At 33.5% G+C, this 55792-nt stretch carries 62 protein-coding genes and 1 riboswitch; of the genes, 5 read left to right on the top strand and 57 right to left on the bottom strand.

Annotation, left to right across the window (positions count from 1 at the left end; all coding sequences use genetic code 11):
- Both AC3ASS_RS00310 and AC3ASS_RS00305 read right to left on the bottom strand, forming a co-directional pair.
- A partial coding sequence (locus tag AC3ASS_RS00310) for a Gfo/Idh/MocA family oxidoreductase (protein ID WP_488281497.1) occupies positions 1-405 on the bottom strand: 405 nt, incomplete at its 3' end.
- Positions 402-746 (bottom strand): nucleotide pyrophosphohydrolase, encoded by a 345-nt coding sequence (locus AC3ASS_RS00305; protein WP_488281496.1) that lies wholly within the window; start codon positions 744-746, stop codon positions 402-404. The genes AC3ASS_RS00310 and AC3ASS_RS00305, both read right to left, overlap by 4 nt.
- Positions 747-908: 162 nt before the next feature.
- On the opposite strand from AC3ASS_RS00305, the gene AC3ASS_RS00300 reads away from it, so the two are divergent.
- Positions 909-1784, top strand: coding sequence for a YitT family protein (locus AC3ASS_RS00300; RefSeq protein WP_488281495.1), 876 nt, complete (start codon positions 909-911; stop codon positions 1782-1784).
- A 94-nt stretch (positions 1785-1878) separates the two neighbouring features.
- Here AC3ASS_RS00300 and AC3ASS_RS00295 read toward each other — a convergent pair whose 3' ends face one another.
- The 38 genes from AC3ASS_RS00295 to prsW all read right to left on the bottom strand — a co-directional run bounded on the left by AC3ASS_RS00295 (position 1879) and on the right by prsW (position 34935).
- Entirely contained in the window at positions 1879-2556 is a 678-nt protein-coding gene (locus tag AC3ASS_RS00295) for a zinc metallopeptidase (protein WP_488281494.1), read from the bottom strand.
- 67 nt (positions 2557-2623) lie between these two features.
- A complete protein-coding gene (ypjB, locus tag AC3ASS_RS00290) occupies positions 2624-3412 on the bottom strand; it encodes a sporulation protein YpjB (protein ID WP_488281493.1) in 789 nt (262 codons plus the stop codon).
- 64 nt (positions 3413-3476) lie between these two features.
- Positions 3477-4067 carry a lipoprotein heptaprenylglyceryl N-acetyltransferase LhaT gene (gene lhaT / locus AC3ASS_RS00285; RefSeq protein ID WP_488281492.1) on the bottom strand — a complete coding sequence of 197 codons (591 nt, stop codon included), beginning with the start codon at positions 4065-4067 and terminating at the stop codon, positions 3477-3479.
- Between the two features lie 50 nt (positions 4068-4117).
- Positions 4118-4888, bottom strand: a complete 771-nt coding sequence (locus tag AC3ASS_RS00280) for a c-type cytochrome (protein ID WP_488281491.1) — start codon at positions 4886-4888, stop codon at positions 4118-4120.
- Positions 4889-4937: 49 nt separating this feature from the next.
- Positions 4938-5612: a menaquinol-cytochrome c reductase cytochrome b subunit gene (gene qcrB, locus AC3ASS_RS00275; protein ID WP_488281490.1), complete on the bottom strand. Its 675-nt coding sequence runs from the start codon at positions 5610-5612 to the stop codon at positions 4938-4940.
- Positions 5613-5627: 15 nt separating this feature from the next.
- Positions 5628-6131 carry a QcrA and Rieske domain-containing protein gene (locus AC3ASS_RS00270; protein ID WP_488281489.1) on the bottom strand — a complete coding sequence of 168 codons (504 nt, stop codon included), beginning with the start codon at positions 6129-6131 and terminating at the stop codon, positions 5628-5630.
- Positions 6132-6275: 144 nt separating this feature from the next.
- Positions 6276-6743 (bottom strand): YpiF family protein, encoded by a 468-nt coding sequence (locus AC3ASS_RS00265; protein WP_488281488.1) that lies wholly within the window; start codon positions 6741-6743, stop codon positions 6276-6278.
- Positions 6744-7045: 302 nt separating this feature from the next.
- Complete coding sequence (locus AC3ASS_RS00260) at positions 7046-7603, bottom strand: ReoY family proteolytic degradation factor (RefSeq protein ID WP_488281487.1); 558 nt, start codon at positions 7601-7603, stop codon at positions 7046-7048.
- Between the two features lie 104 nt (positions 7604-7707).
- Positions 7708-8982, bottom strand: a complete 1275-nt coding sequence (locus AC3ASS_RS00255; protein WP_488281486.1) for a tetratricopeptide repeat protein — start codon at positions 8980-8982, stop codon at positions 7708-7710.
- 30 nt (positions 8983-9012) lie between these two features.
- The gene (locus AC3ASS_RS00250) at positions 9013-9897 is read right to left on the bottom strand and encodes a hypothetical protein (RefSeq protein WP_488281485.1); all 885 of its coding nucleotides are present in this window, start codon (positions 9895-9897) and stop codon (positions 9013-9015) included.
- A gap of 84 nt (positions 9898-9981) precedes the next feature.
- On the bottom strand, positions 9982-11268 hold the full coding sequence (gene aroA, locus AC3ASS_RS00245; protein WP_488281571.1) for a 3-phosphoshikimate 1-carboxyvinyltransferase: 1287 nt from the start codon (positions 11266-11268) through the stop codon (positions 9982-9984).
- Between the two features lie 24 nt (positions 11269-11292).
- A complete protein-coding gene (gene hisC, locus AC3ASS_RS00240) occupies positions 11293-12387 on the bottom strand; it encodes a histidinol-phosphate transaminase (protein ID WP_488281484.1) in 1095 nt (364 codons plus the stop codon).
- Positions 12388-12427: 40 nt separating this feature from the next.
- Positions 12428-13531: a 3-dehydroquinate synthase gene (aroB, locus tag AC3ASS_RS00235; RefSeq protein WP_488281483.1), complete on the bottom strand. Its 1104-nt coding sequence runs from the start codon at positions 13529-13531 to the stop codon at positions 12428-12430.
- Positions 13531-14694, bottom strand: coding sequence for a chorismate synthase (gene aroC / locus AC3ASS_RS00230; RefSeq protein ID WP_488281482.1), 1164 nt, complete (start codon positions 14692-14694; stop codon positions 13531-13533). The genes aroB and aroC overlap by 1 nt, the downstream gene beginning before the upstream one ends.
- Before the next feature lie 105 nt (positions 14695-14799).
- Positions 14800-15573 carry a CheR family methyltransferase gene (locus AC3ASS_RS00225; protein WP_488281481.1) on the bottom strand — a complete coding sequence of 258 codons (774 nt, stop codon included), beginning with the start codon at positions 15571-15573 and terminating at the stop codon, positions 14800-14802.
- Between the two features lie 71 nt (positions 15574-15644).
- On the bottom strand, positions 15645-16091 hold the full coding sequence (gene ndk / locus AC3ASS_RS00220) for a nucleoside-diphosphate kinase (protein WP_488281480.1): 447 nt from the start codon (positions 16089-16091) through the stop codon (positions 15645-15647).
- 141 nt (positions 16092-16232) lie between these two features.
- On the bottom strand, positions 16233-17195 hold the full coding sequence (gene hepT / locus AC3ASS_RS00215; protein WP_488281479.1) for a heptaprenyl diphosphate synthase component II: 963 nt from the start codon (positions 17193-17195) through the stop codon (positions 16233-16235).
- A gap of 33 nt (positions 17196-17228) precedes the next feature.
- Complete coding sequence (menG, locus tag AC3ASS_RS00210; protein ID WP_488281478.1) at positions 17229-17933, bottom strand: demethylmenaquinone methyltransferase; 705 nt, start codon at positions 17931-17933, stop codon at positions 17229-17231.
- A 4-nt stretch (positions 17934-17937) separates the two neighbouring features.
- Positions 17938-18681: a heptaprenyl diphosphate synthase component 1 gene (locus AC3ASS_RS00205; protein WP_488281477.1), complete on the bottom strand. Its 744-nt coding sequence runs from the start codon at positions 18679-18681 to the stop codon at positions 17938-17940.
- 101 nt (positions 18682-18782) lie between these two features.
- Positions 18783-19016, bottom strand: coding sequence for a trp RNA-binding attenuation protein MtrB (gene mtrB / locus AC3ASS_RS00200; RefSeq protein WP_488281476.1), 234 nt, complete (start codon positions 19014-19016; stop codon positions 18783-18785).
- Between the two features lie 15 nt (positions 19017-19031).
- Positions 19032-19601 carry a GTP cyclohydrolase I FolE gene (folE, locus tag AC3ASS_RS00195; RefSeq protein ID WP_488281475.1) on the bottom strand — a complete coding sequence of 190 codons (570 nt, stop codon included), beginning with the start codon at positions 19599-19601 and terminating at the stop codon, positions 19032-19034.
- A 198-nt stretch (positions 19602-19799) separates the two neighbouring features.
- The gene (locus tag AC3ASS_RS00190) at positions 19800-20072 is read right to left on the bottom strand and encodes an HU family DNA-binding protein (protein WP_488281474.1); all 273 of its coding nucleotides are present in this window, start codon (positions 20070-20072) and stop codon (positions 19800-19802) included.
- 654 nt (positions 20073-20726) lie between these two features.
- Positions 20727-22205 (bottom strand): stage IV sporulation protein A, encoded by a 1479-nt coding sequence (spoIVA, locus tag AC3ASS_RS00185; RefSeq protein WP_488281473.1) that lies wholly within the window; start codon positions 22203-22205, stop codon positions 20727-20729.
- Between the two features lie 208 nt (positions 22206-22413).
- Entirely contained in the window at positions 22414-23130 is a 717-nt protein-coding gene (locus AC3ASS_RS00180; RefSeq protein ID WP_488281472.1) for a hypothetical protein, read from the bottom strand.
- Positions 23131-23147: 17 nt separating this feature from the next.
- Positions 23148-23342 (bottom strand): DUF2768 domain-containing protein, encoded by a 195-nt coding sequence (locus AC3ASS_RS00175; RefSeq protein ID WP_488281471.1) that lies wholly within the window; start codon positions 23340-23342, stop codon positions 23148-23150.
- Positions 23343-23622: 280 nt separating this feature from the next.
- Positions 23623-24660, bottom strand: a complete 1038-nt coding sequence (locus AC3ASS_RS00170) for an NAD(P)H-dependent glycerol-3-phosphate dehydrogenase (RefSeq protein WP_488281470.1) — start codon at positions 24658-24660, stop codon at positions 23623-23625.
- Positions 24661-24678: 18 nt separating this feature from the next.
- Complete coding sequence (gene der, locus AC3ASS_RS00165; protein WP_488281469.1) at positions 24679-25989, bottom strand: ribosome biogenesis GTPase Der; 1311 nt, start codon at positions 25987-25989, stop codon at positions 24679-24681.
- Between the two features lie 151 nt (positions 25990-26140).
- A complete protein-coding gene (locus tag AC3ASS_RS00160) occupies positions 26141-26326 on the bottom strand; it encodes a capping complex subunit for YIEGIA (RefSeq protein WP_488281468.1) in 186 nt (61 codons plus the stop codon).
- A complete protein-coding gene (locus AC3ASS_RS00155; RefSeq protein WP_488281467.1) occupies positions 26323-27219 on the bottom strand; it encodes a YIEGIA family protein in 897 nt (298 codons plus the stop codon). The genes AC3ASS_RS00160 and AC3ASS_RS00155 overlap by 4 nt, the downstream gene beginning before the upstream one ends.
- A complete protein-coding gene (locus AC3ASS_RS00150; protein ID WP_488281466.1) occupies positions 27219-27821 on the bottom strand; it encodes a YphA family membrane protein in 603 nt (200 codons plus the stop codon). Before AC3ASS_RS00150 ends, AC3ASS_RS00155 begins: the two co-directional genes overlap by 1 nt.
- A 239-nt stretch (positions 27822-28060) precedes the next feature.
- Positions 28061-29200 (bottom strand): 30S ribosomal protein S1, encoded by a 1140-nt coding sequence (gene rpsA, locus AC3ASS_RS00145; RefSeq protein ID WP_488281465.1) that lies wholly within the window; start codon positions 29198-29200, stop codon positions 28061-28063.
- A 76-nt stretch (positions 29201-29276) separates the two neighbouring features.
- Positions 29277-29858 carry a lysophospholipid acyltransferase family protein gene (locus tag AC3ASS_RS00140; RefSeq protein ID WP_488281464.1) on the bottom strand — a complete coding sequence of 194 codons (582 nt, stop codon included), beginning with the start codon at positions 29856-29858 and terminating at the stop codon, positions 29277-29279.
- Positions 29855-30535: a (d)CMP kinase gene (cmk, locus tag AC3ASS_RS00135; RefSeq protein ID WP_488281463.1), complete on the bottom strand. Its 681-nt coding sequence runs from the start codon at positions 30533-30535 to the stop codon at positions 29855-29857. The genes AC3ASS_RS00140 and cmk overlap by 4 nt, the downstream gene beginning before the upstream one ends.
- A 361-nt stretch (positions 30536-30896) precedes the next feature.
- Positions 30897-31076, bottom strand: a complete 180-nt coding sequence (locus tag AC3ASS_RS00130) for a YpfB family protein (RefSeq protein WP_488281462.1) — start codon at positions 31074-31076, stop codon at positions 30897-30899.
- Between the two features lie 56 nt (positions 31077-31132).
- Positions 31133-31798 carry a flagellar brake protein gene (locus AC3ASS_RS00125; RefSeq protein WP_488281461.1) on the bottom strand — a complete coding sequence of 222 codons (666 nt, stop codon included), beginning with the start codon at positions 31796-31798 and terminating at the stop codon, positions 31133-31135.
- 81 nt (positions 31799-31879) lie between these two features.
- Positions 31880-33223, bottom strand: coding sequence for a germination protein YpeB (gene ypeB, locus AC3ASS_RS00120; protein ID WP_488281460.1), 1344 nt, complete (start codon positions 33221-33223; stop codon positions 31880-31882).
- Between the two features lie 12 nt (positions 33224-33235).
- Positions 33236-34144, bottom strand: a complete 909-nt coding sequence (gene sleB / locus AC3ASS_RS00115) for a spore cortex-lytic enzyme (protein WP_488281459.1) — start codon at positions 34142-34144, stop codon at positions 33236-33238.
- A 116-nt stretch (positions 34145-34260) separates the two neighbouring features.
- The gene (gene prsW / locus AC3ASS_RS00110) at positions 34261-34935 is read right to left on the bottom strand and encodes a glutamic-type intramembrane protease PrsW (RefSeq protein WP_488281458.1); all 675 of its coding nucleotides are present in this window, start codon (positions 34933-34935) and stop codon (positions 34261-34263) included.
- A 93-nt stretch (positions 34936-35028) separates the two neighbouring features.
- On the opposite strand from prsW, the gene AC3ASS_RS00105 reads away from it, so the two are divergent.
- Complete coding sequence (locus AC3ASS_RS00105) at positions 35029-36003, top strand: asparaginase (protein WP_488281457.1); 975 nt, start codon at positions 35029-35031, stop codon at positions 36001-36003.
- Between the two features lie 21 nt (positions 36004-36024).
- On the opposite strand, the gene AC3ASS_RS00100 is transcribed toward AC3ASS_RS00105, so the two are convergent.
- The 10 genes from AC3ASS_RS00100 to AC3ASS_RS00055 form a co-directional block, all read right to left on the bottom strand.
- The gene (locus AC3ASS_RS00100; protein ID WP_488281456.1) at positions 36025-36999 is read right to left on the bottom strand and encodes a YpdA family putative bacillithiol disulfide reductase; all 975 of its coding nucleotides are present in this window, start codon (positions 36997-36999) and stop codon (positions 36025-36027) included.
- A 110-nt stretch (positions 37000-37109) separates the two neighbouring features.
- Positions 37110-38387, bottom strand: a complete 1278-nt coding sequence (locus AC3ASS_RS00095; protein WP_488281455.1) for a Glu/Leu/Phe/Val family dehydrogenase — start codon at positions 38385-38387, stop codon at positions 37110-37112.
- Between the two features lie 264 nt (positions 38388-38651).
- Positions 38652-39236: an adaptor protein MecA gene (locus AC3ASS_RS00090; RefSeq protein ID WP_488281454.1), complete on the bottom strand. Its 585-nt coding sequence runs from the start codon at positions 39234-39236 to the stop codon at positions 38652-38654.
- A 108-nt stretch (positions 39237-39344) separates the two neighbouring features.
- Positions 39345-40118, bottom strand: coding sequence for a metallophosphoesterase (locus tag AC3ASS_RS00085; protein ID WP_488281453.1), 774 nt, complete (start codon positions 40116-40118; stop codon positions 39345-39347).
- Between the two features lie 444 nt (positions 40119-40562).
- The gene (locus AC3ASS_RS00080) at positions 40563-41195 is read right to left on the bottom strand and encodes a CBS domain-containing protein (RefSeq protein WP_488281452.1); all 633 of its coding nucleotides are present in this window, start codon (positions 41193-41195) and stop codon (positions 40563-40565) included.
- Positions 41196-41316: 121 nt separating this feature from the next.
- Positions 41317-41775 (bottom strand): YpbF family protein, encoded by a 459-nt coding sequence (locus AC3ASS_RS00075; RefSeq protein WP_488281451.1) that lies wholly within the window; start codon positions 41773-41775, stop codon positions 41317-41319.
- Positions 41776-41872: 97 nt separating this feature from the next.
- Complete coding sequence (locus AC3ASS_RS00070) at positions 41873-42541, bottom strand: LysM peptidoglycan-binding domain-containing protein (RefSeq protein WP_488281450.1); 669 nt, start codon at positions 42539-42541, stop codon at positions 41873-41875.
- Entirely contained in the window at positions 42516-43121 is a 606-nt protein-coding gene (locus AC3ASS_RS00065) for a CPBP family intramembrane glutamic endopeptidase (protein ID WP_488281449.1), read from the bottom strand. Before AC3ASS_RS00065 ends, AC3ASS_RS00070 begins: the two co-directional genes overlap by 26 nt.
- A 10-nt stretch (positions 43122-43131) precedes the next feature.
- Positions 43132-44589 carry a RecQ family ATP-dependent DNA helicase gene (locus AC3ASS_RS00060; protein WP_488281570.1) on the bottom strand — a complete coding sequence of 486 codons (1458 nt, stop codon included), beginning with the start codon at positions 44587-44589 and terminating at the stop codon, positions 43132-43134.
- 11 nt (positions 44590-44600) lie between these two features.
- Positions 44601-45644: a YpbB family protein gene (locus tag AC3ASS_RS00055; protein WP_488281448.1), complete on the bottom strand. Its 1044-nt coding sequence runs from the start codon at positions 45642-45644 to the stop codon at positions 44601-44603.
- Positions 45645-45903: 259 nt separating this feature from the next.
- On the opposite strand from AC3ASS_RS00055, the gene AC3ASS_RS00050 reads away from it, so the two are divergent.
- On the top strand, positions 45904-46152 hold the full coding sequence (locus tag AC3ASS_RS00050; RefSeq protein ID WP_488281447.1) for a ferredoxin: 249 nt from the start codon (positions 45904-45906) through the stop codon (positions 46150-46152).
- Positions 46153-46219: 67 nt separating this feature from the next.
- On the opposite strand, the gene AC3ASS_RS00045 is transcribed toward AC3ASS_RS00050, so the two are convergent.
- Together AC3ASS_RS00045 and AC3ASS_RS00040 are read right to left on the bottom strand one after the other, a co-directional pair.
- Positions 46220-47382, bottom strand: a protein-coding gene (locus tag AC3ASS_RS00045; protein WP_488281446.1) for an IS3 family transposase whose coding sequence is annotated in 2 segments (ribosomal slippage) — positions 46220-47076 and positions 47076-47382 — 1164 coding nt in all. Because the reading frame shifts where the segments join, the coding sequence is not laid out codon by codon here.
- A 110-nt stretch (positions 47383-47492) separates the two neighbouring features.
- Positions 47493-48074 (bottom strand): ECF transporter S component, encoded by a 582-nt coding sequence (locus AC3ASS_RS00040; RefSeq protein ID WP_488281445.1) that lies wholly within the window; start codon positions 48072-48074, stop codon positions 47493-47495.
- A gap of 171 nt (positions 48075-48245) precedes the next feature.
- A riboswitch (FMN riboswitch) is annotated at positions 48246-48377 on the bottom strand.
- Between the two features lie 152 nt (positions 48378-48529).
- Between AC3ASS_RS00040 and AC3ASS_RS00035 the strand changes: the two genes are divergently transcribed.
- The gene (locus AC3ASS_RS00035; protein WP_488281444.1) at positions 48530-49030 is read left to right on the top strand and encodes an inorganic diphosphatase; all 501 of its coding nucleotides are present in this window, start codon (positions 48530-48532) and stop codon (positions 49028-49030) included.
- 297 nt (positions 49031-49327) lie between these two features.
- Positions 49328-49486: a hypothetical protein gene (locus tag AC3ASS_RS00030; protein WP_488281443.1), complete on the top strand. Its 159-nt coding sequence runs from the start codon at positions 49328-49330 to the stop codon at positions 49484-49486.
- Positions 49487-50169: 683 nt separating this feature from the next.
- On the opposite strand, the gene AC3ASS_RS00025 is transcribed toward AC3ASS_RS00030, so the two are convergent.
- The 5 genes from AC3ASS_RS00025 to AC3ASS_RS00005 all read right to left on the bottom strand — a co-directional run bounded on the left by AC3ASS_RS00025 (position 50170) and on the right by AC3ASS_RS00005 (position 55604).
- Positions 50170-51033: a M23 family metallopeptidase gene (locus AC3ASS_RS00025; protein WP_488281442.1), complete on the bottom strand. Its 864-nt coding sequence runs from the start codon at positions 51031-51033 to the stop codon at positions 50170-50172.
- A 241-nt stretch (positions 51034-51274) separates the two neighbouring features.
- Entirely contained in the window at positions 51275-52429 is a 1155-nt protein-coding gene (locus AC3ASS_RS00020) for a GerMN domain-containing protein (protein ID WP_488281441.1), read from the bottom strand.
- A complete protein-coding gene (sigX, locus tag AC3ASS_RS00015) occupies positions 52426-52956 on the bottom strand; it encodes an RNA polymerase sigma factor SigX (RefSeq protein ID WP_488281440.1) in 531 nt (176 codons plus the stop codon). The genes AC3ASS_RS00020 and sigX overlap by 4 nt, the downstream gene beginning before the upstream one ends.
- 168 nt (positions 52957-53124) lie before the next feature.
- Positions 53125-54891, bottom strand: a complete 1767-nt coding sequence (locus AC3ASS_RS00010; RefSeq protein ID WP_488281439.1) for an ATP-binding protein — start codon at positions 54889-54891, stop codon at positions 53125-53127.
- The gene (locus tag AC3ASS_RS00005) at positions 54888-55604 is read right to left on the bottom strand and encodes a response regulator transcription factor (RefSeq protein ID WP_488281438.1); all 717 of its coding nucleotides are present in this window, start codon (positions 55602-55604) and stop codon (positions 54888-54890) included. Before AC3ASS_RS00005 ends, AC3ASS_RS00010 begins: the two co-directional genes overlap by 4 nt.
- Between the last annotated feature and the right edge of the window lie 188 nt (positions 55605-55792).

Genomic DNA, 55792 nt, shown 5'->3' with positions numbered 1-55792 from the left:
TAAAACGGCTCCTAACGCAAAATTTGGAGCAATAATGCATCCAACTTGCTTCTCTTTACAAATTTCTGATAATTCATTTAATTGTTCCTTCGTAAAACCTGTTGTTCCTACGACGGCACGAATATTGTTCAATAGAGCTGTTTTCGTATGTAAATAACCTGCTTCCGGTGTCGTTAAATCAATGAAGCAATCGGGTTTCACTTTTTGAAAACATTCCTCAGCATTTGTAAAAACTGGTACATCTAAACCAGCAAATGGGCCATCTAAATCATATAACCGTTTTCCATCATTTTTTCGATCGATTACTCCTACTAACTCAAATGTATCCTCTTTTGATGCTAATAATACGGCTTCTTTACCCATTTTACCTCTTGGACCGGCAACAACAATTTTTATTCGAGTCATGATTGATCTCCACCTTTATCAATTCTCGTCCATCTATCTTTATCTCTTGTCGAAAATTTTTCCATTACCCGATTGTGTGCTTCTGTTAAGTCAATGTTCAAAGAATTTGCAAAGCAAATTAGAACAAATAACATATCACCTAATTCTTCTTCCACCGTTTTCTCTTTTTCGGTCTTCTTTTTCGGCTTTTCACCATAATAATGATTGACTTCCCTTGCTAATTCACCTAATTCTTCTGTCATTCTAGCAAGAAGAGCTAATGGACTAAAATAACCTTCTTTAAATTGACTAATATATTTATCAACTTCCATTTGCAGATCTTTCATTGTTTTTTGCTGCATGCAGATCACCCTTTAATCTCTATTTCTCTTTCTTCATGTTAGCGAATTCAACAAAAGTTTACAATATTTTCGTTTCGTCTAATAGGATGTTGATTCACTTAAAATACATTTTGTATAATGATATCACTGCTATTATTTTCCTAAGAAAGGATTTTTCATCATATGAAAATTTTCGGATTAAAGCTAAAAAATATATTTTTTATTATTTTAGGATCTGCCATTTTTTCATTCGGTATTGTTCATTTTAATATGCAAAATAACTTGGCTGAAGGCGGATTTACCGGTATCACATTGCTATTATTTTTCGTATTTGATTTAAACCCGTCATATACCAATCTATTATTAAATATTCCAATCTTTTTAATCGGTTGGAAAGTGCTTGGAAGGAATGTGTTTTTATATACCATTATTGGTACTGTTGGTGTTTCTCTATTTTTAGAGATTTTCCAACGATTCCAAATCACCATTCCATTAAAAAATGATCTTTTTTTAGCGGCTCTATTTGCAGGAGTTTTCATTGGAATTGGACTAGGGATTATTTTCCGTTATGGAGGTACGACCGGTGGCGTTGACATTATTGCAAGAATTGTCTTTAAATGGATTGGTTGGAGCATGGGGAAAACAATGTTCCTATTTGATGCAATTGTCATAACTCTTTCCCTTTTAACGTATCTAGATTATCGTCAAGCGATGTATACTTTAGTAGCTGTTTTTGTCGGAGCAAGAGTGATCGATTTTATTCAAGAAGGTGCATATACTGCAAGAGGTGCATTAATTATTTCTAATCAGCACGAAGAAATTGCCAATAAAATTATTCAAGAATTAGAACGTGGAGTTACAGTGTTAAAAGGGCACGGATTTTTTACGAAGGAAGAAAAAGAAGTTCTATATTGTGTTGTTGGTAAAAATGAAATTGTTCGATTAAAAAATTTAGTAAATACAGTAGATCCTCATGCATTTGTATCCGTTATGTTTGTCCATGATGTCATGGGAGAAGGGTTTACATTAGATGAAAATAAACGACCGATTGAAAACTAGAGCTTACGTGAACTTAGAATAAACATCGGTTAATTAAAAATCGTCACTCTCAATATGAGTGACGATTTTTTTTCAAGATTAAAATTTTATATTATTAATCTTCGTTATTCATACCTGTATAAATTAAAATTAATCGAAGTAGTTCAAGGACGGCTACTGCAGCTGCAGCAACATACGTTAAAGCGGCTGCGCTTAAAACTTTTCTTGTATGACGTTCTTCTTCATTTCGAATAATTCCTAATGAAACAATTTCGTTCATTGCTCGACTAGAGGCATTAAATTCTACAGGAAGAGTCACGACTTGGAATAAAACGGCTGCAGCCATAAAAATTATTCCTAATAATACAGCACCAGAAATATTAGCAAGAATTCCAACCAAAATTAAAATCCAAGAAAAGTTTGATCCAATATTTGCTACTGGTACTAAAGAGTGACGTAAACGTAAAAATGCATAATTTTCTTGATCTTGAATCGCATGTCCAACTTCATGTGCAGCAACCGCAGCAGCTGCTAACGAATGACCATGAAAGTTAGCCGGAGAAAGACGGACAGTTTTTGTGCGAGGATCATAATGGTCACTTAAAAATCCGTGTCCCTCTTCCACATCAACATCATATAAACCGTGGGAATCTAATATTCTTCTCGCTACTTCATATCCAGTCATTTGAGATGAAGATGGTACTTGAGAATATTTGTTGTAAGTGGTTTTTACTTTCATACTTGCCCATATTGGAACAAGAATGATAATGGCAAAATAAATTAAAAAACCCATCGAGATATTGACCCTCCAATATATTTATATTCTTGTACTTATATGATACCGATATATTATTTTTTTTTCAATTATAAAACCCTTTTTTCGTTTTTGCCTTTTCTTGATCAGCTTTATATTTTCTCCATCCAACATATGAAAGTGTACTGATAATAATTCCTCCTGTAGATATAATTACCCACCATAGGGATGGATCGGTTTCATCACTTTCAGAAACTTGATCAAATACACTTTGCAATTCTTCTTGTAATGCTTGAAGTTCTTCTTTTCCTTGTTTATTTGCTAGAAAATCTTGATGTTGTTTAATATATTGAACACGAGCATCGATTTTATTTATCATTTCAGGTGAGACGTCTAATAGGAGACTTGGATAAATCAAATCGTAAACATATAAAAATGAATTCAATTGACTCGTTAGTTGGTCTTTATCCCCCATATCAACAGCATGAACGAAACTTTGAAATGCATCAATCACCGTCCCCTCCATTTCCGACCATAGAGGCTGATAATTAGAAGAAATTGCATCAACTACAAGTCTGAGTTTAGTTGCATTTTTTTCCATTTCTTCATGACTAGACGATTGTTCTAATGATCTTATCGTATCGTGTAATAACACATTCACCATTCTAATTTCATCCATGTTTATTAATATTTTTTCCGCAACAATCTGTGAAAAAGTTTGATCAAATGTATGGAGAAGACGTTTAGCTTCTTCGTAACGGTTAGATTTTACAAGTTGTAAAGCTTGATCTGACATTTCATCCAAAGTTTGTAAATTATTCATTGCATTCGATATGAATATTGGGCTACAAAAGAAAATCATTGATAAAAAAATTGCTACGATTCGTAATTTCATAACTTGTCCCCCCTCAATACCTATTAATATGTATGAGAAGATGGACAAGAGTAGACCAAAATTATTAAACAATTGTTAGACGTTTAGAAGTTTTGATACAGAAAAAGTATGCTATACAAATTGAAGCAATGCTTAACCAAAAAGTGAAATAACCAATTTGTGGTATATACATATGTAAACTGCTGTAGCGAGGAAACATTAAAAAAACGTAATCAATAATGTCATTATGTAATGTCCATATGGCAGCGACCATTAAATGCCACAGTTTAATTCGATAATAGGGTGAATATAGAATTCCTTGGATTGCCATTCCAAGATGCGAAGCAATTAACATATAACCTTCCCAGGATAAAGTTCCTTCTACATAAAGCGTTAACAAGTTCATGACCACAGCCCAAATTCCATATTTAAATAAAGTTATAATTGCTAAAGCTTCAAATATTGGAACATTTTTTTTCATTATTAACGCCAAAAGGACAAATACAAAGAAAAGGCTGGCAGTTGGACTGTCTGGGACAAACGGCAAGAAAATGAATGGGGTTTGTTTTAGCTGTGAGCCGTACCATATGTACCCATAAACCGTACCTATAATATTGACCATTAACAACAATATTAAAAAATCTTTCCTTCCAAGAAATGCATAAACGTAGTTCAATGGATCACCTCATTTTATATAAGAAAAAGCTGACGAAATCGTCAGCTTTCTTATTTTGCTTCAACACTGGAAATAAACTCAGCTAATTTTTGAAGTTCTTCATCCGTACCTGTAAAAATTCCTGGTGGCATACTTCCTTTACCGTTTTTCGCAATATCAGCAATTTCTTCCGGTGTTAATCCGGTGTCAACTAAGCTTGGATTTGTAGCAACTCCTTCTAGGTTTTCCCCATGACAGTTAATACATCCATTTGCTTGATAAATTTGATAACCTTCAGCTTCTTTATCAATATCAGCTTCAGCTTTAATTTGTCCTTGAAGAGCAGCTTTCTCCCAGTCATGATGGGCAACAGCTTCCCAAGTTAAATAGAAAATTGCTGCGATAGCTAATAACATAAATCCAGTAGCTAATGGTCTTTCAGATGGACGACGCTTAGGTCCTTTGTCAATGAATGGTGCTAATATCAATGCCCCGAAAGCGATACCAGGAATAACAAATGCGCCGATTATATTATAATCACCAGATGCATAAGAATATTTTAATAATTGGTATAAAAATAAGAAGTACCAGTCAGGTAATGGAATATATGTTGTATCCGTAGGATCCGCAATCCTTTCTAATGGAGATGGATGCGCTACAGTTAAACATAAAAATCCAACTAAGAAAACCGCACCAACTAACCATTCCTTTAATAGAAAGTTTGGTAAGAATGCTTCGGTTTTCCCTGGGTATTCAGAATAGTCTTTTGGTATATTCGGCTTCCGATTAATACTCGGTACACGCGAATCACCAACAAATTTCATCCCTTTTCCGCGGTGCATCTAGGAATTCCCCTCCTTCACTCGAAAAGATGTCATTCGATACTTTATTTTACAGCGGTCCTGAAATACCTTGTCTACGAATCATAATAAAGTGTGCTGCAATTAAACCTAATAAAGCAGCTGGTAAGAAGAATACATGAATCGCAAAGAATCTAGTTAATGTTTGAGCTCCAACAATATGTTGATCCCCAGCTAATAAGATTTTGACCGCATCACCAATTAATGGAGTAGATTCAGCGATTTGTAAAGTAACTTTTGTCGCAAATAAAGCTTTCATATCCCAAGGTAGTAAGTATCCAGTTAAACCTAAAGCAAGCATAACAAAGAAAATTAAAACCCCAACAATCCAGTTTAATTCTCTTGGTTTTTTATAAGCACCTTGGAAGAATACACGAAGAGTATGTAAAAACATCATAACAATGACTAAACTAGCTCCCCAGTGATGCATTCCTCGAACGATTTGTCCGAATGCCACTTGGTTTTGTAAATAATAGACTGATTCCCATGCATTCTTAATATCAGGTACATAATACATTGTTAAGAACATTCCAGATAAAACTTGGATAACGACAATGAAAAACGTTAATCCTCCAAAACAATAAACGAATGCAGAAAAATGATGTGCTGGGTTAACGTGTTCAGGTACTTCATGATCCGCGATATCACGCCAAATCGGAGTTATATCTAAACGTTCATCGACCCAATCATATAATTTGTTTAGCAAGATTCAAACCTCCTCTCATGACCTAGGTTTTGCTAATGTACTTAAGTACAAGAAACCATCTTTAACTTGATAATCGTAAACATCTAATGGTGCTGTTGGTGGTGTATTTTTAACGTTCGTACCATCTTTTTCATATAGTCCGTAATGACATGGACAGAAGAATCTGTTCGGATTCTTTTCGTCAGTATTCCAGTCAACAGTACAACCAAGGTGTTTACAGATTGGAGATAGTGCTACAATCTTTCCATTTTCATCTTTATAAACCCATGCTGTTTGTGTAACTTTTGATTCATACCATCCATCAACTTGGTCGAATTCAAAGTCTACACGTTTAGGTTCGCTCGTTAATTCATCTACCTTTTGAGAAGTAGCAATGAAATCGCTGCCACCTGTTGCTTTAAGCACAGGATCTACTGCGAATCGAACCATTGGCATTAATACACCCGCAGCCATAAATCCGCCTACACCCATGAGTGTATAATTTAGGAATTGACGTCTTGATACACGCTGTTTACTCATCCTTTTCCCCCCTCTATCTTAAGATAGTCCAACGGACCATTTTTACATACGTATAATACTAGGACATAATCATGATATATCAATAATGAGAGAAGGTCAATAAAATAGTGACCGAAAAATATGAATGAATTCTTACATATCTATTTAGTCAAATTTTTGCCATTTTCTAATAAAAAAATTCAATAATTGTTTGACTTGGTCATCGATTACAGATTGACGATATTTTTCTTCTAAATGTTCTAGCGGTATGGAAGGAATCCATAAAAAGAAATCTTCCTTTACTTCAGCAATTGACTTCCAATGTGAATCAGTAGAAATAAAAATGATATGTTTAAAATTCCCTTGAGAAGAAAGCTGCTCAATCCAATTATGTAATAAGGACCATTTTTCTTCATCACTAGATTCCATAAAATAAGGAATTCCAGGCAGTAATAAAACACGACCTTTAAACTGATGTTCCAGCCTACTAACCAAATATTCAATAAACTCACTTGAATTAGCTGCATCTTTTATTGAGTCTCGAAAGCTAACCGGAAATAACGGAATAATAGCCGTATCAATGTATTGTTTTTGTTCCATAAAAATTGTTACATCTTTCGCCGTCCATTTCACAGTTTCACCTCCAAATCCAGTTAGACAATACTATTTTCTATCTTATCATAGGATTTACTTAGAATAACAAAAGAATGTGAACGTTTTCGAACAATTTATTAAAAACAATTAGAATCGAGAATACTAAATGGATAAAATGGACGTTCCATGCATTTATAGCCTGTTTAAAAGGGATAGACTAATTCACAAAACTTTTTTACTCACTAGTTGAACTATTTTAAATAAAATAAAAAAAGGCTCCTAATTTGAGCCTTAATACACAATGGAAGATACTTTGGTAGATGTGTAATTTTATGAGGATTTTACGAAGAATGGTTATTTTTTAGGAGATTTCTTAGTTGTTGTGATAGAAGATAAAATAACTCTTCATCATGTAAGTCAAGCGCTTCATCAATTTTTTTCATAAGATACTCTTTTTGAAAATTGAGCGATACTTGTTGCAAAAATCGTTCAGCTAGTTCTCGATCTTGATCGGAAATTTGTAATATATTGGGCATATATGGATTCTCTTCTAATACAGCAGCATATTGATGAGAATGGTTGGATTGATGAAAATTCAATTGAATATAAATATCATCTTCTCTATTTAAGCGAATATCGTGAAAAGATTTTTCAGCGTCAGTTGTCATGATGGACTCTTTATAAAAACGAAAAGGAACATCATCCACGCAATGGGTAGACATCACAAGCCCACGCGGACAATATTTTGCATTTTCTACAAAATGCACTTTCTCCATTAGTTGATCATGACTCATTAAATAATTCAATATCCATACACATTCCCGTCTTTTCAATTGATAATGGTTTAAAAACCAGCGAATAAATTCCTTTTTTTCATTGACGGAAACAGGAGTTGTCATTATAGATACCTCCTTAAAAGCTCCAAATCAAAGCCTAGGAAACACGGACCAATATGAAACGAAAGAGAGCGATTGACCCTTTACGTTTCATATTGGTCAGTACATTAAATTTCATTACTCATTAATAAATGTTCTAAAGTATTCGTATACTCTACATTTCCTGGATCAAGTTGAACAAGCTTATTATATATTTCGATAGCTTCCCCTCTCTTTCCTTCTTCCATTAAGAATTCTCCAAAATTTTGTAAAAACTGTTCGTTATCTTTTAGGAAATTATATGCTTGACGGTAACAATTTAATGACTCTGAATATTGTTCCATATGTTGATAACTTATAGCCAAATCCCATAAGATTTCAGGATCTTCTTCACCCTCTTGAATAAGTGGCGATGATAATTCAATAACTTCCTCGTAACGATGATCATGGAGTAAGATTTTATTAAGTGTTATGACAGGATCTATATAGGAAGGATCGATGGCAATCGCTTCTCTTAACATTTGTTCAGCTTTTTCTTGATTTTGAAGTTTTAATAATATTTTTCCCCCGTAAAAATATAATTCTTTTTGGAAATCGTTAACTTTTAAACCTTTTTGAATCGTTTCCCAGCTCTTTTCTAAATCATTTTCATGTTCATAACATTTGGCTAATAATAAATATACAGATTGATATTCGGGGTCTAATGTGATGACTTCATTAAATTTTTCAATCGCCGTTTTCCAATAACCGGCATGATAAGCTGTAAATCCATATTTAAATAAAGTGTTAATATCTAAAAGTTTTTGATGTTTGTTTGCTTCTTCAAAATAGTGCAAAGCTTTTTCAAACTCTCCAGCTGCGCTATATGTTTCGGCAAGTCTTTCATATATATTTACACCAGCTATTTCATTCATTGTTGATAAAATTTGTTCATAACGACGAACCGCTTGTGCAAATCTTCCAACAGAAGCATATAATTCTGCCAAAGCAAATTGGACAACTTCCTCATCAGGAGCTCTATTTTCAGCTTGTAACAATTTTTGTTCACTTACTTCCCATAAACCTTGCATTTGATATAGATCTGCTAACAAAAGTAATGCTTCTGTATAATCAGGATCATTTTCGGAAATTTCCTCTAATATCAATAATGCTTGTTCAATATCATCCATTTCAATTAAAACTTCTGCCAAGCGAATTTTCAATTCACCTTCATCTGGGTATTCCTGTAACAAATCAGAAAATAAATCTTTAGCATGATCTAAGAAACCTAATTGAAATAATTCATGAGCTAAATCATATTTTTCCTCAGGTTTTCCTTTTTCTTTTACTTCGTTGATATATTGAAATGCTTTTTCTAAATTTCCATTTTCTAATGCGTTTATGGCTTTGATGAATTTGTTCATATAAAAGACTCCTTACGTTATTGCAAAGTTTTAACTAAAAAATGAAGGTCGAGATATTTTTAATTCTTCACCTTGATCATTATCATAGTGAACTTTATTTTTCACTCGAATAATTTTGCCTTTATGGACGGTAATCATTAAACTGAATTCTTTATCATTGATTTCTAAATCAAAAATTTCACCTTCATCTGGATAATATAAATTATAGCTAAGTTCTCCACCCGTTTGTAAATAACCTTTCAACGGATAAATGCCAATTTTTTTCAATACATCCAATGGAATGGGTTCATTTTCTGTTAAAATTTTATCAACATATGGTACTTTTTCTCTCTTTAAAATATTGTTCCATGTTTGTAATAAAGAAGGATGATTAACAGTATGAATGACAGGAATTAGTGGACAATTGTACGGAAATAAAGCATCTTTCATCCAAGTCCATGCTGTTTTTTCAAGAGCTAATTCATCCTCTTGATTTAATTCTACAAAAATCGCTGGTATTTTTTCTTTTTTACATTTTCGAATAAATGTCGGGTTCAATTTTGAAAATGGTATTTTCACTGCTATAACAAAGTCTAATGGAGTACCATTAAAAAAATTTCTCGTATTTACTAATTTTTCTTCCAATTGATGATCGTACTTAATAGAAGTAACTGCTAAAACTGTTGTACAACCTTTCATTAAAAACTTCTTGATGATATAGGTCTTTTTCTGGCTATCATCTACTTTTATAGCCGTGTCAACATCCATATAAACATGTGTAGGTGTCATAATAAAGGGATTTGCGTTCATTTTCATATAATTATATCGGTTGAATGAAGGTTTAACGGATAATATCCGATTTTTATCTACAAGCAATGAAACACGCTCAATCATTTCATGCTTGTACATATTTGCATTCTCAATAATATATGCCATAAAACCACCTCACTATGGTTTTATGACAAGCTATGATTTAAGATGTCATTTTAGAACTAAAACATATGTTCTTGTGAGAAATCATTAATATTCCACCAACTGATTAAGATCTTGGAAAAAATTCGGATAAGAAATAGAAATACATTGTTCGTCTTCCAATTCAATATCATTTTCACATATTAAAGAGGCAGCAGCTAACATCATCCCAATTCGGTGATCACCACAAGCCGAAACCGTACAACCACCTTTTAATGTTGTTTTGCCAATGATTTTCATACCGTCTTCGAGTTCTTCGATGTTTGCCCCAAGTTTTTGTAATTGTTGGACTACAGTTTTGATTCTGTTCGATTCTTTTACTTTCAATTCCGATGCATTTCTTATCCATGTTGTTCCTGCTGCTTGTGTTGCTAATAAAGCGATAATTGGAATTTCATCTATAAGTCTCGGAATAATGGCCCCATCGATTGTCGTTGCTTTTAAGGAACTATATTGAACAATGATAGTACCTCGTGTTTCACCGTTAACTTCCGATACATTCTTTAGCTCTACTTGTCCTCCCATTGATTGAATAACATCTAAAAGGCCAGTTCGGGTTTTATTTAATCCGACATTTTTTATAACGATTTTACTGTTAGGTACAATGAGTGCCATAACAATAAAAAATGCTGCTGAAGAAAAATCTCCAGGAACATCAATCGTTGTCGCCTTTAAAGATTGTCCTCCCTTTAAAACAATTTCCTCCTCACTCATACGAACATCTACTCCAAAAGAGGATAACATTTGTTCCGTATGATCTCTTGTATGAATTTTACCTCTTAATGTAATTCCATCTCCAAAAAGACCTGCTAATAGCAAGGCTGATTTCACTTGTGCACTAGCAACTGGGAGTTCATATGTTATCGACTGTAGGTTAGTTCCTCGAACAGATATAGGTGTATAGGATCCATTTTGTCGACCATCAATAAGGGCACCCATTTTCTTTAATGGGATAACTACACGGTCCATTGGCCTTCTTTGGATCGATTCATCTCCTACAATGACGGAATAAAAGTTCGTTGCCGAAAGTAAACCAAGTAATAATCTTGTCGTTGTACCAGAGTTTCCTGTATATAGTATTTCTTTAGGTTCTTTTAAACCGTTGATTCCAGTTCCATATACAACTACTTTTTTATGTTGAACGTCTCTTTCAATTACAACCCCTAACTTTTCCATGCATTCGATTGTTCTTAAACAATCTTCGCCAAACAAAAAGTTAGAAATGGTCGTTTTTCCATTTGCAATCGCTCCAAATAACACAGCCCGGTGAGAAATCGATTTATCACCGGGTACTTGTATGATTCCTGTTAATCTTGATGCATTTCCTCTTAATATTTTCTTCATATGTAATTACCTCTTTTAAACTAAGGAATTTGTATACACTTTTAAAGCATTTGTCAAACCATCCATTTGCTCTTCAGTACCAATTGTAATTCTTACACATGTAGGAAATCCTAGTGGCACTCCTGAACGAACGATAAAACCAAGTTTTAATAATTCCTGAAAAACCTCGTTTCCATTTCTTTTAAAATCAATTAAAACAAAATTCCCTTGAGAAGGATAGTAAGATAATTGGTGCTCTTCACAAAAACGATAAATTTTTTGTAATCCTTCACTATTTTTTATTTTACACTGCTGTACAAAATCTTGATCTTTTATTGCAATGGTTGCAAGTTTTTGACCTAAAACATTAACATTAAATGGTGCACGAAGTGGCTCAAGTTTTTTTATTACTTCTTCCTGTGCTATTCCGTAACCTACACGGAAAGAAGCTAGACCGTAAATTTTTGAAAATGTTCGCAGGATCATTACGTTTTCATATTGTTGTAATAATTCTAGCGTATTTGGATAATCTTCAGCGGTTACATATTCATAATACGCTTCGTCAAAAACAACTAAACAATCTTTAGGTACTTGTTTTAAAAAAGTTAAAATCTTTTCCTCATTCATATAAACACCGGTTGGATTGTTAGGATTACAAATCCATACAACAGATGTATCTTTATCGATCGCTTCTAACATCCTTGATAAGTCATGTTCTCCATTCTCTAATAAAGGAATTTCTCGAACTTCTGCCCCTTCAATGATACCGTTATGACGATATTGTGAAAAAGTTGGTGTCGCACATACAGTATTTACTCCTGGTTTTAATAATGCTCGCGCAATAATTGTAATGATTTCATCAGATCCGTCACCAAATATAATTTGTGTTGGCTTAATAGACCAATGGTCAGCTATAGCCATACGTAAATCATAGGCGTATCCATCAGGATAAATAGCAAATGAATCGTTATATTCCCGTAAATAATCATAACATTGTTTCGGTGATCCATAAGGATTTTCGTTTGATGCTAATTTAACGATTTTTTTAAGTCCTAATTCTCTTTTTACTTCATCGATAGATTTTCCAGGTTGATAAGAACTTAAATGTAAAATTTCCTCTTTCCACTTCATTACCTTCACCCCGTAATCATAAAATGTAAAAAAGTCTTCTTCAATTATTTCTAACTAATTTTAAAAATCCCTTCAATTCTGACATTATTTTCGTATCTTCAATCGTGATTAATGCTGGTTTCCCAATATCTTTTAATAGCACGAATTGACATTGATTGAACTTAGCTTTTTTATCATGTTTTATTCTTAACAACAATTGTTGTTCATTTAATTCTGTCAAAATTCCGATTGGATAGCCGATCGTTTTAGCCCATTGAATAAAGTTTTGAAGTGGAAAGGTCAAACGCTCAAATTTTTTACTTAATTGAATAGCAAACAACATTCCGAACATAACAGCTTCACCATGACTAATCTTGCCAAATCCTAATTCTGCTTCAATAGCATGTCCTAATGTATGGCCAAAATTTAAAAATGCTCGTATATTTTGTTCATATGGATCTTTTTCAACGATATCTATTTTTGTTTCGATTGCACGCATCAAGTAAGAGTGAAGAGAATTTTTCTTTAAATCTTCTTCGTTTTGTATAGTTTGAAGAATTTCTTCAAAAAACGGTTGATGGCTTATGAATGAAGCTTTTACGATTTCTGCAAAACCTGAACGTATTTCACGTATTGGAAGAGTTTCAAAAAATTGTTCATCAAAAATGACGGCAGTCGGTTGATGGAACGCACCGATTAAATTTTTCCCTCGTTCATGGTTTATACCCGTTTTTCCCCCAACTGCACTATCATGAGCAAGAATGGTTGTTGGTAATTGCATGAATCTAACGCCACGGAATAATGTAGCAGCAACAAAACCTGTCAAATCGCCAATCGCTCCCCCGCCAAAAGCAATTAATAAAGAATTCCGATCAAGCCCTTGATTGATACAAAAAGTAATCGCATCATAATAGGATTGAAATGATTTCGCTTTCTCCCCTGATTTTGTTCGAAAAATAATTGGTTGAAAGTCCGTTAGCAAATTTTTGAGAGAAAATAGTTTTTCCTCATGGATCGTAGCCACTTTTTCATCCACGATGATACAGATTTTACTGACCTTTTTTTGAAGTTCTCCAACCACTTTTGGAACAAAGTGTAAAATATTTTTTCCAATGATGACCGGATAAGTATGATCTTTAGAACGAACAAGTAAAGTTTGCTCCATTAAAATTCCCTCGCATATTTTCGATATCGTTGAACAGCTTGAATGAAACGCTCTATCTCATCAGAATCAAATTGTTCACATAAAGCATTTGCCAATTCCCAAGCTACTACATGTTCACATACAACAGCTGCACTAGGTACGGCACAACTATCTGACCGTTCGATACTTGCGTCAAATGGTTCTTTCGTTTCAATATCAACACTTTTTAACGGCTTATATAAAGTAGGAATCGGCTTCATTACTCCTCTAACTACAATCGGCATTCCGGTTGTCATTCCACCTTCAAAACCGCCAAGTCGATTCGTATACCGAAAATAGCCTTGTTCCTCATTCCAACCAATTTCATCATGCACTTTACTCCCAGGTAATTGAGCTGCTTGAAAACCAATCCCAAATTCGACTCCTTTAAAGGCATTTATACTTATTACAGCTTGAGCAATCTTGGCATCTAATTTTCTATCGTAATGGACGTGGCTTCCAACACCGGGAGGCATTCCGCTTGCAATTACTTCAACTACTCCACCAATGGAATCTCCTTCTTTTTTCGCTTTATCGATCGCTTCGATCATCATTTTTTCACTTTTTTTATCAAGACATCTTACTGGAGATTGTTCGGAAATCTTTTTTATATCATCGATGGACAAATTCAATTGGTTTTCCGCTTTTATTCCGCCAATTTTCACGACATGAGAAACGACATCTACATTTACGAAAGATAATAGTTTTTTTGCAACAGCACCAGCAGCAACTCTAGCCGCTGTCTCTCTTGCTGAGGAACGTTCTAAAACATTTCTCATATCTCGATGATTGTATTTAATTCCTCCATTTAAATCTGCATGTCCAGGTCTTGGTCGAGTAACTTTTCGTTTCATTTCTAAATCTTCTATAGGCTCAATTGCCATGATTTTTTGCCAATGTTTCCAGTCTTTATTTTCTATAATTAAAGCAATAGGAGAACCTAAAGTTTTGCCATGTCTAACTCCAGCGACAATACGAACTTGATCATGTTCTATTTCCATTCTTCGACCACGTCCATATCCTTTTTGTCGTCTTGCTAATGATATGTTAATATCTTCCGCTGTTAACGGCATGCCAGAAGGTACTCCTTCTATGATGACGGTTAATTGTGGGCCATGTGACTCGCCTGCTGTTAAATATCGCATCGTATCCTCCTCATTTTCTTTCAATCGGTTTCAATATATCATAAAAATTTGCTGATAAACACTTTAAGGTGTAGAAATAGAAATTGGTCCTAAATTTAGGACCAACTACATCTTTTTATAAAAAAACGTTTCTATTGATTTTAATGAATATTGACCAGGGTTAAAAATTTGTTCTGTACTGCCAACAAACAGAACACCACCAGGTTTTAATGAATCACTAAATTGTTGGTACAATTGATCTTTTGCTTTTTCCGTAAAATAAATGAGTACATTTCTACACACTATTAAATCAAAGTTCTGTTCAAATGGATCGGCTAGTAAATTATGTTTCTTAAATTGAACTGTACGCTTAATTTCATCTGAAATTCTATATGTATTGTTATCCTTAGTAAAATATTTTTTCTTCATCTCCACTGGCAACTCATTCAATGATTTTTCTCCATATAAACCAATTTTTGCCCTAGCTAAAATATTTTCGTCTATATCAGTTGCTAAAATGGATATTTGATGCAAAGGTAGGTATTTACTTAAAATCATAGCGATTGTATAAGGTTCTTCACCAGAAGAACAAGCCGCACTCCATACTTTCAATTTTTGAGAACTTTTTAATAGATCCGGCAATATATTTTTTTCAAGTACTTCCCATCGTTTTGCATTTCGATAAAATTCTGAAACATTGATCGTCATCCGATCTAAAAATGCATATAGAAGTTTTTGATCTTGATCTAATGCATGGAAAAATTGCTTAAAAGAAGAGAATCCATTCTTCTCATATAATGATTTTAACCTTCTCTTCATTTGTGTTTCTTTATATAAAGATAAATCGATTCCAGTTTTATTCTTTATTTGTTTGATAAATAATGAATAATCATCGGACATGACCCCACCCCTATTCCCCTTATAAACTTTTATAGATTGAAATAAAACCCTGCGAGATGCAGGGCTTTTTATTAATAAATCCAATTATTGATTAATTTTGTATAATCGACTAGTTCTTCTTTTTTGAAGAATAAATTAATTTCTCTTTCTGCACTTTCAGGTGAATCAGAACCATGGATTACGTTTTTACCAACAGTTAATCCAAAATCTCCTCGAATTGTACCTGGGGCAGCATCTTTAGGGTTTGTAGATCCCATCATTTGTCGTGCTGTTGCAATAACATTTTCCCCTTCCCATACCATCGCAAATACAGGACCGGATGTAATAAATTCAACTAATTCACCGAAAAATGGACGTTCTTTATGCTCACCATAATGGGTTTCTGCCAATTCAGTTGGAATTTGCATTAATTTCGCTCCAACAAGTTTAAATCCTTTTTTCTCAAATCTGGAAACGATTTCACCAATCAAGCTTCGTTGTACACCATCTGGTTTTACCATTAAAAATGTTCTTTCCATGTAATCGCCACTCCTATTTAGTTTATTTATGTATCGTACGTTGGAACATATTCCACGAAAAATAGTACCATTGTTTTCAAAATTTATCAACTTGAATTAATATTAAAAAACAAAACCAACCTTTGATTCGGTTGGTAAAAATTAAAATTTTCGTTTACCTATAAATAAAGCAATATCTTTTAACACTTTTCTTGCACGTATATTTGGTAGTTCGTCTAAAACATTTAAAGCTTTTTGTAAATATTTATCACTAATATTTCTCGATTGTTCAATAACGTTAGTTGTTTTTATTCGGTCAATTAATCTTTTCATTTCATCTTTTGTCGTATATTCGTTAACTTTAAGAATGTCTTTTCGTAAGTCATCATCTTTCATAGCCAATAATACTGGAAGTGTAATATTTCCTTGTAATAAATCACTTCCAGCAGGTTTTCCTAAGTCTTTTTCTGTCCCAACAAAATCTAAAATATCATCCGTAATTTGAAAAGCCATTCCTACATAATAACCATATTTATATAATAGTTTATGAATTTTCTCTTCAACGCCTGAACAAATCCCACCAAGTTGACAACTAATGGCAATTAATAATGCTGTCTTACGTTTTATACGGCGGAAATAATCTTTCATCGATTGGTCAAATCGATATTTGTCCTTAATTTGTTCAATTTCTCCAAGACATACTTCAATTAACGTGTCCGCCAAAATTTTATGAGCCATTTCATTCTGAATTTTACTCATAACTTCAAGCGATAAAGCTAATATATAGTCACCAGTATAAATAGCAACTTTATTATCCCATTGAGCTTTAATCGTAGGTTTTCCACGCCGAAGCATGGAATCATCAATTACATCATCATGGACGAGTGTAGCCATATGAATAAGTTCAAGCGTTACCGCCACGTTTTTTAAAGATTCAATATTATAAGATCCAAATTGCCCACCAAGCAAAACAAAAACCGGGCGAATCCTTTTTCCCCCGGCTTGTAATAATTGCAGGGACGCCTCGTTTAATATGTTTGAGTGGGATTGAATCGAGTTTTCTATTTCTTTTTCTATGTAAGTGAGGTCTGCATTCAAATAAGAATACAACATTTTTAATTTCATATTTTCCACCTTAATTAACGATCATATTTCTTTTTATTTTGTTCCAAAATGAACGGCAGCTACCCCACCAAAATACGGCTTAAAATATACATCTTTAAATCCTGCATCTTCAAACATTTTAGCTAATTCTTTCATTCCCGGAAAGTCACGTGCCGATTCTTGTAACCAAGAATACTCTTGATAGCTTTTTGCGAATATTTTCCCAAAAAAAGGCATGATATAACGAAAATATAAATAATATAATTGCTTAAATCCAAACAAAGTTGGTTGAGATGTTTCCAAACATACGGCTTTTCCCCCGGGTTTTAATACTCTTCTCATTTCTTGTAAAACTCTCATATAATCTGGGACATTTCTTAATCCAAAACCGATGGTTACATAATCAAACGTATTATCTTCAAAAGGTAGCTCCATTGCATTGCCATAAACAAGTTCAACATTTTTCAAATTTTTATTGGCTACTTTTTCTTCGCCGATTTTTAACATGTTTTTACTAAAATCAAGTCCAATTACATGTCCTTGTTCGCCAACTGCTTCTGCTAAAGCAATCGTCCAATCTCCTGTTCCACAACATAAATCTAGAGCATGCTGCCCTTTTTGGACGTTCATTCTTTTCATTGTATCTTTTCTCCACCGTTTATGTTGCTGAAAACTAATAATGGAATTCATTTTATCATAATTTTTATATATACTTTCAAATACGCGATGTACGCGTTCCTCTTTTGATTGATGTCCCATGATCTCACCCTTTTTTTATTATGAAAGATTCATTAAGGTGTATTTTATCCAAGAATCTTTCCAAATCATTCGCAAGAGAAGAATGAATGTTTGATAGTTGCATTTTTAATGATAGTAACTGTTCGTACGAATTTTTGATTTGAAAATCTAACATTTGATAGTTTTCTGCATTCTCTAAAAGATTACGGTCCATTTCCGAATAATGGATAATTTTTTTTAAAAATAAATAATGAGTAATAAAAGCGGACCAAAGTGGAGCATTAAAATATTCACATATTTTTTGCATAATTGAAGTTTCTATTAATCGTATACTCTCTATGTATTGATCAAATGTTCGATATTCTTTCTTATATACGGACATTTTATTTTCGTTTACAATTTTAATGCCTTCCGCGAGTTTACTGATTAAAGGAATATTTGGGATTTTCGACAATAGATAATAATATAATCCGCTATAAAAATCTCCTGCCAAGACCGTTAATTGTCTAACTTTATGCGGATGATCTTCTAATGGCTCATTTGACATATCCTCATGAATATCAAGGGCGGATTGAATTAACGTTGCCGAAACCGAATAATCTTCAATCATTTTCTCTTCAATATTTTGGTTTAATAAAACCATTAACAATAAAGATAATCGGTCTTCATCAATTTTAGGTGGGATAATAAATTGTCCTAAAAAGCGATGATGAATGATTTGTTCATATCGTTGAATGACATTGGTTTTTATTGTCTCGATGTTTAGCAACGTTATCACCCTTAAAATTTATAATCCAATACTTTAATACGGCGTCATCATTATAGCATAACTTTATAATATGATAAACGATTAGCACTTAAATAAGTGTCCTATTTACCTTCACTTTCAATTTCACCATAAGATGAGACAATTTTCGCTTTCCCACGCACTTTTATGGCTGAAGTATGTTCGGTAAATTGTGCAATCATTACTTCCCCACGATCTAATTTTTCAGAATGATGAAAACGTGTGTCGGCACCTCGGGTTAAGCCAATAACATTCACGCCATCTTCTAATGCTTTAATGATTACATAATCATTTGCTTGACCTTTACTACTATTCATACCCAATCCCCCACGTTATGATTTGCGAATCAAAGATAATACTTCATTTCGAGCAACGGCATCGTCTTTAAATGTTCCTCTTACGGCAGTTGTTACCGTTTTAGACCCCGGCTTTTTTACTCCTCTCATTGTCATACACATATGTTCAGCTTCTACAACTACCATAACACCATGCGGTTCTAATTTTTCAAAAATGGCATCGGCCACGGTTGATGTAATTCTCTCTTGTAATTGTGGTCTTTTTGCTACTGCTTCGACAGCGCGAGCTAATTTACTAAGCCCCGTTACTCGTCCATTTCTAGGTATGTACGCGACATGTGCATGTCCGTAAAACGGAACAAGATGGTGTTCACACATCGAATAGAATGGAATATCTTTTACTAGAACGAGTTCTTCATGTTCTTCACTAAAAACGGTTTCAAAATATTCTTTTGGATCTTGGTTTATTCCTGAAAACATTTCTTCATACATTTTCGCTACTCTTTTTGGTGTATCTAAAACACCTTCCCTATTTGGATTGTCTCCGATGGCTTCCAATATTAAACGCACTGCGTCTTCAATTTGAGTGCGATTGATTTTAGTCATTTTTGTTCCCCCTGTTTTTCTCTTTCATTTAACAAATACAATATTAGCACATTCCGATTAAATGTAGCAAAAAATAGCGGTTTTTCTTTATTTTTTGCAATATTTTTTAAAATAATTACCGAATTGATGAAAAAAAGAAACAGGTTACTTTTATTAAAGCAACCCGTTTCTTGTAATGTTTGTCTAGTATATATGTAATTATTTTACTGCTTCTTTAAGAGCTTTCCCTGGTTTAAATGCAGGAACTTTGCTAGCAGCAATTTCGATTTCTTCTCCTGTTTGAGGATTTCGACCTTTACGAGCAGCACGCTCACGTACCTCAAAGTTTCCGAAACCAATTAATTGAACTTTATCCCCACTTTTAAGTGCGTTTAAAATGGAATCAAAAACAGCATCTACTGCTTTTGTTGCATCTTTTTTAGAAAGTTCTGTTGCTTCTGCAACTGCGTTAATTAATTCTGTTTTGTTCATGCCATTCACCTCCTCCCAAAGGGATCTTTCTTCAAATTATTGATTAATAGAACATTCATTTCTATTAAGTTTCGCTGTAAATATACGATATCGGATAATTCTGTTAAAAGAGTATCATAATCAAAACCGCTTCGCAAGGATATTTCGCTAAATTATAGGTTTTTTTTTCATATTTTCTACAGATTTAGCATATTTTTGTTTGTTATTTATACTGTTATTTCAAAATCGTTTCTTTTCATTCAACTATTTTTTATATAAGTATAATAAGATTTAAACATTCTTTTTTAATAATGTTTTAACCAAAAATGAATTTTTCTAAACATTCATTTCTTTTTTATCTCTATTATATTTTAATATAATATCGGAATTTATTTAAAGGTGCAATATAAGAACAGGTCTTAATCAAATAATCGGGTAAAAAATATAGCGTTTTTGCTTCCAGTTTTACATGAGAAATGACAAATCATTTTTTATTGGGTAGCAGTTTTTCTGAGGAATACGAAGCATGCTTTATTGAAAACCCTGTAAGTATTAAGCTTGATCAGAAAAAACAAAGGAAAACTACATACTATTCTATAATTAGTTAATCAATAAAAAATAAAAAAGACCCCTTAATGGAGTCTCTGTCTTCTTCATTGAAAGTCCAGGGATAAATTATAATATGATGGCGATTAATCCACCGGATCCTTCGTTAATGATTCTTTCCAAAGTTTCTTTCAATTTATAGCGTGCATTTTCAGGCATTAGTGCTAGTTTGGCAGAAATTCCTTCTCGGACAATGGAACTTAAACTTCTACCAAAAATATCTGAGTTCCAAATGGACAAAGGATCATCTTCGAAATCTTGCATTAAATATCTCACTAACTCTTCACTTTGTTTTTCTGTTCCGATGATTGGCGCAAATTCGCTTTCTACATCCACCTTAATCATATGGATGGACGGTGCAACCGCTTTTAGTCTTACTCCAAATCTAGAACCTTGACGGATGATTTCCGGTTCATCTAAACTCATATCTTCAAGAGATGGAGCAGCGATACCATAACCTGTTTGTTTCACCATTTTTAATGCATCGGCGATATGATCATATTCAGCCTTAGCATGAGCAAATTCTTGCATAAGTTCTAGCAAATGATCTTTTCCGCGAATTTCGACGCCAACGATTTCTTTTAAAATTTGGTCATACAATTCATCTGGTGCATGTAAATCAATTTCTGCCACACCTTGCCCCATTTCAATTCCAGCCAATCCGGCTTGTTCGATAAAGTCAAATTCAGTAAAAGATTGAACGACTCGATCAACATCTCTTAAACGCTTAATATCTTTTACTGTTTCTTTCACGGCTTCTTGATAACTTTCTCTTAACCAATGATCCTCTTTTAACACCATCACCCAGCTAGGTAAGTTAACATTCACTTCTAATACTGGGAATTCATATAACGCTTCTCGTAAAACATTTAAGACATCTTGTTCTCTCATACTTTCCACACTCATGGCAAGGACTGGGATGTCATATTTTTCTTGGAGATCTGCTCGCAATTGTTCCGTATCCGGATGATATGGATGTGTAGTATTAATAATCATGATAAACGGTTTTCCAACTTCTTTTAATTCTTGGATGACTCTTTCCTCTGCTTCCACATAATCTTTTCTTGGAATTTCCCCAATGGATCCATCAGTAGTAATAACAACCCCGATGGTTGAATGTTCTTGAATCACTTTACGTGTTCCTATTTCAGCAGCTTCATGGAACGGAATCGGCTCTTCATACCATGGAGTATTAATCATACGTGGTCCATTTTCATCCTCATATCCTTTTGCCCCAGGAACAGTATACCCAACGCAATCTACTAATCGTACATTGACCTCCAATCCTTCATCAACTTGTACGGAAACTGCTTGATTAGGCACAAACTTAGGTTCAGTCGTCATGATAGTCCTTCCTGCTGCACTTTGCGGTAGTTCGTCCTGAGCACGAGCTCTATCAGACTCATTATGAATATTTGGTAAAACGACAAGTTCCATAAACTTTTTAATAAATGTCGATTTACCGGTACGAACTGCTCCGACGACACCTAAATATATATCGCCCCCCGTACGTTCTGCAATGTCTTTGAAAATATCGACCTTTTCCAAAAAATCCCCTCCCGTTCAAATAATCATGGGATAATGATCCGTGTTGACGATTATGGACATTATATGTTTATGATGTTGTCCTATCGTATTATGACTATCAATCTAAATTTTTGTCTTTCTCCTCCGTTCCATTGATGGTACTGTCATAGGGGCAAAAAAAACCCTCTTCTTCTACAATATATTTTGAAGAAAAGGGCTTATGACTAAATTATTGAATTTCGCTCATAAATATTGGTTCACCGTCATCATTTATCGTATACGGGAGGGAATAGGCAGGAACAAATACTGAATTCTCCACTAAAAGTGGACGAATGTCATCGCCTTTTTTAAAAGATTGATTACTATTATCTATTAATTGATATAAATCAGGGCGATAATCTACGTAAATATTTCCTTCTCCAGTAATAACAAAGGAAAGATTTTGTTTTGTATATGGACTTACGACAACAGGTGGTTCTTTATACCCTAATTGTTTAAAATCAATGGAAAATACATTGTTCGCGATTTTTTCTTTGTAAGGAGGATATTTTTTAGACATCATACGAATTTTCAATTCACGTATCGTTTCAGCAATTTGTAAATCAAAAATTTTTACCGTTGGATTCGTCTCAGGGTCAACGATGACATATTGATATATTCCCCCATTTTCAAATGCATTGCTTGGCACTTCTGACATATATCGAGGAACTAAGCGGTTAAAATCTATTAAATATTTCGTATAAATATCTGTTTCGGCATCTTTATTTTTTATCGGGAGTAATCCATTCGAATTTTCTCGAAACTGATTAACCGCACTCTGAACAGACTGTATTTGATCCTCATACGGGATTTTGTTCTTAGCTAATTCATCTTCAGGATATAAACAACCGGATAGAAGAAATAATGATAACATACTTACGATTATAAATTTTACGATTCTCTTCACGTTTTCCATTCACCCTTTTACTGGATTGTCGGTCCGGAAAATACTACGACAAACATAATAAATCCTGCAACAATCATACATACATATGCAATTGTAGCAGTAATAAATCGGAAAAATCCTTTTAATTTATAACGGCTTAATAGTATTAATAAAATGGACACAAACATTAAACCCATTGCGGCAAACGATATCCACATCTTCATTAAAGCCATAAATTTATTACACCTCGTTTTACAATATGTATTCTATTTTCCATTTCTCTTACCTTCAACATTCTATCATAAAATTCTACTTTTGTACGCTTTCGTTAGATCAATAACTTGTCAAGAAAAAAGCCGAAAGAAAGCAGGGGCGTAAAGCTTTCTTTCAGCTTTAGTGACTATAAAACCCACCGACGGCCAAAAAATTTCTATTTCGATGATTATTTTATGCTTGATTCTCTACCCTCGTATCATTACAAAGCCTAATTTCGTCCTAATCTCATCAACTTTTTTATTTTTCTTCAAGGATATTCACTAAGGCTTCCATTTCATTCGTTTTTGAGCGATTCATTAATGAATCTACAGCATTTTTCGGATGAACTCCTTCAAAAAGCACTCGGTAAAGAGCTTCTGTGATTGGCATTTTCACCTCATATTTTTTAGAAAGTTGATATGCAGCTTTTGTTGTTCGAACCCCTTCAACAACCATTCCCATATTATCTAACACTTCTTCTAGTGAATGGCCTTTACCTAATAGATTTCCTGCTCTCCAGTTTCGTGAATGAACGCTAGTACAAGTTACGATTAGATCACCAATACCTGCTAAACCTGAAAAGGTTAATGGATTAGCACCCATCTTTGTACCGAGTCTTGCAATTTCCGCTAAACCTCTTGTCATTAATGCTGCTTTCGCATTATCACCATAGCCTAAGCCATCGGAAATACCAGCCGCTAAAGCAATAATATTTTTTAAGGCACCGCCAATTTCTACACCAATTAAATCATCGTTTGTATATACTCGGAAATGTTGATTCATAAATAAGTCTTGGATGCGCTCTGCCGCTTTCATGTTTTTTGAAGAAACACTAACAGTTGTTGGATGACGTAGGCTAACTTCCTCAGCATGACTAGGACCTGACAAGACGGCAATATCTTTCCTTAAAGGCTCTGGAAATACTTCTTCAATAATTTCAGAAATTCGGAGTAAAGTATTTGGCTCAATTCCTTTACTTACATGTACAATCGTAATTGGATTATTAACAACTTCTTTTACATTTCCTAATACTTCACGAATTGCTTTTGTTGGGACGGCAAGGATTATCGTATCTAATCCTTCCAATGCCTTTGAAAGATCTGAATAGCCAACAATTTGGTCTGGCAAGGCAATATTCGGCAAATATTTTTGATTCATCCTTGTACGATTAATTTCTTCAATATGTTTTGCATTATGACCCCATAAACGAACATTATGGTCATTATCTGCTAAAACTAACGCTAATGCTGTTCCCCAGCTACCTGCACCTAATACTGCAATATCTTTTGAATTCATGATTCATCCCTCTCCTATTTACTGTCTTTGGCGAGCAAATATTCTGATTGGAGTACCAACAAATCCAAAGGCGTTTCTAATTTGATTTTCAATAAATCTTTCATACGAGAAATGCAAAAGTTCCGGATCATTGACAAAAAGAACAAATGTAGGCGGTTTCACGGAAACTTGCGTTGCATAAAAGATTTTTAAACGTCTTCCATTATCTGTAGGTGTAGGATTCATGGCAATCGCATCCATTATAACATCATTTAATACATTTGTTTGCACTCTCATTGAATGATTGTCACTTACTAAATCAATCATTGGCATGAGTGTATGAATGCGCTTTTTTGTTTTAGCTGACAAAAATACGATTGGTGCATAATCTAAGAATAGAAAATGATCGCGAATTTTTGTTTCAAATTCTTTCATCGTTTTTTCGTCTTTTTCAATCGCATCCCATTTATTAACAACGATAATAACGCCTCTTCCCGCTTCGTGAGCATAACCAGCTATTTTTTTGTCTTGTTCTAAAATTCCCTCTTCTGCATTTAATACGACTAAAACGACATCAGAACGGTCAATCGCTTTTAATGCTCGTAGAACCGAATATTTTTCCGTACTTTCATAGATTTTTCCTTTTTTTCTCATTCCGGCAGTGTCAATGATCGTATATTTTCTACCATCATATTTATATGGTGAGTCAACCGCATCACGAGTTGTTCCCGCTATATCGCTTACGATTACACGTTCCTCACCTAAAATAGCGTTTACAAGTGAGGACTTCCCAACATTTGGTCGGCCGATCAGACAAAATTTTATGACATCATCTTCATATTCATTTCCTTTATTTTTCGGAAAATGTTTCACTACCTCGTCTAATAAATCACCAAGACCTAAACCATGAGTTCCGGAAATCGGGAATGGCTCTCCAAAACCTAATGAATAAAACTCATAAATATCACTTCTCATTTCAGGATTATCTACTTTATTTACAGCTAAAACGACAGGTTTATTGGAACGATATAATATTTTCGCTACTTCTTCATCCGCTGATGTTATACCTTCACGTCCGCTTGTAATAAAAATTATGACATCAGCTTCTTCAATAGCAATCTCGGCCTGTTGGCGAATTTGTTCTAAAAATGGTTCATCTCCTATATCAATACCCCCGGTATCGATAATGTTAAATTGATGATTTAACCATTCGCCCGTACTATATATCCGATCTCTAGTTACCCCTGGCACATCTTCGACAATGGAAATTCGTTCGCCAGCAATCCGGTTAAATATCGTGGACTTTCCAACATTCGGTCTTCCGACTATCGCAACAGTTGGTTTAGCCAATTTTATCACCTCTATTTTAATATCCCTAAATAAATTGTAAGTATTGATCATCACACAAAATATATGTATAAAAGAAACCCTTCCATTATAGAAGGGTTTTTAACTTTCATTAGTTTATCATTTGTTTCTAATATTTTTCAATGAAATTCTTTTAATGTTTTACAATGATATATATTTCTTCCGTTAATTCATGAGCAATGCCATCTAAAATGGCTTCTAAATTTTTGGCAATTGTATACAGTTCCTTTCGATCATCACAGTGGAACACGGCAACTCCGGAAGGAACTTTTTTTGGGTTTGTCGTAATGACAGCAAGTATCATTTTTTCAATATTCATGACGACAAACTCCCTTCCTCATTTTGTTTTCGTTTTGTAGGGAGACGTATCGCATTTTCTAATAAAGGAACCTTTCCTATTATTTCTATTGCTTTTTCAATGTCTTTCTCCTGTGGCAGGACAAAAATTCCGATTCTTCCATCATCCAAATCTCGTTTTGCCAAAGGTGCTAAGGCAGGGGTACCAGAATCACGGTAAACGCCAAGCGCTGTTGAGACATCATGTAAAATCGCTTGTCGTTGTCCAAGATTGGCAATGGTTGATCTTGCATTGAAACTTTTTGGCGTCAAAATAAACCCCATCCCGTACTTTAATACCTCTTCTTTACGTTCTGGAATTCCTATATTCATGATATAAATGTTATCAACATATAATCCTGCTCCGTCAAAATGTGGTTTGACATATTGTATATCAACAATATCTTTTAATTTTCCACCGTCCATTAATATCCTTGAAATAATTAATGCTAGTATTCCGACAATAATTGCTCCAATATAATCAAAAATGACGTAACTTAATGTTGTAACAAGAGAAGTAAAAATGACTAAATAATTCCTACTTTCAAATGCAACAGCAATACCTTCAATATATGTTTTTCCTCTAGGAACAAGCTCAAATTGATCCAATTCTGCTAAAGTGTTTCTTTCCATATTACGTACTTCTCTAAATTGAGAAGCTGCAACTGTTAAAAAGGTAATTGCAGTAAACTCTTCTTCCATAATAGCTGGTACGGCAATAGAACCAAGTCCTGAAGCAATAAAACCTAGAGCTATATGAATAATTTTTCCATGTAAATAAGTAGGGTATTGGCGATAATCCGTTCTTAACATATAAATTCTTGTTAAAGTTCCTGTTACAACACCGAATAGGATTGGATAAATATACTCATTCATTAACTATGTCTCTCCCTCTCGAAGTTATGTAATTTGGAATCGTAGAGAACTGAAAGGTTTATAATAAAGTTCCAAATGAGTAAGAACAGTATTCCTATGCTTAAAACATCTAACAAATGAAAAGAGCCAATAATATAGGAATTCGTCCACTTGGTTATCGTTATTGCAAAAATCCCCTCACCTAAAATAAATCCAATCGTACAACCAACGATTCTTTCTAACAACGTATCAAAAATGATAAGCGATAAAATGGAATATAATAGGACTTCCAACCAAAAAGTATCAAAAAGAATCCAAACAGGATCATAGAGTGAAAATAATAAATAGCTTGCATATGAAAGCATGACAATAAATACTCGAGTCATCATCGACAATAAAGTAAAGAAACGATAATCTTTTAAATAATACATACAAATAATAAGAATCCATAAAACCGAGAGATTTATAACAACATTCATGATTGACCAATGGAATGCAGTAAATATAATAACTAACAAACTATGTAAGGCAATAATTAAGCGATATGGAGAACGTTTATTCATTAAAAAGGTTGCAACAATCCATGCACTCCATAAAAACCAATAAAAAACAAATCCTTCCAATCTGTCCCCTCCTATCATTCCCATTATGGTACAGATGTATGTATTTTAGACGACATCGTTATGATTTTTATAAAATCGAAATGAAAATAAAAAAATCATTATTCTCCTATAAGGAAAATAATGATTTTTTCGGAATGAAAGAGTAGAGAGATTCGGGACTGGAAATATTTATAGACGCTCATGGTTTTAGGTCGACTTATTATTAAATTACTTTTTGAATATTTTCCCTATCCCGCTTATTATGATTCAGATTTTAATTGTTTTAATTTTTCACCAATAATTTCACTTAATTGAAAACCTTTTGTTTCTTCAGGAAGTTCATAATCAATGACTTCATCGGATTCTTCTAATTCTTTTATACTTAATGATAAACGTTTTTCTTTTTCATTTACATCTAAAACTTTTACTTGGACGATATCTCCCTCTTTTAATACTTCATGAGGAGTTTTTATATGTTTTGTAGATATTTGAGATATATGAACAAGCCCTTCAACGTGCGGAAATACTTCTACAAAAGCTCCATACGAAACGATTTTCGTCACTTTTCCTTCTAAAATAGTACCTTTTTGAACTTTATTTTCAATTCCGTCCCAAGGGCCAGGTACCATTTCTTTAATGGAAAGCGCAACTCGTTCACTATCTCGATCCACGGATAACACTTTTACTTGAACAGAGTCTCCTACATTCACCACTTCGGATGGATGATCAACATGATTATGTGACAATTGAGAAATATGTACAAGTCCGTCAATTCCACCTATATCAACAAATGCCCCAAAGTTTGTAATACGTTGGACTTTCCCTTCTAGAACATCTCCTGGTTTAATGGCACTGAGTTTATGTTTCTTCTTCTCTCTTTTTTCTTCTTCTAAAACAGCTTTATGCGATAAAATCACTCGATTTTTTTCTTTATCTAGCTCAACAATTTTAAAATCTAATGATTTTCCTACATAATCTGAAAAATCATCGATGTACTCGTCAGAAACCATAGATGCTGGAATAAATCCTCTTACTCCTACGTCTGCAACTAATCCGCCTTTAACAACTTCCGTAATCAAAGCATGTACTCGTTCACCAGATTCAAATGATTGGTAAAGTTTTTCCCATGCTTTTTCGGCATCAATTCTTCTTTTTGATAAAATTAAAGCATCTTCTTCTATTTTTATTACTTTTAATGTTAGTTCTACACCTTTAGTGACGACATCTGATGCCTTTTCTACATGAATATTTGATAATTCACTAATAGGAACGATACCGTCAACTTTACTATTTGGAATATTAACATAAACTTGCTTATCTTCTACTTTTGTAACTTGTCCGACCACAATATCTCCAATTTTGAATGGATTGACTTGTATTTGGTTCATATCCTCAGTCATTATAATTCCTCCTCGTTCGGAAATTCCTTTTTTCTAACTTCTTACAATTTGTACTATTTGTCAAGAGTATGGAAGCTTATTTATAGCGGTCCAATAGTTCTTTAATATGGGACATAATTACTTCGGTTACTTCGTCAGCGCTTTTCTTTTCCTCTCTCAATTTTGACATATCGATAGGTTTGCCATAAACGACTTTTAATTTTCGAAATATTTTATATGAACCAATGATTGCACAAGGAATGACTACCGCATCTGTTCGTAAGGCAAAAAAACCTACCCCTGCTAAACCTTTACCAATCTCTCCCGTTTTACTACGGGTACCTTCAGGAAAAATTCCTAATACTTTCCCCTCTTTTAATGTAGCTAAACCGTTCCGAAGCGCTTCTCGGTCACTCATCCCACGTTTAACAGGAAAGGCATGTAAATGCTTGACAATTGTCTTTAAAATCGGGACACGAAAGATCTCTTCTTTTGCCATAAATACGATTGGTCGTGGAAATGTTACACCTAATACGGGAGGATCAAAATTATGAATATGATTACAACATAAAAGAATCCCTTTGTCTTTCGGGATATTTTCAGTCCCAATAACCTCTATGCGATATAGAGGTTTAAAAATCGCAGATACTACTGCTTTTGCAAACGAATAAAAACTCAACGTTCCTCGACCCTTTCCTTCACAAGCATCATGATCTTTTCTACAACATCATCAATGGACAAGGATGTTGTGTCGATTTCCACTGCGTCTTCAGCTTTCTTTAACGGAGCGTTTTCACGTTCACTATCAAGACGATCTCTTCGCTCAATTTCCTTTTTCAATTGTTCTAAATCTGATTCAAATCCTTTTTCTAAATTTTCTTTATGTCTTCTAAGTGCACGTTCTTCTACGCTTGCTAATAGAAATACTTTCACTTCTGCATTTGGAAGTACATGTGTTCCAATATCTCTTCCATCCATCACAACTCCGCCATTTTTAGCTAATTGTTGCTGACGCTTTACCATTTCTTCTCGAATCGTTTTATGTTTTGATACGATGGAAACTTGATTTGTAACATCTTGCGAACGAATTTCAAGTGTTACATCTTCTCCATCAAGCAAGACAATTTGTCTATCGTCCCCTTGCTTTAATTCAATGGAAGTTTCCTGCAATAATTTTTGTAAATCATTTTCATTTTCCACATTCACGTTTTTTCTTAAAGCTTTCAAAGTCAATGCTCGATACATTGCACCTGTATCGATATAAATATATGAAAGCTTATTCGCTATAATTTTAGCAACTGTGCTTTTTCCAGCAGCAGCCGGACCGTCAATTGCTACTGATAACTTTCTTTCCATAGTTCCTCCTTGTTTGAATAAAAAATATGAAATTATTTCTCGTTTATTTTACCATAAAAATTCAATCTACTATAACTCACAAATTTTTTACAACGAACACTTTACTTGCTTCTCTGCTTATTCTTTATCTCGGTCCGAGGTCTCCCGTTCATTCGCCACTTGGCGCTCGCCTTCACTTTTCTATGTCCAGCTTCGGCTCGCAGTGGCTTGTGAACGACCCTCTCCTTCCCCTACGATAAGTCAACAGCGGCTCGTGCCTCGCCTTGTTTCCTTTATCTCAGTTCAGGAGTGTCTCCCGTTCATTCGCCACTTGGCGCTCGCCTTCACTTTTCTAATAAAAAAGCAGGGGGGGGATCCCTGCTTAGCGATTTTGGAACGTTTCGATTATTTTTGTAAAATTGTTCTCATTCACACCTTCGTATTGTGTGATCACTTTTAATTCTGGAAAAGCATTAAAATGATGAAAAATAATTTGTGAGCTGAGTAAAAAGATAAATTGAATAATAACAAGTTTTATTAAAATATTTTCAAATCGCTTCATTCCCGTTACCTCCAATAACTCTATATACATTATTGGAAGTACGAAATGAATCTATACTATTTTTCCATTTGCTTTAATTTATTTTCAACTTGTGCTTCAAAACAAAAGCGAATTAATTTTTGCACATCTTTTTCTTTCACATCCAAAAACTGTAATGAAACACTATTTCTCATTTTATTTTTTTCCATCACTCGTACAATTCTAGAATCTAAATTTAAGTAATGGTATTGACCATTTTGCATTGGTAATGAAATCCACACAGAAACAACTTGATCTTTTTCAAATGGAATTTGTTTTGGTACTAAGATAGAAGCCCCTCCTGCGCTTATATCTTCAGTTATTGTTGTAAAAGAGGCAAACTCACTTTTTAATGGATGAACAGCTACATCCACTGCTTTTTCAATTCGCACAAATTGTCTTCTTTGTACTTTAATAATATTATCTTCTTTTGGAACTTTTAATTTAATTTTCGGTATTTTAGACATCTCTCTGCCAATGACTTCTGTTTGAAAAGAGTATGCTTGATCATCATCTGTAACAAAAAAAACGTCAAGTAATAATCGATCTGGAAGAAATACCGTTTTGTTAGTTTTTAAATCTGTTGGATAATCAATGAATATTGCTTGTTGATTCATATCTAATATTTTACTTTTATATTCTTCAATGACATTCGTTTGTCTACGTCTTATAGTTATTGTATACCCTACTTTTAATGGCTCCATTCTCCTCACCCAAATCCTCTATTATGACTATAAATATTATGACATTAATAAAAAAAAAGGAAAAGTACTATTGTACCTTTCCTATACTAAATCTTCATAAATTGGTTCAGCATCTTTTAATTTTTCGACTTTTTCTTCTTTTCCTGAGATCGCATTAATAAAAATTCGGTAAGTATCGTCCCCAAGGACACCTAAATATTCATAAACCAACACTTCTTCATTTAAATCATTCATAATCATAGCCAATCGATTTTCCATAATTTTGACGTTTGGATTCACTTCTTTTCTAGCTTCTGCTTCAGATACTTTTGCTTTAGGAATTTCACGGACATGATGGCTAGATAAATATTCTTCTGCAGAAAAACCAAGGATACTACCATCGTCTAAAGCAACCTTTATTTTAATCGCGTCTGGATAAATTCGAACATTATCAATGGTTGAAACAAAAGTAAAAACTCCCACATTATCATATTGAGCACTTTCAAACATTTCCATGGATTCGAAGTTGTTATCATTGATAAATTTTATGGCTCGATTGGCAGCGTCATTTAAACTAATTTTCTGCTTCCCAACTTCTCTATTTTTTAAAAACCAAATTGGATAACCACCCTTTTTTGTAATATCCATATTTACTTCAACGTTATTTTTATCTTTATAGGAGATGCTATAAAAACCATAATCCGCTCCTTTTTTACTTTCTTCTACATGAATATCTCCTTTATTTTCCCGACCATACTTTTTGGCAATTTCAATCGCTTCATTTTTAGAAATCGTTTTTCCTTCTAAATATTTGAAGTTTTCATCGCGTTTTTGCATTCCAGAGAAAATAATCCCTTTATCAGACTCAGCATATCCTTCGACTGTTTTTTCAACCGTTTTAAAACCATCGATGATCGTATTATCTGCATTTTCATCATCGGTTGCCAGAGCTAATTCAACATCCATCCAACGCAAATGATTTTCTAAAACTAAATGTTGAACTTTTCTTAGTTCATCTTGGATTTCTGCAGCCTGATTATATAACGTTTGTAATGATTGATATTCTTCTTCTGTTAATGGTTCTTTATCTAAATCTCTTACAGCCGTCCGGTAACTAAACTCCCCTATTTCAGCTAGAAATTCCTCCGTTTTATTAAAAGGTAATAATGTAAGTGGTAATTGTCCTACAGAGCTACGAGCTTCTGATGTAATTCTCCATACCTCCGCTAATGCCGGAGAAATGGAACTTCTGGAATTCATGGCTAAAGTAGTACCGATTTTATCATGTAAGAGATCAATATTATAGGTTAAATCGTGAAAAGCTCGTTGATAATTATTTTCTGCATTCACCAATATCGCATTTTTTTCTTTATGTTCCTGATATCCCCAGAACGCTGTTCCAACAACAGCTACAGATAATACTGCAATAATAATTCCTCTAATCAATGATCTCACCCCTTATTTACAGAATATATGCTTTCCAATTTTCTTAATTTGCGGACGTGACCAAATCCATTTATTTGTTGCCGTATCCGGATTAAAGTAATAGAGCGCATTGCCCGTAGGGTCCCAGCCGTTAATAGCATCAAGTACTGCTTTTTTCGCTGTCTCATTAGGAGTGAGCCAAATTTGTCCGTCTGCAACTGCGGTAAATGCTCCTGGTTCAAAAATTACACCGGATACAGTATTTGGGAATGAAGGACTTTCGATACGGTTTAATATAACCGCTGCAATCGCCACTTGTCCGACATATGGTTCTCCTCTAGCCTCGCCATATACGGCATTTGCTAATAATTGAATATCATTTTGTGAAAAACCACCTGGAGTATTTAATGCCGTTGGTTTTTGAGGCGGTGCTTGATTCGCTTGTGATTGTCCACCACTTCCTTGATTTTGGGGAGTATTAGCCGGTGTTCGTCCTTGGTTTTCTTGTTTTTGTTTCGCTTTTTGCTGTTTTTGTGGTTTTGGTGCCGTCTGCTTATTTAAGTCCATTCCTCCATAGTGTGTAAATCGTTTTCCCTTATTAATTTGTTCATGGACGTATGATTTATGGTATTTTGTTACACGTTCTAATGATGCTTTCGTTTTCTTACCTACCAGTCCATCAACTTTTAAGCCAAATTCATATTGAAAGTTCCGTACCGCCCAGTAAGTTCTCCAGCCAAATACACCATCAATTTTTCCATTATAAAATCCGATATATTGTAAACGAGATTGAAGTTCGATGACATCTTCACCAGTTGCTCCTTTTTGAATGACTTGATTGGAGAAGGCCGATACTTCGTGTAAATTATGTTCGGAGCTTAAAAGAATTGAGCTAACCATAATTCCGATAAATATTTTTATCCATTTACTCCTGTTAATCATCCGATGTACCCTCCCATTAGAAATTTTACTATTACCGATAGTTTTTGTAGGGAGTGGATTTTTATACAAAAGGATTCCTTAATTTAGTAATAAAAAATCCCGGGGTATACCCGGGGTTAAGAAACACGCTGGATTTTTTGAGATAGATTATAATATGTTTTAGCTTTTTTAGCTTTTTTCAATCCCACCCACCAAAGAACCAGCATAAAAGGAATTAAATAATAATGCCAATTCGTAAATGACATTAAAATAAAGTCATATAAGCTGTGGAGAACAACTGGAATGAACAAAGCCATACAAATTAAACGCACCTTTTTCTTTTTATTAGAAATAAATTTTCCTTTTCCTATATAATATCCCATAATGACCCCAAACATTGCATGACTTGATACTGGGAAAAATGCCCTCCCAATGGCTAAATGAATACCATTGGAAAGCAAGTATAGAATATTTTCTAATGTAGCAAAACCTAGTGACAATGACACGCCATATACAATCCCGTCATATGGCTCATCAAAATGAACGAGTGAGTATACGGAGAACATTAGGAAGAACCATTTAGCAAATTCTTCAAGCAACCCTGTAATAAAAGCATCGATAAAAATATGATGAATCAGTTGTTCCACTTGCAATATATATTGAATAAACATAATTGGAAACACTAAGACCGCGCCTAATATAAATACACGAAAAACTTGAAAAATAGGTTCTGTATCATATTCATCCTTTAAATAAAAATAACTCAAAATTGCTAAACTAGGCGCAAATCCTGCAGACAATACCGACAGCATAAAGAACCTCTTTTCATTGCTTTTTATTCATCGTATCATGGAATTGCAAGAAAAAAAATCAAAGATTTTTGGAATGTAGAAAAGGAGAGAAAAATGAAGAAAAAAATTTTAGTTTTACATACGGGTGGAACGATATCCATGAAAGAAGATGAACAGACTGGTTCAGTAGTTCCGCAAGAATCTAGTCCATTTTCCCATGTTTATGCGAAAGTTTCAGAGTACGCAGAATTAATTATTGAAGAACCATTCCAATTACCATCTCCGCATATAACACCGTATGAAATGTTAACATTAAAACAAATCATTTCCGAACATATCAATCGTTCCAATATTGATGGGGTCGTTATTACTCATGGTACTGATACACTTGAAGAAACCGCTTATTTTCTAGATTTAACGGTTGACAGTTCGATTCCGATCGTCGTAACAGGTGCTATGAGAAGCAGTAATGAAATCGGTTCGGACGGTTTATATAATTTTATATGTGCGGTAAGAACAGCGATTTGCGAAGAAGCCATTGGAAAAGGGGTATTGGTCGTATTAAATGATGAAATTCATTCTGCGATGAATGTAACAAAGACTCATACAAGCAATGTATCTACCTTTCAAAGCCCACAATACGGACCAATTGGTATAATCACAAAGAAAAGAGTCCGATTTCATCATAGTCGTGTAAAAAATGAAAAATATGACATTCATTCTATAACAAAGAAAGTGTTGTTGTTAAAAGCTTATGCTGGGATGGATTCTGCACTTTTTCATGCATGTAGAGACATGGAAATCGACGGATTAGTGATTGAAGCTTTAGGACAAGGAAATCTTCCGCCACAAACGTTAGATGGGATTCAGTCTTTGATTCAAAAAAGGATTCCAATCGTATTAGTATCTCGTTGTTTTAACGGAACTGTAGAAGATATATATGGGTATCTCGGTGGAGGTGCTCATTTAAAAGAGCTTGGATTAATTTTTTCAAACGGATTAAATGGCCAAAAAGCTAGAATGAAATTAATGATTGCACTAGAACATACAAGCGATTTATCTGAAATAGAGAAAATCTTTCAAAGTTAAAACCGGGAAAATTTTCCCGGTTTACTCTTTTATTCGTTTCGATATCTCGGTGGCAATTTGCTTCCCGTGAAATCTTCCGTTTTCAATAAATATTTCATTTGCATTGTTTCCTGCAGCAATCACACCAGCAATAAAAATACCTTTTACATTTGTTTCCATTGTTTCTTCATTGTATTTTGGTCTGCCCGTTTCTTGATCGATTTCAACACCCATATTCTTTAAGAACGAATGATCTGGATGGTATCCCGTCATTGCAAAAACGAAGTCATTTTTTATTTCTTTTTTTATCCCATCTACTTCATATATGACGGATTTCTCTTTAATTTCAAGTACATTTGCACGAAATTCCATTTGGATTTTTCCATTACGAATGAGTGAATCAAATTCCGGAAGAATCCAAGGTTTAATACTTTTGGAATACTCATTTCCACGATATAAAACAGTCACTCTTGCACCAGCTTTTTCTAATTCTAAAGCAGCATCAACACTGGAGTTTTTTCCACCGATGACGCAGACGTCCATATCAAAATAAGGATGTGCTTCTTTAAAATAATGGAAAACTTTATCTAATTCTTCTCCTGGAATATTTAACATATTGGGATGATCATAATAACCAGTGGCTATAACAACGAATTTCGTTTTATATTCATTTTTTGATGTATGCACATAAAACCATCCATCTTCTGCACGTTCAACTCGGAGAACTTTTTCAAAAGGATGAACTTGAATATTTTTTCTTCTTACCACTTCTCGATAATAAGCCAATGCCTGATTTCGTTTCGGTTTTCGTCCCTCAATGATGAACGGAACATCACCTATTTCTAGTTTTTCACTGGTACTAAAAAAAGTTTGGTGTGTAGGATAGTTATAAATGGCATTGACAATATTTCCTTTTTCAATAACGATTGGTTTTAATCCAATGTTTTGTAATTCTATAGCTGCGGATAATCCACAAGGACCTCCTCCAACAATGATCGCATCATGTAATTGTTCCAAATGGCTCACTTCCTTTATAGACATGTTGTCTAAATAAAAATCTCCTATCCATCAATGATAGGAGATTTTTTATAAAGTTGCAATGAAATTGACTTTCTTTTATAGTCCTCTTATATCCATCCTCTAAAGCGAGAGGCTTCAGCCATTTTTCTAACACCAACCATATAGGCGGCTAATCTCATATCTACACGGCGAGTCATAGCCGTTTCATAAACATTGTTAAAGGCTTTGACCATAACTTTCTCAAGTTTTTCCTCTACTTCTTCTTCAGACCAGTAATATCCTTGATTATTTTGCACCCATTCAAAATAGGATACAGTAACTCCTCCAGCAGAAGCTAGCACATCAGGAACCAAGAGAATGCCACGTTCAGTTAAAATTTTTGTCGCTTCTAATGTTGTTGGCCCGTTCGCCGCTTCAACGACAATGGAAGCTTTAATATTATGGGCATTTTCTTCTGTTATTTGATTTTCAATCGCTGCTGGAACTAAGATATCACATTCTAATTCTAATAATTCCTTATTAGTTATTGTATTTTTAAATAGTTTTGTAACGGTACCAAAACTATCTCTTCTATCTAATAAATAATCAATATCAAGTCCATTTGGATCATGTAAGGCCCCATATGCATCGGAAATACCGATTACTTTGGCACCAGCGTCATGCATAAATTTAGCTAAAAATCCACCTGCATTACCGAAACCTTGAACAACCACTCTCGCTCCTTCAAGGCTAATTCCTCGTTTTTTTGCAGCCTCACGGATACATATAGTCACACCTTTTGCTGTTGCAGACTCACGTCCATGAGATCCACCCAAAACAAGCGGTTTTCCAGTAATAAATCCAGGTGAGTTAAACTCATCAATACGGCTATACTCATCCATCATCCAAGCCATAATTTGTGAGTTTGTGAATACATCCGGAGCTGGAATATCCTTCGTTGGTCCAACGATTTGGCTTATTGCTCGAACATAGCCACGGCTTAATCTTTCAAGCTCACGGAAAGACATTTTTCGAGGATCACAGACAATGCCACCTTTACCTCCACCATAAGGTAGATCAACGATACCACATTTTAGACTCATCCAAATAGATAATGCTTTAACTTCTCTTTCAGTAACATTTGGATGGAATCTAATTCCCCCTTTGGTTGGACCTACTGCGTCATTATGTTGGGCGCGGTAGCCAGTAAAAACTTTCACTGAACCGTCATCCATACGGACTGGTATTTTAACTGTCATCATTCGAAGAGGCTCTTTTAGAAGTTCATATACTTCTTCAGGATACCCTAATTTTTCGAGTGCATTTTGAATGACAGTTTGTGTGGCTTTCAAAACATCATGTTTGTCCTCAATATTTGTATTTTCCGTACCCTTATCGGCTACCATTTGTAAACCTCCTAATATTATCGATAAAGTGTATGTCCACTCATGACATAGTATACACCCTTACAAATAATATGCAAGATTAAAAAAAGACTTTTTTTCTTTTTTTTTAAAAAAATGAAAGCGGTAACAAAAAATATAAGATTTTTATCTTTTTCATATAATATTGAAAGTAATTTTTATACGATTAACGAGAAAAATTGCTTGTTTTTAGTATGATAAAAATTGTAGTATCTTAACAATCAGAAAAGCTGCCTTTTAGACAGCTCAATGATCAAAAAAATGATTTAATTGTTGAATCGCATCTTTTTCCATGATGATTTTTCCATATTCATAAATATATGGCACAGTTGTTACTGCAGGTTCACCATATTCCGCTAAGATCGAAATAACTGTTGGAATTAAATCAGGTGAAACCTGTTCTTTATGATAATAATATTTTTGATTGTAATAAAGGAGTTGGCCGCCTTGCAAAACATGTTTGATTCGTCGCGCGAAAGAAATACAATCTTCTATGGAATGAAAAGTATATAATAGCTCTTTATGTTCGAGCGTATTTACCTTCATTTCAAATACATCGCAATTTAATGATCCATCATAGGTTTCTTCAATATCATCGATGGTAAGAATTAAAACCATCCCTTGAGTTTGGAGAGAAAAAATATCAACAGCAATAGTACCGTTGCAAGCAAATCCATATTCTTGTTTTGCTTCTTCCATCATATCATAAAATAATTCTTGCCATTTAAACGAATCTTTCCCTACATCATCTTTTGAAAGCCCACGTTCAAGTAATTCATCCAATGTTATAAAGATTTTTATTTTATTTTCATTGATTCTTTCTAACCGCATGAAAATGCCGCCTCCCGACGTTAACGAACGCTTTATATTGACATCGTATGTTTATTTCAATGACTATGTTAATCATGCGGAAAGATTTTTACATATCGTTCAGATTATTTAATTTTTACAATTCTTATGTTTAATAGTGATTAAATGGGTTTCTGCTTTTGCTCCGAATCTAAAAGGAAGCAACGTTGTACCATAGCCGTTACTAATAAGAACAGTAATATTTCCTTGGCTATATATACGCCCTTTACGATATAGCCCTAAACCAAATACATTAATTTGGCCACCGTGTGTATGTCCTGCTAATACAAGTTGAATGTTATGTTCATCGTTCAAAAGTTTAACACCTTCTGGGTTATGAGTAATGAATAGCCGGAAGGGATCTTTGACTCCATATAGTGCCTGATCTAAACGGTCTCTTTCCATCGAAATATCGTCAATTCCAATGATAGCAAATGACTCTCCCTCTTTGGAAAAGATTGAAACATGTCTGTTCGTTAAAATTTCCACTCCCCAATCTAAAAGCAAACTTTCTAGCATTTGTGAATCAACTTCATAGTCATTATTTCCCCAAACAAAAAATACTCTACCGATCTTTTTTAGTTTCTCAATATTTCGATAAGTTCTATATAATGGGACGTTTTTCTCTGTTAAATCTCCACCTATGATGACGATGTTCGCTTGATCCTTTACTTCTTTAATGATGGAATCATCTATTTCACGTCGATGAATATCAGAGATAAAAAATATTCGATACTCTCCAAAACTTTTCGGAAACTCTTGAAATGACAAAGTATGGTATCGAACAAAATTACGAAAAGCCTCTTTCCACATATATATGATAAAACTTGCGATAAAAATTAAGACTAGAATGAAGTAAATCATTCATAACCCCCTATTACCCCTTCTCAACACGAAGTTTAGACAATGATAAAACACAAAATAAAAATGAAAACAAGAACAATAGAATGGTTTGCCACAATCCCTGATATAGTAAAATAACAAAATTAGAAACTGACGTAAGAGAAATAAACAATTCTTTCATATAAAACCGTTCTATTTCTCAATAGCATTTTCATAAGCCATATGGCATTGGACATTAAAAAGGATTGGCAAAGAAACCCCACGATAAACGCCAAACTACCTAAAAAAAATCGAATGGATGTAAAATATATTCTGATAAAAAACTTTAAAAATTTAAATGTTCATTCGGAAAAAAATAGATATAAACTATGTCAGAGAACAACCCAACAAAACTAAAAAATACAAGTCGAAACATTCATCCCCCTCCACACTATCGTATGAGAGGGGGATGAATAAGATGAATACTCAATCTTCTACAATATCTAAAATCCGGAAACCTGCTTGCTCCAATTGTTGAATAAACTCATGAATATTATCTTTCTTTTCAATTTTTAATACAATCCTTCGTACTAATTTATCTGTTTCATCGAATGTCACAAGTGAAATGATGGATTCGTGGAATTGATGAGCGATTTCTGATAATCTTGCAATTTGTCCTTCTGTTTCAACGGAGGTAAATGCGATACGAACACCGCTTTTTTTCATGCCAAATGCGCTTTGGAATTGTTCCAAAACATCAAAACGTGTGACTATTCCAAGCAATCGCTTATCTTCGTCACAAACGGCTAACAATGGGAAATCTTTTAACGCAATAAGCGTTCGTTCAAAAATTTCATCCCCTGATAAAAATTCATCTTTATGTGTGACTATATCACCAGATTTCACTTCATTTAAAAATTGCTCTTTTTCTAATTCTGATTCAAAAAAGCTTTTATAAAGTTGGTATCTTGTTAATATCCCTACATACTGATCGCCCTTTAATACAGGTAAAGCGTCAATTTTATTCGTTTCTAATAGTTGTAAAGCTTCCCTAAGAGAACGATCATGCTGAACTACATAACAATTGTTTCTAGGAATCATTATACTTTTAACAAACATGATTCAATCACCCCAAAATAAAAATAAACACTATAATATTTATTTCGACATAAAGCTATTAAACCCCTTTTCTCGAAAAAAATTATGGGAAAACAAAAAAATTTGAAAATGGAAATAGTGATTATTTACTTTCGTGATATAAATTAATATCGTATTCTCGTTTCATCATTTCAAAAACGATATGACGAGTTTCCCAAGCTTCATCTTTTTTCCATAAATCTTTGCTTTTATCAATGATTTCACGTCTTAATTCGTGAAATTCATTTTCAGCCTTTTCTCGTTTATCTTTTAACACATTCATCATCCCAAAAAAACCAATCGTTATAATTAATAAATATACATTGATATTTTTACTTACAAAAGCGTAAAAAATTGCTTCGAAAGAATATGAATATGGGACAAAGATGGTTTTATAAAGATAATAAGTAAATAAAAATGCAATGAATATTGTTAGGCACATAATGAATAAATGTTGAGATTTCAATTTATCAAATTTTCTTTTTTTTTCTACACATTTGATTAACATTTGTTTTGTCGCTTCATCTGTTAAATGATTTAATTCTAATATTGGTTTTTCCATATCCATCCCTCACATATTTCTTTAACAACAATGTATGTCCAAAATTTGTGAATATACCAAAAGAAAAAGTTTGTATTCGATTATATGAATACAAACTTTATTGAGGAATAGGGATGGTTAATATTTGACCAATTTTTATTTCGTTGTTGACAATATTATTCCATTTTTTGATCAGTTCAATTCCTTCTTGTGATTGATAATATTTCATGGAAATTCGAAATAATGTTTCATTCGGTTGAACTTGATGCTGAATCAATTGGTAAGATGGTTCTTGGGAATTTTCTTTATTCTCCTCACTAGCTTCTTGGTTCGTAGCAGTGCTGTTCTTTTCCTTTGAAGCATCAATAGGTTCAATGGTTTCTCCTAAATCAACTTTATCAGGTTCTTCATTTTGACTAGGTGGAGAATTTTCTTCTAAATCATCCTCTACTTTTTCTTCGTTTGGTATTTCAATTGTACCTTTATTGTCATTCTCTATATCAACTTGAATAAATTCAGGATCCACTACAGCTGGTTCATGTTTTCCTTTATTCGTTTGTTCAATATAAGAAATGACGCTGTATATTATGATAGGCAGGAGAATAAATATAACAGTTAAGAACCGAATGACTGGAAACCGAAGCTTCCACTTATTTTTACTTTTTTTCTTTTTATGAATTTCACTTCGAGGCGGAAGGCTTGAAAGATGACTTTTTTCAGTTTCTTGAGTCATTTTTCTTCGTAACATTTCCGCTTGATCATTAGGTACTATCATCTGTTCTTCCATGATTTTCTCCCCCTTTCCTTTTATATAAAACTCCTAATAAAAAATCCGTTATAAAATGCATCGTGATGGTTACCATTAAATTTCCGGTCCATTCATATAATAATCCAATGTAAAAACTTAATAGCATAATATTTAAAAACAAAAACCAATGAAATAAATAACGATAATGTACGAGTGCAAAGATGACACTTGCAATCATGATCCCAAAATTCGTTTGAATAACCCCACGAAAGAATATTTCTTCGCAAATCGAAATAATAGCAGCAAGAATCGCTATTTCTCCTATGGAACGATGTTTAAAAATTTTTTCATTTATTCCGCCATCATCGTAATAGTGTTTCGGTAAATTTTTCATCAAATATATATCTATACCAACAACCAGTAGACCACTTGTTACACCATATGTAAAAATTCGCCAATCTTTCCATTGAAACAATGAAAAAAATGTCGATATATCTTTAAATAATATAATAACGAAAATGGCTGAAATAGTTAATAAGAAACATTGAGTAATTAATAAAGCAATGAAAATATCTTTATCAGTCATTTGTTCGATCAGTTCTTTTTGTCGATTTTTCATCTGAGCTCTCCTACTTAACATTTAATAATTCTTTTAAGTACATTCTCCATTCTATTTTTGGGCGATGATTAACTCTTTCTTCATGAATGTTATATAAATTCCAATCAATGCCACAAACATCACAACAATTTTTTGGTCTTTCTTCAAGTTTTTCATCAAAAAAAGATAATAACTGTTCTCTTCGACAGGTATTATTTTTGATCCACGAACGGAATTCATATAATTTTTTTATTTTGGTTTCCATTCGCTGATTCATATAATGTTCGGCCATTTTTGTAAAAGAGCGCTGATCGGAATATTGATTCCAAAGCCTTTCTAACAATCTCCATTGAATTTCTGTAAAACCGAGTAATTCTATTTGTTCAATATTCGTAAATGATTGCACTTTCTTTTTCATCAATTCCGCAAATGTTTCAATATGAACGCTTGTCGGAAGCTCTTGTTCGATTAATTGGAATTGTAATATTTCGTCACCATCACCATTGAATAATATTGCAACGCTCGCTAAACCATCACGGCCAGCGCGCCCAATTTCTTGCAAATAAGATTCCATTTGTAATGGAGGATGATAATGAATGATAAATCTTACATTTTCTTTATTGATTCCCATTCCAAATGCACTTGTTGCACAGATGATATCTAATTCATTATAAAGAAATTGCTGTTGAATAAGGATGCGCTTTTCTTGAGAAAGGCCGGCATGATACGAAGCAACTTTTATTCCATCGACTGACTGTAGTTTCGTTGCCCATTCATCAGCTGCCTTTTTACTAGAAAAGTAGATAATTCCCGGTTTTTTTAATTCTTTCACGAACTGAATCGTTAACTCTTTTTTTTCGAAAGAACTTATTTCAGAAAAAACTTGGATGGCAATATTGGGACGATTGACGGAAAATATAAGTTCTTTAACATTTTCTAATGATAAAGTGGTTTTAATGTCTTCTCTAACTTCTTTCGTTGCCGTTGCGGTTAAAGCTAATGTGACAGGCTCATTTAAAAATTTTCGAACATTTCCCAATTGACTGTAATCCGGGCGGAAATCATATCCCCATTGAGAGATGCAATGGGCCTCATCCACAACAAATAATGAAAGTTTAAATTTTTTTATATGGTCTAAAACCCATTCGTTTTGCAACATTTCTGGAGATATATAGACAAATTTATAATTATGCAAATTTTTAATCGTTCTTATTTTTTCTTGATAAGATAAAAAAGAATTAATCGCAATGACACGTTTTTCCCCTTGAGCTTTTAGTTGCTCTACTTGATCCTGCATTAATGATAATAACGGAGTTACAATTAGTACGGTTCCATCCAACATATAACCGGGTAAAAGATAACAAAGTGACTTTCCACTTCCCGTCGGTAACATGGCTAGAGTATCGTATCCAGAGAGAACAGATTCAATGATTTCTTTTTGTCCAACTCGGAAAGAATCGTATGAAAAATACGTTCTTAATGCTTTCATTATATTCACGGTTATTCACCTAATTTCGCTAATACTAAACGTATAGAAAAATAATCAATAGGATCCAATTGCTTCTTTATTTCTTTCAGTTTTTTCGTTTTCATTTGATGTACGATTTGAAGAACTTTCTGTTGTGTATTTTTATTTACAAACTGATCAATGGAAAAAGAGGGGTCCATGAAAGCAATTTCTACAATATGATCTTCAATCGTTTGCACTTTTAAATGACGGATTTTTGCTATTTTTTCAATCGAATAACCTTGATTAAAAAGTTTGTAGGTAGTTTCAGCTGTTTTAGTTAAAGGTATGGTCCGAAATAAATCTTGATAAATTCGGTATAAAACAGGGAAATATCCCCTTTTCTCCCATGCGATTTTCATTAAATGATGTAATATTGCACGAAAATGCGTTATATAATAAAACAAGTCTACGTTGTAAAATTGAGCAATTTGTTCTTCCGTTAAACCTGTTTTCTTATAGCCAGAAAAACGTAGTAAAAAATAAAGAGGGTCTGAATAATCCTCAACCATTTCAAAAAAAGTTTCTAATTCACGATGGATTTGTTCAACCAACCATTTTTTATTCGTTTTATTTGATAACAGAAACGATTTTACCCAATATTGAATGTCCGGATCTCTTTGAACTGGAAAAAATTGTTGGTCCCCCTTCTCCCAGTAGGGAATAACTTGCACAACTAAGTTCAATCGCTTCCAAAAGATTTGATCAACCGTATGATATTTCCAACCATTTAAATATTTTGGGGGAATTTGATTTGAATGGATATGTAATAATTCAATGGCTTTGTCCGTTAACGAATAATGTGAATGATCGTTGATAATCAATTTTTCCCGATGTAAATGGGTTATTGTTTCATTTAGTTGTTTCTTTGTTAGTTGCGGGTAAGTGTTAAACCATTGCGAGAGGCCAAATAATTTACTGTCTTGGATGGTTTGAACGGACTTTTTCCCTTTTAATAAATGGTAAATAGAGATTGGTGTTCGCTCGTTGCCAATTTTGTTCAAACAATGGAGCAACACTACTTCAAAATAACCCAATTTTCATCACTCTCTTACAAAAAACTTCTATGATACCATCATTGTATCATGAAAACTGGAGATTTTTGATGAAAAATTGAGATTGAAACGATCCGTTCCATAATCATTCCTATTCGATCTTTATTTTCTTTCACTTTACAGTTGAAAACTTAATGTTAGAGCCTTACAATAAAAATAGGCAATCATGTTACATATTTTTTTTCGTGTGTGTAAAATATATTAGAATTATATTTTAAATGAGATTTTAGGAGGTAAGTTCATGCCAAAATATACAATTGTAGACAAAGAAACTTGCATTGCATGCGGTGCATGTGGCGCGGCTGCACCAGATATTTATGACTATGATGATGAAGGAATTGCTTACGTTACGTTAGACGATAATCAAGGTATTGTAGAGATTCCTGACATTTTAATTGATGACATGATGGATGCTTTTGAAGGTTGTCCTACAGAATCCATTAAAGTTGCTGATGAACCATTTGACGGAGATCCTAACAAATTTGATTAATTGAAATAAATAAACTCCGCTATTATTAGACTGACATAGCGATTTGAGACAGTAATAAAACACCTTCTTAGGCTGCCATATTCCTAAATTCAATAGGGGATTGGTAGCCTAATTTTTCTTGGATACGTTCTTCATTATAATGCTTCATAAATTGATCTACACGATTTCTAACTTCCTGAATTGATAACGAATTGTATTTAACATACTGAAACTCCTCCGACTTAATATTGGAGTGAAAGGATTCAATAACTGCATTATCCCAACAGTTTCCTCGTCTAGACATACTACTTACCAAATTCATTTCTTTGACTAAGTGCTGATATGCATAAGAAGTATATACACTTCCCTGATCAGAATGTATGATGACTCCTTTTGGATTCCCTCTTGCTTCTAACGCAGCTTTTAGTGTATCAATGACTAATGGTGTCTGCTGATGATCATAAAGTCTATATGCAACAATCTCATTATTATATAAATCCAAAATAGTCGATAGATATAAGGTATAGGAACCGTACTGGATATAAGTAATATCAGTAACCCACTTTTCGTTTGGCTTCGAGGCGATAAAATCCCTTTCAAGTAAGTTAGGTGCGAGTATAATCGTCTCACCTTGTGATTTCCATCTCCGTTTTGGTTTGACTCGACACTGTAAATTCAATTTTTGCATAATGCGTTGTACGGTGTTTCGATGTAACTTTATACTATATATCTTCTGAAGCAATTTAGTAATTTTCCTATGCCCATAACGATATTTATTTTCTTGGCAAAGAGTAGTAATAGCTATCTCTGCTTCTGACATTAGTTTTATTGGTGTTTTCGTCCAACGATAATACGTAGACCTCGCCACTCCTAATGCAGATAAAATAGCCGTTACCGTATATTTACCTCGAAATTTATCCACCAGTCGTAAAACTACTTCTTTCTCAACTCCTTTTTCACTTCTAAATACTTTTTTAAAATTTCATTCTCCATCTGTAAATGTACTATTTGTGCATTTTGCTTTTCCTCTTCACTTTTCCATTCAGGACCATGGCCATAAGAATACTGTTTACCTATTGGTTGATCAAAACGGTGGATTTGATTCTCTCTATACCACTTCATCCATGTTTTAATTTGTGAGACATTTTTAATGCCATACTTATCCATTATCTCTTTGTTCGTTAATTCACCACTCATTTTATCTTTTACAACCGCCCATTTGACTTCACTAGAATAAACGTTTTTGCCCACGCAAAAACACCTCCGAATAGTATTTGTTTGATTATACCATGTCGAAGGTGTTTTTTATTGTCCCATTTTATTGTGTTAGTCTATATTAGCGGAGTCTTTTTTTTACTAATTTATTCAAAAGCTGCTCGTTGTTTTTGAATCCATTCATTCAATTTTATAAACATTAACATAAATACTATCGCAATGAGTATTCCTTTAACAAGATTAAATGGCAATATCGCATAAACGATTGTTTTTCTTAATTCAGGACCGCTCATAGCAGGAGCATCTAAAAACCATGTATATGCCGGCAAGAAAAAGAAATAATTTAACAAGCTCATAAATACCGCCATAAAGATTGAACCAACTATTAAAGCATATGTCATTCCTTTTTTCGATTTTAATTTACTATATACATAATATACGGGAAGGACAAATAATATTCCGGCTACAAAGTTTGCCATATGTCCAATGGGAACTCCCGTTTCACTTCCAGTCATTACATAATCTAAAATATTTTTTAATAATTCAATCAACACCCCCGCAAACGGCCCAAGGACGAGTGCACCTATTAATGCAGGAATGTCGCTAAAATCCACCATTAAATATTTAGGGAACGGTGGAAGTGGGAAATTAAGCAGCATTAAAACGTAAGAGACACTGCTTAACATTCCAATGAGTACAAAATTTTTGACCTTCATTTTTTTCTTCATGTTTCCTCTCTCCTTTGTGTGATTTTCATGATTCATCACATAGGAAGAAAGGTTTCGACTTTAGTGATGCCTTTCGCTTCAATAAAAAATCCCTCAAGAAAAACACTTGAGGGAGAAAAAAGGCATACTTAAATAAGCGTTCAAAACAGCATTTTTTGAACACTCCGAAACCTTCATCTTCTCCCATCCAGACTATACTGTCGGCTTTGGAATCACACCAAATCCTGCCAAAAAGGCTCGCGGGCTTAGAAGCAAAGCTTCATCACCGCCGGTCGGGAATTTCACCCTGCCCCGAAGATGAATCATATTATTCATTTTTTACATTTCAATTATATACATATTTCTACCGAATGTGAAGTGATTTATATTTTTCCTATTTGCACCAAAGATTCCTATCCTCTATAATAAAAAATGCATATTTCAATACATCAATTTATTTTGTAGGAGGAAACAGAATGTCAGTTGAAAACAAAGTAGTAGAAGCCATAATCGAAATCCCAACAGGCAGCCAAAACAAGTATGAATTTGATAAAGAACGAGGTATTTTTAAATTAGATCGCGTTCTTTTCTCGCCAATGTTTTACCCAGCTGAGTATGGATACATAGAAAATACCCTTGCACTTGATGGAGATCCATTAGATATTTTAGTATTAGTCACAAATCCTACATTCCCTGGATGTGTGATTGATGCAAGAGTGATTGGCTATTTAAATATGGTTGATAGCGGTGAAGAAGATGCTAAGTTAATTGGCGTTCCTGTTGAAGATCCTCGTTTCGATGAAATCAAAACAATTGATGATCTACCAAAACATAAATTGAAAGAAATTGCCCATTTCTTCGAACGCTATAAAGATTTGCAAGGGAAAAAGACTGAAATTGGTACATGGGAAGGACCAGAAGCAGCTGCTAAGCTCATTGATGAATGCTTAGCTAGATATGCGGAACAAAAAAAATAATTTTAGTGCAAAAAGAAACGAGGTGAAAAATATCAAATTTTTCTCCTCGTTTTTTCTAGTCTTCATCCACAATAAAAGATGAAATCAGTGTTAATGAAACGTTCATATAGAGATTGGTTTATTTTTGTGATGAAAAAACACTGGATTGAGGATTAGCGACTTGTTGAAACTAAAAGTGATTGATGTGAAGAATAAAACACATAAAAATTTTACCATTTATTTAAAGTTAAAAGGAGGAATTTATTCTAAAAAATAGAATAAATTTATTGAAATATTAAATAATAAGTAGGAATTAAGATGAAAAAAGTGATTGTATTATCTGTTTTCACACTATTTTTAAATTTAATTTCTATTGGCCATTTACATGTGATTTTAGATTACAACAAAGAAGTATATAAAAATGGTACTGTACCTAAAATAGATAAATATTTAATTAAATCTCAATCAAACAAGTAAATGTCGTTTGGATATTTAATGATTTGGTATTATACATTAAAATAGGCGCAACATAAATAGTTATAAGTTGTGACTATTTTTTTATTGCATGATAAAATAGTATTAAAGGAGGAATATTGAGCATGTTTAATAAAGAAAATGTGTTGTTTTATATATTCCTAATAGTGACTATTTTTATTCATTATAAATTGGTAGAATTAGCCCATACTTATTGGCTTCCTTTGTGGTTTGCCCAGCCTAATGGAATACAATTTCTAATTATGACTATTGTAGTCTTGTCTTTTATCGTCATTCCATTGATTGTAACCAAGAAATTAACAGAATATTTTATTTCTAATTAGTATTTATCTACCACCTTTTTTTTATAGGATAATGACCTTGAATTTAAATCAACAAATAAAATGACCTTCAAATTTGATAGCGGTTTTAAACCTGCGGTAATCGAACAAAACAGCCTTTTGGGTTATGTAATTGTTTATGGCATTAGCTATATGAACAAAACATTCCAAAGGGCTGTTTCTTTTTTTGAAAAAAGAAAAGAATACTACTTTGGAAAGGGGGGAAAAAAGACATTTGTTTTCATACAAAACTAGTTGCAATTATCAGCAACAGAGAGAATAGGCAATCCGATCGTTTTAATAAAACGAATCTGGATTGCTTTTTTTATTACGTGAACATACTCTTTATGAATTCCTTTTTACTTTTAAAGTTTGCATTGGCATAATGGTATTTGATTGTAATTGGTTTATAGCTTTAAGTTCATGGACATCCATATGATATTTTTTTGCAATTGAAAACAAAGTATCTCCAGATTTTACTACATATACATCTTGTATGTTAGGTTTAATGACTATTCTTTGACCCAAATGTATTTTTTCATCTTTTAATTGATTCCATTCTATTAAATCTTGAATGGAGACATGATACAATCTTGCAATTTGCCATAATGTTTCACCTTTTTGAACCGTATGTACCTGTTCATTGGAAACTTTTTTAAAAGCAAGTGCTTCCACATATCCATTTAAATTCTCTACACCTGCCTTTACATGTTGTCCAATTTCCCCGAGTCCAAATATTTGAAATGGATCTAAAGCATTTTCTTTTCCAAAAGTCCAATTCCCATGATGAACTTCAAAATGTAAATGTGAGCCTGTAGAATATCCCGTTGATCCCATTTCACCAATGATTTGTCCTCTCGTTACTTTTTCTCCTTCTTTTACAAGTCTCTTTTGTAAATGGGCATATACGGTTTCATATTCTTTATGTTTAATAAAAATGACATTTCCATAAGACATAGAATAAAAAGATTTTGTTACTGTTCCGTCGTCGACAGCATGAATGGGGGTCCCAAAATCTGCCCCAATATCAACCCCTTTATGCGTACCGTTTCGACTACCAAACGTATCTGTTATTACACCGTCCGTTGGCCAAATCCAATTCAACGAATTCTCTGCATTAGCTATTAGCGATGTGCTTCCTAACATTAATAGAGCAATAAAAATAGTTAACAAAGTAGCAAGTAGAAGTCTCTTTACGAAATCCAACATACTTCCCCTCCAAAAAACTCTACCCTACATATATGTAAGCTTGTCCATAATTAGAACCGAAAGTGCACGGAATTATTATTCTCATACCATATCATTTTATTCTGAAAAGGCAAAAACAAAACAAAAATCATCATTCCCTACAAAAAGGAATGATGATTTTACATGAACAATGGTTTATGAAAATGTTGTAGATGTTTTGCATTTCTTTCATAAAGACGAAATTATGTGAAGAAAATTTTTATTAATCAATTTTTATTCTGTTAGGTCCAATCGGTACATCAATTGGCTGCGACAAATTAAATTCCCCTAATGTAGTTAATCCGGTATTTGTAAATTGAACTTGCTCATAACCAAAATCTTTTGCCGTTAATAAAATAGCTTCAATCATTTTCATCGATTCGCTATTTTCCTCTATCAATGAAGGATCTGTAAATTGAATGGTTAACAGATTACCTGAATCTTTTTGACTAAAAGAGACATGTTTTGGTATCGAAGAATAAAGATGATGCGTTTCTATGTCAGATTTCATTGCTGTCAACGCTTCTTCAATAGTATTATACGTGTTTCGATATGGAACTAAAAATTGATATCCTTTATCAGTATAATAAAGGAAGTAACCGTTTTTATTTATATTACGAATTTCAATTTGATCAATGGTCCCTGTATTACTAAAATCAATTCCTGGACTATTTTCTGTGTATAGCTCAATTTTTTTAAATCCTTGCCCGCGAAAATTTTCCATTAAACTTGTAAACAACGTTGTTTCTTGTGCAGACGAATTTCCATATGAATGAGTTTTATTCACGGCGAATTTTAATGTAGAATTATCAATCTTTGAGACATTTCCTTCATATGGATAATAGTCAAAAAGACCCCATTCCTCTTCTTGTAATAATTTCATAATTTGATTATATCTATCTAACCATGATTGATCTTGTGAAACTTTACTGACGATGGTAATCGGAATGACATTTTGGAATTGTTGGTCTGGTATACCATATACGAAAACTCTTTCATTTTCGAGTAAATCATCTTTATAAACAGACATTTTTTCGAGCACGGATGTTAATAAAATTTGATTCTCCATTTGGTCACTATTTTTATCCAATTCATTTTTCACACTATTATCGTCAAATGCCTCTTCCTTCATTTGATTAATGGGATTGATGGAGATTTCATTATTTTTCAAAAACGACAAAGATATAATAGCAATGAGAATAAGGGCACATGCTACCACCAATTTTGGGGTTACAAATATTCTTTTTTTCTTTTCTTCATGGTTTATCGATTGCATGACCTTTCGATATAAAACTTCTTTTTTCTGTATATCTTTTATTTTAGGCATGGCTTTTAATAATCGCTCTATTTCTTCATCATGAAGGTTTTTATTGTTCATGCTTTTTCACCTGCCTTTGATAAAAAGGATTCCATTTTCTTTTTTAATGCTTTCAAAGCTCGATGTTGGGTGGTTTTAACTTTACTTTCTGACCAACCTAACATTTGGGCTGTTTCTGAAATTGATAACGACTGAATGTACCTTAAAATGAGTACCATTTTTTGATCTAACGTACATAAGTCTAAACATCTATATAGCAACTGAATTTCTTCTTTTTGCAAAGCGATTTCTTCAGGAAGAGGTTCACGATCTGTTAATTGATGTTGCTTCCAATCGAATCTCTGAAAAATCCGATCCTTCCAGGCATTTTGTTTACGAAAATGATCAATTGCTACATTTCGTGCAATGGAAAACAACCATGTTTTTTCACTGCTTTTCCCTTCGAATCGATCATACGCTTTTAACACTCGAATATATACTTCCTGTACTAAATCTTCTGTTTGCTCTCTGTTTTTAACTAAATAAAACAAAAATTGATATACATCATGATGATATTTTTCATATAATCTATCGAAAACGGAGTTCATCGAAAAATCCTCCACTTATTTATTAGTCGTTTTTAAAATAAAGAAGGTTACATATTAAATAATATAATCTTTTATCAAAAAAAAAGAAAGAATAGGTTCTATTCTTCCTTAAATTACATACATATGTTTCTTATGAAACAAGATTAATCGAGAAAATATATGATAATATTAGTTATTTCGAGGAATAAAGATGGAGAATGTCGTACCTTGTCCTAGTTTACTCCTGACATGGATTTCCCCTTTATGGGCTTCAACAATGTTTTTGGCGATCGCTAGTCCTAAACCAGTGCCTGAAGATCCACGTTTTCTTGCTTTATCTGCTTTATAAAATCTTTCAAAAATAAACGGCAAATCTTCTTCTGGTATACCGCTACCGGTATCACTCACTTCCATTTGCAATCCAAGTTGAACCATATTAACAACAACCTTTACACTACCTTCAGAAGGAGTATGACGAATCGCATTATCGATTAAGTTCGTTAACACTTGTTCCATTCGGTCAGGGTCAAGATAAAAATGCGCATTTTCTTCACATAAATATTCTACATATAAATGAATATTTTTCTCTTTCGCTAACCCATGAAATTTCAAAACAGCTCGTTCAATAAAAGGTTTTAATGGTATATCACTTTCATTTAAAGTTATATGCCCAGCTTCCATTCTTGCTAAATCTAGCAATTCATTTACTAAACGACCCATCCTAAAAGATTCTTCATAAATAATTTTCGTCATTTCTTTTCTTTCTTCTTCATTGCTTGCCAAATCATCTAATAAAGCTTCACTATATCCTTGTAACATTGAAATTGGTGTTCTCAATTCATGTGATACGTTAGCAATAAAATCTTTTCGCAATTTATCTAATCGTCTTTCTTCCGTCATATCCCTCAATACAACGACTGCTCCGCGAATATTTTCATTGTTATATAAAGGACTAACAATTAACGTAAAAAAGCGCCCTTGGACAGTGATCTCCCCAATTTGTTCTTCTTCTTTCTGTACAGATTTTTGAAAAAGTTCCATCACAATTGGAGGAATCTCTTCCAACGATTCCCGATTTTGTTCATAATACCATAGCTGAAGAAACCGATCAGCAGGGGGATTAGTAATTAAAATCGTTCCATCACGATTAAATGTAATAACACCATCCGCCATACTACTTAAAATACTGGATAATTGTTCTTTTTCTTGACGGAGTGCATTCATATTTATTTTTAATCTTTTTCCCATTTGATTAAATGCAGTCGCCAAATCCCCAATTTCGTCATTCGTTAAGATCGGAACTTTCGTTTCAAATTTTCCACGAGCAACTTCAAAGGCAGCTTCTTTCATCTTTTTTAGTGGAGATGTTACTCTCGTTAGTAAGAAAAAGGCAAATACAGTCGTTAAAACAAACGCTAATAATGCTGCAAGAAGAATGACTTTTGTCGTAAGGCGCATCGTTTCTTTCATGACATCAAGAGACTGATAAATAAAAACAGCACCTTTTTGGTTTGAAAAATGTTCAAGTGGAACACCTATTAATAATACACTTTCCTTATGCTTTTCATCATTAAAAGGTATAGCTATTTGTTTTTTTACCGTTTGTTGTTTTGTAAAGACTTTGGATAATTCTTGATCTTCCTTAAAATAAGAAACTGGAAAATCATCTTCTTCATGATTTGGAGAATAATAAACATGTTCCTCATCAGTAATAATTACAACTTTAGTAACTTCGTCCACTAATTCCCAAGCAACATTTAATCCCAAATCTAATTTTTCGTGTTGTTCTAATATAACCGCAATTTTAGATGCGGTCGTTGTTAAATTTTTCTCCGTTTGTTCTAAATGGTAATTTTGAAAATATTCCATAAAGAAAAAAGTAAGGATTAACAAGACAAATGAAACGAGAAGAAGAATTGTGGCCCAAAGTTTCCCGACGACACTCCGCCAAATCATTCATTCACAACCTCAAATTTGTAACCTACTCCCCAAACGGTCACAATCATTTTTGCAGCATTTTCTGAAACTCTATTTAATTTTTCTCTCAATCGTTTTACATGTGTGTCTACTGTGCGTAAATCACCGAAAAACTCATAATGCCAAACTTCTTTCAGCAGTTGTTCTCGATCAAACACTTTATCTGGAGATTTGGCTAAAAATAATAACAGTTCATATTCTTTCGGAGTTAAATTGACCTCTTTTCCATCAGCTGTTACTCGATGGGCATCATTATCGATTGTAATATGTGGAAATACTAAAACATCTTTAGTAGCCGCACTTGTTTGAACAAAAGTAGATGAAGAAGATCTGCGTAACAATGCTTTCACACGTAATACAACTTCTCTAGGGCTAAATGGTTTTACAATGTAATCATCGGCCCCTACCTCAAAACCTTGTACACGATTCGCTTCTTCTCCTTTTGCTGTCAGCATAATTACGGGTGTATTTTTTGTTTCTCGTAATTCTTTACAAACTTCCATTCCATCTTTTCCAGGCATCATTACATCGAGCAAAATCACATCATAATCTTGATTTAATGCTTTAGACAATGCTTCATTTCCATCTCCTGCTTCATCAATCACATAATTTTCTCTCTCTAAATACATTCGAATGAGCCGTCTAATTCTTTCTTCATCGTCAACAACTAATACTTTAATTTCTTTTTCCAATGTAACTCCTCCTCGTATAGTATTTTTAGAATCCTCTTTTGAGGTATTTTCCAGTTAGAATTTTGTTCTTTGATAACTTCATAGGAGCTGGTTCAGATAGTGGTGGGCTAGCCCACCACTATCTGAAAAATTTCCATTTTAGGGGTGGACTTTTCGTGATGTCCCTAGATAATGGTTTTAAGGATCAT

It is taken from the genome of Bacillus sp. JST-5 (genome assembly GCF_057747715.1).
Note: the sequence above shows the minus strand (reverse complement) of the source record. Positions and strands in the feature narration are given on the sequence as shown.

What these genes read in the sequence shown, in the direction of transcription:
- AC3ASS_RS00225 (WP_488281481.1), bottom strand. Translation starts at nt 15,573, where the DNA reads ATGTCCGATGATTATTCATTATTTATCAAACAAATAAAGAATAAAACT.
- AC3ASS_RS00280 (WP_488281491.1), bottom strand. Translation starts at nt 4,888, where the DNA reads ATGCACCGCGGAAAAGGGATGAAATTTGTTGGTGATTCGCGTGTACCG.
- sigX (WP_488281440.1), bottom strand. Translation starts at nt 52,956, where the DNA reads ATGAACTCCGTTTTCGATAGATTATATGAAAAATATCATCATGATGTA.
- aroC (WP_488281482.1), bottom strand. Translation starts at nt 14,694, where the DNA reads ATGCGATATTTAACAGCAGGCGAGTCACATGGCCCACAATTAACCGTC.
- AC3ASS_RS00170 (WP_488281470.1), bottom strand. Translation starts at nt 24,660, where the DNA reads ATGAATTCAAAAGATATTGCAGTATTAGGTGCAGGTAGCTGGGGAACA.
- aroB (WP_488281483.1), bottom strand. Translation starts at nt 13,531, where the DNA reads ATGGAGCAAACTTTACTTGTTCGTTCTAAAGATCATACTTATCCGGTC.
- folE (WP_488281475.1), bottom strand. Translation starts at nt 19,601, where the DNA reads ATGACTAAAATCAATCGCACTCAAATTGAAGACGCAGTGCGTTTAATA.
- cmk (WP_488281463.1), bottom strand. Translation starts at nt 30,535, where the DNA reads ATGGAAAGAAAGTTATCAGTAGCAATTGACGGTCCGGCTGCTGCTGGA.
- AC3ASS_RS00300 (WP_488281495.1), top strand. Translation starts at nt 909, where the DNA reads ATGAAAATTTTCGGATTAAAGCTAAAAAATATATTTTTTATTATTTTA.
- AC3ASS_RS00125 (WP_488281461.1), bottom strand. Translation starts at nt 31,798, where the DNA reads ATGGAGCCATTAAAAGTAGGGTATACAATAACTATAAGACGTAGACAA.
- AC3ASS_RS00190 (WP_488281474.1), bottom strand. Translation starts at nt 20,072, where the DNA reads ATGAACAAAACAGAATTAATTAACGCAGTTGCAGAAGCAACAGAACTT.
- AC3ASS_RS00255 (WP_488281486.1), bottom strand. Translation starts at nt 8,982, where the DNA reads ATGAACAAATTCATCAAAGCCATAAACGCATTAGAAAATGGAAATTTA.
- AC3ASS_RS00085 (WP_488281453.1), bottom strand. Translation starts at nt 40,118, where the DNA reads ATGATTTACTTCATTCTAGTCTTAATTTTTATCGCAAGTTTTATCATA.
- AC3ASS_RS00155 (WP_488281467.1), bottom strand. Translation starts at nt 27,219, where the DNA reads ATGAATGAGTATATTTATCCAATCCTATTCGGTGTTGTAACAGGAACT.
- rpsA (WP_488281465.1), bottom strand. Translation starts at nt 29,200, where the DNA reads ATGACTGAGGATATGAACCAAATACAAGTCAATCCATTCAAAATTGGA.
- AC3ASS_RS00175 (WP_488281471.1), bottom strand. Translation starts at nt 23,342, where the DNA reads ATGGCTTTAATGAAGATGTGGATATCGTTTGCCGCAATGGGTTTAATG.
- prsW (WP_488281458.1), bottom strand. Translation starts at nt 34,935, where the DNA reads ATGCTGTCGGTATTGTCTGCAGGATTTGCGCCTAGTTTAGCAATTTTG.
- AC3ASS_RS00095 (WP_488281455.1), bottom strand. Translation starts at nt 38,387, where the DNA reads ATGGTAGCCGATAAGGGTACGGAAAATACAAATATTGAGGACAAACAT.
- AC3ASS_RS00070 (WP_488281450.1), bottom strand. Translation starts at nt 42,541, where the DNA reads ATGGAAGAACAGATGATAGTACCTAATGATCAAGCGGAAATGTTACGA.
- AC3ASS_RS00035 (WP_488281444.1), top strand. Translation starts at nt 48,530, where the DNA reads ATGTCAGTTGAAAACAAAGTAGTAGAAGCCATAATCGAAATCCCAACA.
- AC3ASS_RS00050 (WP_488281447.1), top strand. Translation starts at nt 45,904, where the DNA reads ATGCCAAAATATACAATTGTAGACAAAGAAACTTGCATTGCATGCGGT.
- AC3ASS_RS00075 (WP_488281451.1), bottom strand. Translation starts at nt 41,775, where the DNA reads ATGGAAAAACCAATATTAGAATTAAATCATTTAACAGATGAAGCGACA.
- mtrB (WP_488281476.1), bottom strand. Translation starts at nt 19,016, where the DNA reads ATGAATAGTAGTAAAGGTCAAGCAAATGATTATGTAATCATTAAAGCA.
- ypjB (WP_488281493.1), bottom strand. Translation starts at nt 3,412, where the DNA reads ATGAAATTACGAATCGTAGCAATTTTTTTATCAATGATTTTCTTTTGT.
- AC3ASS_RS00030 (WP_488281443.1), top strand. Translation starts at nt 49,328, where the DNA reads ATGAAAAAAGTGATTGTATTATCTGTTTTCACACTATTTTTAAATTTA.
- AC3ASS_RS00080 (WP_488281452.1), bottom strand. Translation starts at nt 41,195, where the DNA reads ATGTTTGTTAAAAGTATAATGATTCCTAGAAACAATTGTTATGTAGTT.
- AC3ASS_RS00065 (WP_488281449.1), bottom strand. Translation starts at nt 43,121, where the DNA reads ATGAAAAATCGACAAAAAGAACTGATCGAACAAATGACTGATAAAGAT.
- AC3ASS_RS00270 (WP_488281489.1), bottom strand. Translation starts at nt 6,131, where the DNA reads ATGAGTAAACAGCGTGTATCAAGACGTCAATTCCTAAATTATACACTC.
- AC3ASS_RS00295 (WP_488281494.1), bottom strand. Translation starts at nt 2,556, where the DNA reads ATGGGTTTTTTAATTTATTTTGCCATTATCATTCTTGTTCCAATATGG.
- AC3ASS_RS00040 (WP_488281445.1), bottom strand. Translation starts at nt 48,074, where the DNA reads ATGAAGAAAAAAATGAAGGTCAAAAATTTTGTACTCATTGGAATGTTA.
- menG (WP_488281478.1), bottom strand. Translation starts at nt 17,933, where the DNA reads ATGGGACATCAATCAAAAGAGGAACGCGTACATCGCGTATTTGAAAGT.
- ndk (WP_488281480.1), bottom strand. Translation starts at nt 16,091, where the DNA reads ATGGAAAGAACATTTTTAATGGTAAAACCAGATGGTGTACAACGAAGC.
- AC3ASS_RS00105 (WP_488281457.1), top strand. Translation starts at nt 35,029, where the DNA reads ATGAAGAAAAAAATTTTAGTTTTACATACGGGTGGAACGATATCCATG.
- AC3ASS_RS00090 (WP_488281454.1), bottom strand. Translation starts at nt 39,236, where the DNA reads ATGCGGTTAGAAAGAATCAATGAAAATAAAATAAAAATCTTTATAACA.
- sleB (WP_488281459.1), bottom strand. Translation starts at nt 34,144, where the DNA reads ATGATTAACAGGAGTAAATGGATAAAAATATTTATCGGAATTATGGTT.
- AC3ASS_RS00260 (WP_488281487.1), bottom strand. Translation starts at nt 7,603, where the DNA reads ATGACAACTCCTGTTTCCGTCAATGAAAAAAAGGAATTTATTCGCTGG.
- AC3ASS_RS00010 (WP_488281439.1), bottom strand. Translation starts at nt 54,891, where the DNA reads ATGATTTGGCGGAGTGTCGTCGGGAAACTTTGGGCCACAATTCTTCTT.
- AC3ASS_RS00160 (WP_488281468.1), bottom strand. Translation starts at nt 26,326, where the DNA reads ATGAATATTGAAAAAATGATACTTGCTGTCATTACGACAAACCCAAAA.
- AC3ASS_RS00250 (WP_488281485.1), bottom strand. Translation starts at nt 9,897, where the DNA reads ATGGCATATATTATTGAGAATGCAAATATGTACAAGCATGAAATGATT.
- AC3ASS_RS00305 (WP_488281496.1), bottom strand. Translation starts at nt 746, where the DNA reads ATGCAGCAAAAAACAATGAAAGATCTGCAAATGGAAGTTGATAAATAT.
- AC3ASS_RS00025 (WP_488281442.1), bottom strand. Translation starts at nt 51,033, where the DNA reads ATGTTGGATTTCGTAAAGAGACTTCTACTTGCTACTTTGTTAACTATT.
- AC3ASS_RS00060 (WP_488281570.1), bottom strand. Translation starts at nt 44,589, where the DNA reads ATGAAAGCATTAAGAACGTATTTTTCATACGATTCTTTCCGAGTTGGA.
- AC3ASS_RS00130 (WP_488281462.1), bottom strand. Translation starts at nt 31,076, where the DNA reads ATGAAGCGATTTGAAAATATTTTAATAAAACTTGTTATTATTCAATTT.
- hepT (WP_488281479.1), bottom strand. Translation starts at nt 17,195, where the DNA reads ATGAAATTAAAAATGTTGTATTCTTATTTGAATGCAGACCTCACTTAC.
- hisC (WP_488281484.1), bottom strand. Translation starts at nt 12,387, where the DNA reads ATGAAGTGGAAAGAGGAAATTTTACATTTAAGTTCTTATCAACCTGGA.
- AC3ASS_RS00020 (WP_488281441.1), bottom strand. Translation starts at nt 52,429, where the DNA reads ATGAACAATAAAAACCTTCATGATGAAGAAATAGAGCGATTATTAAAA.